Source organism: Streptomyces sp. NPDC087422, from assembly GCF_044744145.1.
In the GTDB taxonomy this organism is placed as follows: domain Bacteria; phylum Actinomycetota; class Actinomycetes; order Streptomycetales; family Streptomycetaceae; genus Actinacidiphila.
The window spans coordinates 113,499-160,735 of the sequence record NZ_JBIUXT010000017.1 but is presented as its reverse complement, the minus strand read 5'-3'; the positions used below and the strand labels follow the sequence as shown (position 1 = coordinate 160,735).

Below are 47,237 nucleotides of genomic sequence, written 5' to 3'. Positions count from 1 at the left end.
CGGTTACATTCCGAACCCGGAAGCTAAGCCTTTCAGCGCCGATGGTACTGCAGGGGGGACCCTGTGGGAGAGTAGGACACCGCCGAACAATCTTTATGGACCCTCGGTCCTGGCCTAAGCGCTGGGACCGGGGGTCTTTTTTCGTTGTTCTTCGGTGCGCGTCCTCTCCGTCATGGCGAGAGACTCGCACTACAGCAGTACGATCCGACAGGAGTCACGTCGATGCCCAACTCGCCTGAAGACCGGCCCGAGCGTCCCGAACGCCGGGACTCGCGCCCGAACGGCGGCGGCGACCGCGGGGGTTACCGCAGCAGCGGTCCGCGGCGGGACGGTGACCGTCCCACCGGCGGCTTCCGTCGCGACGATCGACGTGACGACCGTCCGCGGGGCCCGCGTCGCGAAGACGACCGTGGCGGCTACCGCCCGCGCGACGACCGCCGCGACAGTGGTGGCCGTCCTCCGGCCGGCGGCGGCTACCGCCCCCGCGACGACCGCCCCCGCGACGACCGTCCGCGCCAGGACCGCCCCCGCGACGACCGCTCCGGCGGTGGCGGCGGTGGCTTCCGCCCGCGTGACGACCGGCCTCGTTTTGACCGTCCGCGCGAGGACCGTCCCGGCGGTGGCGGTGGTTTCCGTCGTGACGACCGTCCGCGTGACGACCGGCGCGACGACCGTCCCCGTGGCCCGCGCCGTGAGGACGACCGCGGCGGCTACCGCCCCCGCGACGACCGTCCCAGGGACGACCGTCCGCGCCAGGACCGCCCCCGCGACGACCGCTCGGGCGGTGGCGGCGGTGGCTTCCGCCCGCGTGACGACCGGCCTCGTTTTGACCGCCCGCGCGAGGACCGTCCCCGTGACGACAGGCCCCGTGACGACCGTCCCCGCTTCGACAGGCCGCGTGACGACCGGCGCGACGACCGGTCCGGCGGCGGCTTCCGTCCCCGTGAGGACCGGCCGCGCTACGACCGCCCGCGTGATGACCGCCCCGGTGGCGGCGGTGGCGGGTTCCGCAGGGACGACAGGCCCCGCGACGACCGTCCCCGTTTCGACGGCCCGCGTGACGACCGCCCGCGCGGTCCGCGCCGCGACGACGACCGTCCCCGTTTCGACCGGCCCCGCGACGACCGTCGCGATGACCGCCGTGACGACCGTCCGCGTGGCCCGCGCCGGGACGACGACCGGGACCGTGGCGGCCAGGGGCGTCGCCCCGTGGTCGAGGGCCGCGGCCGGTTCGAGAACCGGGGCAGGGACGACCGCCGTGAGGAGCGGGAGCCCGTCCGCAGGCTGCCGATCCCTGACGAGGTCACCGGCCACGAGATCGACCCGAGCGTGCGCCAGGAGCTGATGAGTCTGCCGAAGACGCTCGCGGAGGACGTGGCGCGCAACCTCGTCATGGTGGCCCGGCTGCTGGACGAGGAGCCCGAGCAGGCGTACGCGTACTCGCGCGTCGCGCTGCGTCTTGCGTCCCGCGTCGCGGCCGTCAGGGAAGCGGCGGGCTTCGCGTCGTACGCCAGTGAGCGGTACGCCGAGGCGCTGGCCGAATTCCGGGCGACCCGGCGGATGACCGGCACCGTCGACCTGTGGCCGGTGATGGCGGACTGCGAGCGCGGTCTCGGCCGTCCGGAGCGCGCGCTGGAGATGGCGGGCGCCCCCGAGGTGCACAAGCTGGACAAGGCGGGCCAGGTCGAGATGCGCCTGGTCGCGGCCGGGGCCCGGCAGGACATGGGCCAGGACGAGGCCGCGGTGGTCACCCTCCAGAGCTCCGAGCTGGCGTCCAACGCCGTGCACCCGTGGACCGCCCGCCTGCGGTACGCCTACGCGGACGCGCTGCTGCGCGTCGGCCGTGAGCGCGAGGGTCGCGACTGGTTCGCGAAGGCGCTCGAAGCCGACCACAACGGCACCACCGACGCCTCCGACCGCCTCGCCCAGCTCGACGGCGTGGAATTCGTCGACGCCATCGACGAGGACGACGCGGCCGAGTCCGAGTCCGAGCCCCAGCGGCCGGACACGACGGACGAGGCGGCGGACGACGAGGACGACGCCGACGACACGGACGACGACGTTTCGGACGAGGACGACGACGAGACCTCCGAGACCTCCGAGGAGCCCGCCGGCGGTACCGACGAGTCCGCGCAGGACGAGGACGACTCTGACGACGAGGACGACGACGAAAGCGCCCACGACGCAGAGGGCTCCGACGACGCCGAGAAGGCCGAGCAGAAGGCCGAGGCGGCCGACGGCGCCGCCCCGTCCTCCTTCCTCGACTCGCCGTTCCGCGAGCCCGCCGCCCACGGCGAGCCGAAGAGCGACGACGAGGACTGACACCCGCACGCGTCCCACGTGAAAGGGCGGCACCCGCACACCGCGGGTGCCGCCCTTTCGTATGCCCGGCTACGACCCGGCCGCGCCTCGACTCCGCCCCACCTCCGACCCGGCTCCGCCCCGACCCGGACGAGGCGCCGGATCAGTCGAGTTCTACGCTGCGCATCACTAGTCCGCTCGCCGGTTTCGGGCCGAAGGACGTGGACTTGCGAGGCATGGTCACGCCCTGGCGGGCGAGGTCGCGGACGACGTCCTCGTGCACCGGGTGCATGAGGACGGCCGTGCCGTGCAGCCGTTCCGCGAGGCCGACGGCGGCGGCCGTGTCGTGGATGTAGCGGATGTCCTCGGGGGAGTCGGGGACCTTCCAGACGTCGTCGAGCAGCAGGCTGTGCAGGACGGCGGCGTCCAGGCGGCGCCATTGCGCGGGGCGGTCGGCCGGTACGCCGAGCTCGATGGCCGCCGGGTCGGGGCGGTCCAGCAGGTGGAAACCGCCGTCGCCCGCGAGCAGGAAGGCGTTGCCGTCGTCCGCCGCCTGCGCCAGCGCGTCGAGCGCGCCGGCCAGCGAAGGACCGGGCAGCGGCCGTACGCGGAAGGTGGTGCGGGCGGCCTCCAGCGCGTCGGCCAGCGGCAGCCGGGGCAGGACGCGGTGGATGGCGCGTACCCGCAGCGGGTAGCGGGCGGTGTCGACCAGCAGGACGAGGCCGTAGTCCCAGGGGGTGCCGGGGCGGTGGGCCGACTGGAGCAGCCGGTAGGTCGCCCAGCGGTGGTGGCCGTCGGCGATCAGGGCCTGGTGGGACGCGAGATCGGCCTCGACAGCCGCGTGGTCGGCGGGGTCGGTGAGCGCCCACAGCCGGTGCCGTACCCCGTCCTCGGTGACCGTGGCCAGCAGCGGCTCGGCGTCGGCGGCGGTGCGGTCGATGACGGCGGCCGTCGCGTCGCCCTGGCGGTAGGACAGCAGCAGCGGCTCCAGATTGGCGCCGGTCGCGCGCATCAGGGCCGCGCGGTCGGCGACCGGGCCGGGCATGACGTCCTCGTGCGGCAGGACGACGCCGTCCTCCGGCGGTGTGAGCCGCAGTGCGCCGATCACCCCGCGCTGGAGGTGGTCGCCGTCGCGCTGTTCGTAGACGTAGAGGGCGGGCAGCGGGTCGGCGGCGAGGACGCCCTCGTCGAGCCAGGCGGTGAGGGTCCTGGCGGCCTTGCCGTGCCGGGCGGCCGGTGTCTCGGCCTCGGGGAGGATGAGCCGGACGACGTTGTGCGGGTCGGCCGTCTCCAACCGCCGCTGGCCGTCGGGGCGTACGACGACGTCGTACGGCGGTGAGGTCACCGCGGCCAGGCTGCCGACGCGCTGTCGTACGTAGCGGAGCCCGCGGAAGGGCTTCAGACGCAGGCCGTGCTCGCCGTTGAGTCCGGAGTTGGTCATCAGCGCATGCTATGTCCGGGGCGGCCATGAGGGATGATCGGGGTCATCGACGACACCCCGAGGAGCGAGCCCGTCATGACCCACCGGACCAGTCCGAACGGCACCGAAGGACCGCTGGACACGGCGTACGACACGGCGCTCCTCGACCTCGACGGGGTCGTGTACGCGGGCGGTGACGCCATCGCGCACGCGGTCGAGTCGCTGGCCGCGGCGAGCGGGCACGGGATGCGTCTCGCCTACGTGACGAACAACGCCTCGCGTACGCCGCAGGCCGTCGCGGAGCACCTCACGGACCTCGGGGTGCCCGCGGAGGCCGACGAGGTGATCACCTCGGCGCAGGCGGTGGCGCGGCTGATCGCCGATCAGGTGCCGGAGGGGGCGAAGGTGCTCGCGGTGGGCGGCGAGGGGCTGTTCGCGGCGCTGCGCGAGCGCGGGTTGCGGCCGGTGGAGTCGGCGGACGACGAGCCGGTGGCGGCCGTGCAGGGGTACGGGCCCGACCTGCGGTGGTCGCAGCTCGGGGAGATGGCGTACGCGGTGAACCGGGGCGTGCCGTGGTTCGCGTCCAACACGGATCTGACGATTCCGAGCGCGCGCGGGATCGCGCCGGGGAACGGCGCGGCGGTGGAGGTCGTACGGATCGCGACCGGCGGTGAGCCGCAGGTCGCGGGGAAGCCGCTGCCGCCGATGCACCGCGAGACGGTGATCAGGACGGGGGCGAAGCGGCCCCTGGTGGTGGGGGACCGGCTCGACACGGACATCGAGGGCGCGTACGCAGGCGAGGTGGATTCGCTGCTCGTGCTGACCGGGGTGACGGACGCGGCCCACCTGCTCGCCGCCGAGCCGCGCCACCGTCCCACGTATGTTGCCGCCGACCTGCGCGGGCTGCTGGTCGCGCAGCCGGAGGTCACGGCGGCCGACGGTGGCTTCCGCTGCGGGGGTTGGACCGCCTCCGCCACCTCGGACGCGCTCGTGCTCGACGGTGACGGCGACGCGCTCGACGGACTGCGCGCGCTGTGCGCCGCGGCCTGGACGTCGGCGGGCGACGGCACATGCGGCCTGGACGCGGACAAGGCACTGGCGCGGCTGGGCCTTTGAGCCTGGCTGGGACTTTGCGGCAGGCCGGGGCTCTGAGGCGGGCCGGCGCTCTGAGCCCGGCCGGGGCTCTGAGGCGGGCTCCATGATGCGGGCCCGGACCGGCACTTGAGCCCGGCTGACCCGCGCGGGCGCGTCTGACCGCGCCGCACCCGCCCGCCTGACGCGGTGCGCGCCATGCGGTGCGCGCCCCGTGGCGCGCGGCCGGGTCAGGCGTCCGCGTCCGCCGTGGCCTCGCTCTTCGCGCCCGCCTCGGCCTCGGCTTCGGCTTGTGCGACGGCCGCCGCCAGCAGGTCGTCCTCGGTGACGCCGTGCCGCCAGTAGCCGGTGAATTTGATCGCCTTGCGGTCGATGCCGCGGTCGTTGACCAGGTGGCGGCGGAGCGCGCGTGCCGAGGCGGCCTCGCCCGCGATCCAGGCGTAGGGGGTGCCGGGCGGCAGGTCCCCGGCGTCGCGGACGGCGGCCAGCAGCGCGGCGGTGCGGTCGGCGCCGGGGTGCTCCCGTACCAGCCAGGTGATGTCGGCGTCGGCGTCGGTGGTCAGCGGGATGCGGTCGTCGGGGTGGGCGACCTCGATCCAGACCTTGACGGGCATGCCCGCGGGCAGCCACTCCAGGATGCTCGCCACGGCGGGCAGCGCGGTCTCGTCGGCGGTCAGCAGCACCCAGTCGGTACCGGCGGGCGGCTGGAAGTCGACGCCGCCGTTGTCCTCGCCTGCCGGGGCGAGGATGCTCACCGGATCGCCGGGCTTGGCCTGTTGGGCCCAGCGGGAGGCGGGGCCGAGGTCGCCGTGCAGGGCGAAGTCGATGTCGAATTCCAGCGGGTCGCGGCGGACCGCGCGGATCGTGTACGTCCGCATGATGCCGCGGACGTCGGGGTCGAGGGCGCGCCAGTCGGCGTACCAGTCGGCGCCGAGCGGTTCCGGCAGCACCGGGCGGGTCTGGCCCCGCTGCGGCAGGAAGAGCTTGAAGCGCTGGTCCCGGCCGCCGCTCACGACGCCGGCCAGGTCGTCGCCGCCGAGCACGATCCGTACCAGAGTGGGCGACAGCCGCTCGGTGCGCAGGACGCGGGGGTGGAAGAAGAGGTAGGGCGCGGTGGACACGGCGTCAGCTCACCTTCTTCGCACCGGCGATGGCCTTGGTCAGCGCCTCGATCTGGGCGGCGCACTTGTCGTACGAGAAGATCGGCTCGCTCGGCCAGCCGATGACCTGTCCGGCCTTGACGGCGGCCAGTTGCGCCCAGGTGGGCTTGGCCGCCAGGTCCTTGGGCTGGAGGGTCGCGGTGCGGTTGTCGAGCATGATGATGTCGGGCTTGTACTTGTCGGCGTTCTCCCAGCTCAGCGTCTCGAAGAAGCCGCCTTCGACCTTGTCGGGGACGATGAAGTCGACGCCGAGGCTCTTGTAGTAGCTGAGGTCGGACGCGGAGGGCGGGGTCGAGACGTAGAAGGAGTCGGCGCTGCCGGAGGCGGCCATCACCTTGATGCCGCCGGACGCCTTGGCGGCGGCGCGCAGATCGGCGGACGCCTTCTCGAAGCGGGCCTTGGCGGCGGCGTTGGTGGTCGAGTTCATGTCCGCGCCCAGGGACGCGGCGAGTTCGGCGTACCGCTGGAGCGGGGTGGTGATCGGGACGCCCTTGAGGCTGATGCCGACGCTGGGCGCGATGCCGAGGATCTTCTTGGCGCTCTCGTCCGGCACGTACCAGAGGGTCGGCGCCTCGTACATGTGGCTGATCAGCAGTTGGGGGGAGAGAGCCGCGTACTTCTCGATGTTGAACTCGCCCCAGGTGTTGCCGACCACGGTGAGCTTGCTGACGTCGAGGTCGCCCGCCTGGGCGTCGGCGCCGCCGCCCTTGACCGTGGTCGGGCCGAAGACGCCGACGCACTCGACGCCGTAGTCGTGCAGCGCGGCGGCGGCGCCGACGTAGGCGACCAGTTTGGCGGGGGTCTTGTCGAGCTTCACCGTGGTCTTGCGGTCGTCGGTGAAGGACCAGGGGCCCGCGGGGGTCTTGGCGCCGGAGTCCGCCGTGCCGCCGGAGTCGGCGCCCGAGTCCTTGGAGTCCTTGTCGGAGGAGCCGCCGCAAGCCGCGAGCAGGGCGCCGATACCGACGGAGCCGCCCACGGCGAGCACGCCGCGCCGCGACATTCCGGACATGGGTGAGAAACGAGGGGGATTCATCAAGACAGCCGCTCTGCTCGGAGTTGAGGTGGCCAGGTTAGGCTAACCTAATCACCGTGTTGGTCGATCGTCACTCCCCACCCGCTCCGGTCACCGGACAGCAGGTCGCCGGCCCACCGGCCGTCGAACGCCGCGGCAGCGTCGCGCGGGCGAACGCGAAACGCGCCGCCGGACTGCTCGCCGCCGTCGGCCTGCTGGTCGTCGTGGCCCTCGCGAGCATCGCCATCGGCGCCAAGGACATACCCGTCGACCAGGTCTGGCACGGGCTGTTCCACTACGCGGGCACCGACAACGACGTGGTGATCCGCAAACTGCGGCTGCCGCGTACGGTCCTCGGACTCCTCGTCGGCGCCGCGCTCGGTGTCGCGGGCGCGGCCATGCAGGCCCTCACCCGCAACCCGCTCGCCGACCCCGGACTGCTCGGCGTCAACGCGGGCGCCGCGGCGGCCGTCGTCTCCGCGATCAGCTTCTTCGGCGTGACCAGCATGAGCGGTTACGTGTGGTTCGCCCTCGGCGGCGCGGCCGTGGTCTCGGCGCTGGTCTACGTCATCGGCGGCAGCCGGTCCGCGACCCCGGTCCGCCTCGCCCTCGCGGGCACCGCCGTCACCGCCGTGCTCCAGGGCTGGACCACCGCCGTCGAACTCAGCGACAACGCGGCCCTGGACCGGATGCGCTTCTGGCAGGTCGGCTCGCTCGCCGCCGCCGACATGGCGACCGTCCGCTACGTGACCCCGTTCCTCCTGGCCGGCGCCGTACTCGCGTTCATCAGCGGCCGGCCGCTCAACGCCGTCGCGCTCGGCGACGACACCGCCCGCGGCCTCGGGGCCAAACTGACCCGCACCCGCGTGCTGGTGATGATCTCCATCACGCTGCTGTGCGGCGCGGCCACCGCCGCCTGCGGGCCCATCGTCTTCATCGGCCTGATGGTGCCGCACGTCGTACGCGGCATCACCGGACCCGACATGCGCTGGATCCTGCCCTACGCGGCCGTGCTGTCACCGGTGCTGCTGCTCGGCGCTGACGTGGTCGGACGGCTCATCACCCGCCCGGCCGAACTCCAGGTCGGCATCGTCACTGCGGTCCTCGGCGGACCGGTCTTCATCGCCCTCGTACGCCGCCGAAGGATGGCCGAACTGTGAGAGAACCCGTACTGCGCACCCGCGGCGGACTGTCCGTCCGGTTCGACCGGCGCGCGGCCGTCGTCTCCTGCGTCCTGCTGCTCGCGGCCCTCGCCGTCTCCGTCGTCCTGATCGGCACGGGCGACTACGCCATCGCCCCGCTCGACGTCGTCCGCACCCTGACCGGACACGGCACCGCCGCCCAGGAGTTCATCGTCCGCGACCTGCGGCTGCCGCGGGTGATCGTGGCGCTGCTCGTCGGCGCCGCGCTCGGCATGGCGGGCGCCGCCTTCCAGACCGTCTCCCGCAACCCGCTCGGCAGCCCCGACGTCATCGGCTTCGGCCAGGGCTCCGCCGCGGGCGCGCTGATCGTCATCGTGCTGCTCAAGGGCAGCGCCTACCAGGTCTCCATCGGCGCGGTCGCGGGCGGACTGCTCACCGGCATCGCCGTCTACGTGCTGGCCTGGAAGCGCGGGGTGCACGGCTACCGGCTGGTGCTGATCGGCATCGGCGCCTCGGCCGTGCTGTCGGCCGTCAACAGCTATCTGCTGGTCAAGGCCGACTTCGTGGACGCCGCCCGCGCGATCGTCTGGATCACCGGCTCCCTCGACGGCCGCGACTGGGACCAGGTCTGGCCGCTGCTCGTCGCCTGCGGCGTCCTCATGCCCCTGCTGCTGTCCCAGGGACGCGCGCTGCGGATCAGCGAGATGGGCGACGACGCGGCGGCGGCGCTGGGCGTCCGCGTGGAACGCACCCGGCTGATCGTCGTACTCGGCGCCGTCCTGCTCACCGCGTCCGCCACCGCGGCGGCGGGCCCCATCGCCTTCATCGCGCTGACCGCGCCCCAACTGGCCCGGCGCCTGACCCGTTCGCCGGGTGTCTCGCTGCTGTCGTCCGCGCTGTTGGGCGCCGCGCTGCTCGTCGCCGCCGACCTGGCCGCCCAACGCGCCTTCGGCTCAGGCCAGGTGCCGGTCGGTGTCGCCACCGGCGTGCTCGGCGGCGGCTATCTGCTGTGGCTGCTGATCGCGGAGCGGAGGGCCGGACGGATATGAGGACGCGTACGGAACGCGAGGAGCGTACGGAGAACGCGCGGAGCGCGGTCGGCCCGGAACGTACGCAGGGCACGTCGGACCCGGAGCGTACGCAGGGCGCGGCCGGCCCCGAGCGTACGGCGCTCACAGCGCGGCTGAGACCGCGCCGCGACGGCCGACGGAAGCAGCCGCGGCCACCGGCAGACACCACCCGCCAGACCCCTTCGGCAGAACACGGAGCGTCCCGCATGACCCGCCTCGCCGCCGAGTCCGTCACTCTCGCGTACGACCAGCGGGTCATCGCGAAGGAGCTGTCGGTCGCCATACCCGACCAGTCCTTCACCGTCATCGTCGGACCGAACGCCTGCGGCAAGTCGACATTGCTGCGCGCGCTGTCGCGGCTGCTGAAGCCGGCCGCGGGCCAGGTCCTGCTGGACGGCCAGGCCATCGGCACGCTGCCCGCGAAGGCGGTCGCCAGGACGCTGGGGCTGCTCCCGCAGAGCTCGGTGGCGCCCGACGGGATCACCGTGTCGGGGCTGGTGTCGCGCGGCCGGTACCCGCACCAGGGGCTGCTGCGGCAGTGGTCGCCCGAGGACGAGCGAATCGTCGACGAATCGATGGCGGCGACCGGCGTCACCGCCCTGGCCGATCGCTATGTCGACGAACTGTCCGGCGGACAGCGGCAACGCGTCTGGATCGCCATGGCCCTCGCCCAGCAGACCCCGCTGCTGCTGCTCGACGAGCCGACCACCTTCCTCGACATCCAGCACCAGCTCGACGTGCTCGACCTCTGCGCGGAACTCCACGAACAGCGCGGCCGTACGCTCGTCGCCGTCCTGCACGACCTCAACCAGGCCGCGCGCTACGCCACTCACCTGATCGCCATGCGCGACGGCCGGATCGAGGCGCAGGGGCCGCCCGCCGAGATCATCACCGCGGAGCTGGTGGAGCGGGTCTTCGGGGTGCGCTGCCGGATCATCGAGGACCCGGAGAGCGGTACGCCGCTGGTGGTGCCCGCCGCGCGGCGGGCCGGTGCGGTGGCGGCCGGCGCGACCCTCACCGACGCCGAGCCGGGCCAGGACTCGGAACCGGCTCCCGGCGTCAAGTCCGGTACGGGCTCCGCCCCCCTCGATTCCGTGCCCGGTTCCGGGCCTGGTTCCGTGCCGGGGGCCGGGCCTGATGCCGTGCCAGGCGCGGGGCCGGGTTCGGTGTCGGATTCCGGGTCAGGTTCCGCGCGTGGCTCCGCGTCGGCAGCCGGTTCCGTATCCGTATCCGGTGACTCCGCGCCCGGCCCGCTTACAGCAGAGACCGCAGACGCAGGACGTCCCGCAGGCCGGCCTGGAGCTTGACCCGGCCGCTGCCCCACGCCTTGGCGAAGTTCAACTCGCCGCCGACCAGGGCGACCAGGTCGTCGCCCGACATGGTCAGCCTGATCTGCGCCTTGTCGGCGGGCGTGCCCGGCACGGTCGTCACGTCCTCGATCCGGCCGCCGGACAGCCGCCCCACGAAGGTCACGTCCAGATCGGTGATCCGGCAGCTCAGGGAGCGGTCCATGGCGGCGGCTGAGCGCACGCCGCCCTCGGCGTCGGCGAGGTTCGCCGCCAGTCGGTCGAGCGCGCTGCGGCACTCCTCGATCGTCGCCATCGGTGCGGTGTCCTTCTGGATCGTGCCGGATCGTGCGCGGTCCGCGCGCACGTCCGGACGACGCTACCGCAGCACCGCGGGGCACCGTGCTCGGGCCGCGGTCGCGATACGCGGTAGCGTCGTGACCGGATACGTCAACGGCGAGGCGAGGAGTGTGAGCGATGCGGGACGCGCTGCGTACCTGTCTACAGATCGCGGGCGGCCTGACCGAGGCCACCCGGCGGCGCACGATCGACGCGGCGAGGGAGCTGCTCGACCAGACGGGAATAGACGTCGACGCCGTCCAGCGCAGGATCGGCTCCGCCATTCCGGCCGAAGTCCAGACCCTCGCCGACGAGCTGATGGCCTCGGGCCGGGCCAACCGCGACCTGCTCCTCGGGCTCATCCGGGACGAAGTCGACAAGACGATGAGCCGGGTCGGCCGCCTCGCCGACGAAGTGACGAAGGTCGGCGTCGTCCTCGAAACGCTCGAACGGCGCATCGGGAACCTGGAGTCCACCGACGAGGACGCGGCCGACAGCGGTGCCGGGCAGGCCCGGCCCTCGGAGGCGCCTTCCCGGCGCGGCGCCGCCCCGCCGGTCCAGCACGTCAAGGTCGAGCCGGACGCGGCGCCCGCCGCCGCGCCCGCGAAGAAGGCGGCCCCGGCCGCGGCGACCGCTCCCAAGGGCACGGCGTCGACCGCGGTCCGCAAGGCGGCGGCGAAGAAGGCGCCTTCGGCGCGGAAGACGGCGGCCAAGAAGTCGGCGACGACTCCTTCTCCGGCCGCTCCGGCTTCCCCGGCTTCCCCGGCCTCTCCGGCGGCGAAGAAGGCCGCCCCGACCCGGAAGACCGCCACCGCGGGTACGGGCCCGGCCGCCACGAAGACCGCGTCCGCCAAGAAGGCCGCGGCCAAGAAGACCGCGCCCGCGAAGAAGTCCGCCACCCGCAAGACCACTCCGGCCAGGCCCACCCCGGCCCAGGCGGCCCCTCCGGCGCCCGCGGCCCCCGCGACGCCGGAACAGCCGGAAGGCACCGCCCCGGCGAAGAAGGTGACGGCGAAGAAGGCGACACCCGAGAAGACGGTGGCCAAGAAGACGGCAGCCAAGAAGGCCCCCGCGGCGAAGAAGGCGTCCGCCGTCAAGAAGACCGCCGCGGTGAAGAAGTCGGCGACGGCCAGGACGGCCACGACGAAGAAGGCCGCGGCCAAGAAGGCGCCCGCCGCGAAGAAGGCCACGCCCGCGAAGAAGTCCGCACCGGGGCCTGAGGCGGGTAACGGCGGTGAGTGACCTCGATTTCGGGCCGTCCGGTGCCGCACCGGCACCGGACGGCGACGAGGCGCCGGACGCCGTACCGGCGCAGGACGCCGACGCGGTCGGACCGGCGTACGGAGCCGTTCACGCCCTGCCGGAGGCGGCCGGTCCCGTACCGCTCGGCGTGGTGCTGCGGGAGACGGGGAATGCCGACGTGGACGCGGCGGTTGCCCGGCTGTCGGACGCCGACGAACTGCCGACCGCGGGACACATAGAGGTGTACGAGGACGCGCACCGCGGATTGCGGGACGCACTCGCCGCGCTGGACGAGAACAGGAGCTGAACCGTACGTGGTGGCACGACGCCGACTCGACGCCGAGCTGGTGCGCCGGAGTCTCGCGCGCTCGCGGGAGCACGCAAGCCAGTTGATCGCCGCCGGGCGGGTGACCGTCGGCGGCGCGACCGCCACGAAGGCGGCCACGCAGGTGGAGACCAGCGCCGCCGTGGTGGTGGCGCGGGACGCCGACGAACCCGACTACGTGTCGCGCGGCGGCCACAAGCTGGCCGGCGCGCTCGCCGCGTTCCAGCCGCGCGGGCTGACCGTCGAGGGCCGCAGGGCGCTCGACGCGGGCGCGTCCACCGGCGGCTTCACCGATGTGCTGCTGCGGGCGGGCGCCGCCGAGGTCGTCGCGGTCGACGTCGGCTACGGCCAGCTGGCCTGGTCGTTGCAGAGCGACGACCGCGTCACCGTCAAGGACCGTACGAACGTCCGCGAGTTGACGCTCGACCACATCGACGGCACCCCCGTCGACCTGATCGTCGGCGACCTGTCGTTCATTCCGCTCGGTCTGGTGCTGCCCGCGCTCGTACGGTGCGCCGCGCCCGACGCCGATCTCGTACTGATGGTGAAGCCGCAGTTCGAGGTGGGTAGGGAACGACTGGGCAGCGGTGGCGTCGTCCGCAGCACCCAGCTGCGGGCCGAGAGCGTACGCAAGGTCGCCGCTCAGGGGGCGGAGCTGGGGCTCGGGGTGCTGGGCGTCACGGCCAGTCCGCTGCCCGGACCGTCCGGGAATGTGGAATATTTTCTGTGGCTGCGGGCCGGTGCGCCTCCTCTGGACCCGGCCGATGTCGACCGTGCTGTGGCGGAGGGGCCCCGTTGACCACCAAGACCGAATCCGGAACCGGATCCGAAGCCGGACGCGACGCGCAGTGCGGACCGGGCGGCGCCCGTACCGTCTTCCTGCTCGCCCACACCGGCCGCCCGGCCGCCATCCGCAGTGCGGAACGCGTGGTCAAGGGGCTGCTGAGGTGCGGGATCGGCGTACGGCTGCTCGCCGAGGAGGCCGCGGACCTGCCGCTGCCCGCCGAGGTCGAGCACGTCACGGAGCCGGGGCCCGAGTCCGTCGAGGGCTGCGAGCTGATCGTCGTACTCGGCGGTGACGGCACACTGCTGCGCGGCGCCGAATTCGCCCGCGCCTCCGGGGTCCCGCTGCTCGGCGTGAACCTCGGCCGGGTCGGCTTCCTCGCCGAGGCCGAGCGGGACGACCTCGACAAGGTCGTCGACCGCGTCGTCACCCGCGAGTACGAGGTCGAGGAGCGGATGACCCTCGACGTGCTGGTCCGCAACGACGGGCACATCGTGCACACCGACTGGGCGCTCAACGAGGCCTCGGTCGAGAAGGCGTCCCGCGAACGCCTCCTGGAGGTCGTCACCGAGGTCGACGGCCGCCCGGTCTCCCGCTTCGGCGGCGACGGCGTCGTCTGCGCCACCCCCACCGGCTCCACCGCCTACGCCTTCTCGGCCGGCGGGCCCGTCGTCTGGCCCGAGGTCGAAGCGCTCCTGATGGTGCCCATCAGCGCCCACGCCCTCTTCGCCAAGCCCCTGGTGACCTCGCCCCGCTCCGTCCTCGCCGTCGAGGTCCAGCCCAAGACGCCGCACGGCGTCCTGTGGTGCGACGGCCGCCGCACCGTCGAGCTTCTCGCCGGTGCCCGCGTCGAAGTCCGCCGGGGCGCCGTGCCCGTGCGGCTGGCCCGGCTCCACCACGCCTCCTTCACGGACCGTCTCGTCGCCAAATTCGCCCTCCCCGTCGCCGGATGGCGCGGCGCCCCCCAATAACCCGCCTGTAGGCGGACCGTTCGCTACGCGCAGGCGGGCGCCCGTCGCGGGCGTGAGGACAGGGCGCTGCCCTTGCGCAGGGCCTGGTTCTTAGGGGCGCGGGGAACCGCGCGACCAGCCCCCACCGGGCCGTCGGACCGAGAACAGCCGGTCTGCCCCGCTGGGGCCGGTGGTGCCCCGCGGGAGCGCTTCGGCGGGCCGCGCAGCCCCAGCCGCCCCTGAAAAGACCGGTGTGCCGCCCCGGCGAAGAAAGGCCGGGGGCCGCGCCCCGGAAGACGCTTGCCCACTCCGCAAGGGGGACCCGTTCGGGGCCGAGCCCCGGAGATGCGCACCGCCCCCCGCAGGGGACCGTCGCGCGGCGGGGCGCAAACCTCGTATGGTCGTACCCGTGTTGGAGGAAATGCGAATCCGGTCGCTCGGGGTCATCGAGGACGCCGTGGTGGAACTCTCACCCGGCTTCACCGCGGTGACCGGCGAGACCGGTGCGGGCAAGACCATGGTCGTGACCAGCCTCGGCCTGCTCCTGGGCGGCCGGGCCGATCCTGCGCTGGTACGCATCGGCGCGAAGGCGGCGTCCGTCGAGGGCCGGATAACGATGGCCCCCGGCAACCGGGCCTCCGTACGGGCGGAGGAAGCGGGCGCGGAGCTGGACGACGGCGCGCTGCTGATCAGCCGTACCGTCTCGGCGGAAGGCCGCTCACGGGCGTTCGTGGGCGGCCGTACCGTCCCGGTCGGGCTGCTCGGCGAGCTGGCGGACGACCTGGTGGCCGTGCACGGCCAGACCGACCAGCAGGGCCTGCTGCGCCCGGCGCGGCAGCGCGAGGCCCTGGACCGGTACGCGGGCGACGCCGTCGCGGCGCCGCTGGCGAAGTACGGGTCGGCCTACCGCAGGCTGCGGGAGGTCGCGGCGGAGCTGGACGAGCTGACGACGCGGGCCAGGGAGCGCGCGCAGGAAGCGGACCTGCTGCGGTTCGGCATCGAGGAAGTGGCGGCGGCCGAGCCGGTCGCGGGCGAGGACACCGAACTGGCCGCCGAGGCGGCCCGCCTCGGCCACGCCGAGGCGCTGGCGAGCGCGGCGGCCATCGCGCACGCGGCGCTCGCGGGGAACCCGGAGGACCCGGAGGGCGTGGACGCGGGCACCCTCGTCGCGGGGGCGCAGCGCGCGGTGGACGCGGTCAGCGCGCACGACCCGGAGCTGGCGGGCCTGGCGGCCCGGCTCGGCGAGATCGGCATCCTGCTCGGTGACGTCTCGGGCGAGCTGGCGGGATACGCCGACAATCTGGACGCCGACCCGCTGCGGCTCGCGGCCGTCGAGGAGCGCAGGTCCGTACTGGCGCATCTGACGCGCAAGTACGGCGTCGACATCGACGGCGTGCTGGCCTGGGCCGAGGAGAGCGCCGCGCGGCTCGGCGAACTCGAGGGCGACGACGAGCGGATCGAAGGACTCACCGCGGAGCGGGACGCGCTCCGCGCGGAGCTGGGCGCGCTCGCCCAGGACCTGACCGACGCGCGGGGCGAGGCGGCGGACCGTTTCGCCGCCGCCGTCACCGCGGAACTCGCCGAGCTGGCGATGCCGCACGCCCGTGTCGGCGTCGCGATCCGGCAGACCGAGACGGCCGAGCCGGACGCCGGGATCGAGGTGGGCGGCCGGGCCGTGGCCTTCGGCCCGACCGGCGCCGACGAGGTGGAGCTGCAACTGGCCCCGCACCCCGGCTCCCCGGCCCGGCCGATCGCCAAGGGCGCCTCGGGCGGTGAGCTGTCGCGCGTCATGCTCGCCGTCGAGGTGGTCTTCGCCGGGTCCGACCCGGTGCCGACGTACCTCTTCGACGAGGTGGACGCCGGAGTCGGCGGCAAGGCGGCCGTCGAGGTCGGCCGCCGCCTGGCGCGCCTGGCCCGTACCGCGCAGGTCGTGGTCGTCACCCACCTCCCGCAGGTCGCGGCCTTCGCCGACCGGCAGCTCCTGGTCGAGAAGACCAACGACGGGTCCGTCACCCGCAGCGGCGTCACCATCCTGGAGGGCGAGGCCCGGGTGAAGGAGCTCTCCCGCATGCTCGCCGGTCTCGAGGACTCCGAACTGGGCCGCGCCCACGCCGAGGAACTCCTCGCCGCGGCCAAGGCGGCCCGCTGACCCCCCGACACCCCGGCCCGCTGCCGCCAGCCGCGTCGCCGAGCCCCTGACCGCCCCGGTCGAACGTGCCCAAGGTCTCGCGGCGGTCCGGCGCAGGCCGGTGCTGCCGGGAGCGCCAGCCGTGTCGCCGAGCCCCGACCGCTCCGCTCGGACGTGGCCGGGGCCTCGCGGCGGTCCGAGGAACGGGCCCGGACGCCGAGGTCCGGCTGCGCCGCCGGTCCTGGCGTGAGGTCCCGTGGCCGTCCGGAGGCAGGCCGGTGCCGCCGGGGGCGTCAGCCGTGGCGCTGAGGCCCGGCCGCTCCGGTCGGAGCTGCCCGAGGAGCGGGTCTGGGACCGCAGGTCCGGATGGCGACGTGCGGGTGCGCCGCCCGGGTGGGCGGGGGGGCGCGTGGCCGCCAGTCGTTGCGGCGGGCGGCGGGCGGGTGAGGTCGGTCGGGTGGCGGCCTGTCGAAGGAGGCCGGGTGCGCCGGGGTGCGGCGAGGGCGGTACGGCACCTCGGCCGCGGAGGGCCCTTGGCGGTCCGGGACAGGGGCGGGGCCGGACGCGGCGCGTCGGTCGGGCGGGCCTGCGGGCCCTTGGTGGTCCGGGTCCGGAGGACATCGGCGCGGTCGGATAATGTGCCGCGCGCGGCGGGAGCGCGCGGAGACGGCTTTCCGGGGGCGTGGCGGGGAAGGCTGTGCGGGCCGGGTAATTGCGCAGCCGGGCGCGGCGGTTGGCCGCGAGCGGACGACGGCGACGACGTGGAGGCAGCGGGATGAGCAGGCGTGGCTGGAAGGGGCGGTCGGGACGGCTGTCCGTCGGCATGGCGGCGGCCGGTGCGACCCGCGCGGCCTACGCGGAGCTGCGCAGGCGGCCCCCGGTCGAGGCCCGGATGTGGCAGCGCAGCAACTACGCGGGGCGCGGTGTGGAGCTGTACGGCGGCCTGGCCGCCGCGGCCGGGGCCGCGACCGCCCTGGGCGCCGCGCGCGGCCTGACCGTACGCTCCCGGATCGCGGCCGTCGGCGCCGCACTGGCCGCGGGCGCCTGCGGGGCCTACGACGACCAGGCCGGCTCGCCCGACGAACGCGGCTTCGGCGCGCATCTGAAGGCGCTGCGCGAGGGCCGGTTCACCTCGGGCGCCGTGAAACTCCTCGGCATCGGCGCGGCCGGGCTCGCCGCGGGCACCCTGCTCAAGGTGCGGCCCTTCGACCAACTGCTCGCGGGCGTCGTCATCGCGGGCACCGCGCACGCGGTGAACCTGGTGGACATCTCGCCCGGCCGCGCCGCGAAGGCGGTCATCGCCGTCGGCGTGCCCGGCCTGCTGCGCCGCGGCCCCGCGGGAGTGCTGGCCGCGGCCCCCGTGGGCGCCGCGGCGGCCGTACTCGGCGACGACCTCAGCGAGCGGACGATGCTCGGCGACGGCGGCGCGCACGCGCTCGGCGCGGCGCTGGGCGCGGCGATCGTCGTCGCCAACAGCAGGACCGGGCTGCTGCTGCACGCGGCGGCGCTCATCGCGATGACCGCCGCGGGCGACCGGATCTCCTCCCACGAGCGGTTGTGGAACGCGCCCGGAGTGCGGCACGTTGACTCCTGGGGCCGCGTGGCACACCCGTATGGGTGATCCCAAGGGCGGGTGAGCGGGCCTGAGCGCGACCGTGACCGGTGACCCGCGGGTGCGGCCTGGCATCCTGGAGGGGTTGCCCGTACCCGCCAACACCCGCCGTCCCGTGCCGAGTCAGGAGCAGTGCCCCGCGTGAGCAGCATGTCCACCCCCTTCCAGGGGCAGCTCCACGCCGTGCACGTCATGGGCACGACGTCGGGAGCGCACGTCAGCTCGCTGGCGGGCGGGCTCGTGGCGCGGGGTGTCGCGGTCACCGTCTGCGGGCCCCCCGCCGCCGAGGCCGACTACGCCTTCTCCGGCACCGGCGCCCGCTTCGTACCCCTCGACATCGGCCGCAGGGCCGCCGCCGCCACCGACGCGCCCGCCGTCGCCGCCCTGCGCGCCGTCTTCTCCGGCGCCGGAATCGTCCACGCGCACGGTCTGCGGGCCGGACTGCTGGCCGCGATCGCGCTCGGCGGTCGCAGCACCCCACTGGTCCTCACCTGGCACGGCGGCGCCCCCGCGGAACACGACGGCGCGGGCCGCGCCGCGCTGCTGCGCTGGCTGGAGCGCCGGGCGGTACGCGGCGCCACCGTCGTCCTCGGCGTCTGCGCCGAACTCGTCGACCGGGCCCGCCACCTCGGCGCCAAGGACGTCAGGCTGGCACCGGCCGCCGTACCGCGCCCGGTCGCCCCGCCGCCGCGCCTGCCCGGCGACGGCGAGCGGCACACCCACAAGACCCGCGCCGAATTCGGCGCGATCGACCGCCCGCTGCTGCTGGCCGTCGGCCGCCTCGAAGCCCACAAGGGCTACGACCTGCTGCTGGACGCCGCCGCCCACTGGACGGGTCTCGAACCGCCGCCGCTGGTCGCCGTCGCGGGCGAGGGCAGTAGGCGCGCGGCCCTGGAGAAGCGGATCGAGGCGGAACAGCTCCCGGTGGTCCTGCTCGGCCGCCGCGACGACGTGCCGGAACTGCTCGCCGCCGCCGACCTCGTCGTGCTGCCCAGCCGCTGGGAGGCCCGCCCGCTGATCGCCCAGGAAGCCCTGCACGCGGGCGTTCCCCTGATCGCCACCGCCGTCGGCGGCACCCCCGAACTCGTCGGCGACGCGGCCGTCCTCGTCCCCTACGGCGACGCGGCGGCCCTCGCCCGCGCCGTCGTCACCCTGCTCGCCGACCCCGGCCGCCGTACCGCCCTGTCCGTGGCGGGCCGCGCCCAGGCCGCCACCTGGCCCACCGAGGACGACACGGTGGCCCAGGTGCTCAGCGTCTACGACGAGCTGACGCAGGTCTGACGGACCGGGGTCCGGGACCCGCTACGCGCGGAACGCCCCGGTGGCGGTGAGCCGCAGCGCCGTGTCGATCAGCGGCACATGGCTGAACGCCTGCGGGAAGTTGCCGACCTGGCGCTTGCGGCGCGGGTCCCACTCCTCGGCGAGCAGACCCAGGTCGTTGCGGAGCGCCAGCAGCTTCTCGAAGAGCTTGCGCGCCTCCTCGACCCGGCCGATCATCGCGAGGTCGTCGGCGAGCCAGAACGAGCAGGCGAGGAACGCCCCTTCGTCGCCGGGCAGGCCGTCCAGATTCTCCTCGCCGTCGGCGCCGCTGGAGACGGGGTAGCGCAGGACGAAGCCGTCCTCGGTCGACAGCTCCCGCTGGATCGCCTCGATGGTGCCGATGACCCGCTTGTCGTCCGGCGGCAGGAAGCCCATCTGCGGGATGAGCAGCAGCGAGGCGTCCAGCTCCTTGGAGCCGTAGGACTGCGTGAAGGTGTTGCGCTCCCGGTCGAAGCCCTTCTCGCACACGTCGTAGTGGATGTCCTCGCGCAGCTCCTTGAGCCGCTCCAGCGGGCCGTCGACCTCGCCGGACTCGATGAGCTTGACGGTGCGGTCGACCGCGACCCAGGCCATCACCTTGGAGTGCACGAAGTGGCGGCGCGGGCCCCGGACTTCCCAGATGCCCTCGTCCGGCTCGTTCCAGTGCTTCTCCAGGTAGCGGATCAGCTTGAGCTGGAGGACGCTCGCGTAGTCGTTGCGGGCCAGGCCCGTCATGTGGCCCAGGTGCAGGGCCTCGGTGACCTCGCCGTACACGTCGAGCTGGAGCTGGTGGGCCGCGCCGTTGCCGATCCGCACGGGGGAGGAGCCCTCGTAACCGGGCAGCCAGTGCAGCTCGTTCTCGCCCAGCTCGCGCTCGCCCGCGATGCCGTACATGATCTGGAGGTTCTCGGGGTCGCCCGCCACCGCGCGCAGCAGCCACTCGCGCCAGGCGCGGGCCTCGTCGCGGTAGCCGGTGCGCAGCAGCGAGGACAGGGTGATCGCGGCGTCGCGCAGCCAGGTGAAGCGGTAGTCCCAGTTGCGGACCCCGCCGATGTCCTCGGGCAGCGAGGTGGTCGGCGCGGCGACGATCGCGCCGGTCGGCCCGTACGTCAGCGCCTTGAGCGTGATCAGCGAGCGCACCACCGCGTCCCGGTACGGGCCGGTGTACGTACACTGCTCGACCCACTCGCGCCAGAAGTCCTCGGTGGCGGTCAGCGACGCCTCGGGCTCCGGCAGCGAGGGCTGCGGCTTGTGCGACGGCTCCCAACTGATGGTGAACGCGATGCGGTCGCCGGGAGCGACGGTGAACTCGGAGTACGTCGTCAGATCCTGGCCGTAGGTGTCGACATCGGTGTCCAGCCACACGGAGTCGGGCCCGGCCACCGCGACCGTACGGTCGCCGACCTTGTGCACCCACGGCGTGATCTGCCCGTAGGAGAAACGCATCCGTAGGGCGGAGCGCATCGGGACGCGGCCGTGCACGCCCTCCACGATCCGGATGACCTGCGGTGCGCCGTCACGCGGCGGCATGAAGTCGATCACACGGACCGTGCCGCGCTCGGTGTCCCACTCGGACTCCAGCACCAGCGAGTCGCCCCGGTACCTGCGGCGCGTCGCGGCCGGCGGCTGGTCGTCCTTGCCGTGCGCGGGGCCGAGCCGCCAGAAGCCGTGCTGCTCGGTACCGAGCAGTCCGGCGAAGACGGCGGGCGAGTCGAACCGGGGGAGGCACAGCCAGTCGACCGTGCCGTCCCGGCAGACCAGTGCGGCGGTCTGCATATCACCGATGAGGGCGTAGTCCTCGATGAGCCCGGCCACGTGCAACTCCAGTCGAACGACAGGCGCCGCCCCCGCTGGGGACGGTCTTGCGGTCTGGGGATTTTGGACGAGCTCATGATCCGGGAACTGGGCGGGGATAGTGCCGTGCCGGTCGGCTCGTAGCAATGCGTCCGTGCAGGATACGTCGTCCGAGGAGGGCGTGCGCATGTCTCCGCGATCTTCGCTCCGCCGGTCGGGTGTACCGGCCCCGCGGCGGCTCCACGACGGCCCCGCGGCTGCGCTACAACGCCTTACTACGGCCTTACTACGGCCCTTCGACGGCGCTTCGACGGCCAGAAGAGCGCACGAAAGCTGCCCGAAGACCTCACGAAGACCTCACGAAGACCGCCCGGCGACCGCGCGATGGCCGGGCAGAGGCCGGGCGGTGGCGGTCCGGAGTGGCGAAAGTCATCGGTCGTGCCCGCCGGCCGCCGTGGCGCATCATTCGGCGGCCGGGGTCGCTGATACCCTGGTAGCCCGTGGGCCGGTGGGATGAACCACTGAACCGCCGCGACGGCGCTCCCAAGCACGAACGCCGTCCCGACCCTCACCTCGCGACCACGGGAGCCCCCTCTTGGCAGCTTTTCTGAAGAATGCGCCGAAATCCACGACGAAGCACATCTTCGTCACCGGTGGTGTGGCCTCCTCTCTCGGCAAGGGCCTGACGGCCTCCAGCCTCGGGGCGCTGCTCAAGGCACGGGGCCTGCGGGTCACCATGCAGAAGCTCGATCCTTATCTCAACGTGGATCCGGGCACCATGAACCCCTTCCAGCACGGCGAGGTCTTCGTCACGGACGACGGCGCCGAGACCGACCTCGACATCGGCCACTACGAGCGCTTCCTCGACGTCAATCTGGCGGGTTCCGCCAACGTCACCACCGGCCAGATCTACTCCACGGTGATCGCCAAGGAGCGGCGCGGCGAGTACCTCGGTGACACCGTGCAGGTGATCCCGCACATCACCAACGAGATCAAGTCCCGTATCCGCCGGATGGCCACCGACGACGTGGACGTCGTCATCACCGAGGTCGGCGGCACGGTCGGCGACATCGAGTCGCTGCCGTTCCTGGAGTCGGTCCGCCAGGTCAGGCACGAGGTCGGCCGGGACAACGTCTTCGTGGTGCACATCTCGCTGCTGCCGTACATCGGCCCCTCCGGCGAGCTGAAGACCAAGCCGACCCAGCACTCGGTGGCCGCGCTGCGCAACATCGGCATCCAGCCCGACGCGATCGTGCTGCGCGCGGACCGCCATGTGCCGGACGCCATCAAGCGGAAGATCTCGCTGATGTGCGACGTCGACGAGGACGCGGTGGTCGCCGCGATCGACGCGCCCTCCATCTACGACATCCCCAAGGTGCTGCACACCGAGGGCCTGGACGCGTACGTCGTCCGGCGGCTGGACCTGCCCTTCCGCGATGTGGACTGGGCCCAGTGGGACGACCTGCTCAAGCGGGTGCACGAGCCCGCCCACGAGGTGAAGGTCGCGCTGGTCGGCAAGTACATCGACCTGCCCGACGCCTATCTGTCGGTGACCGAGGCACTGCGCGCCGGCGGATTCGCCAACAACGCGAAGGTGCACGTCAAGTGGGTCACCTCCGACGACTGCCGGACCCCGGCGGGCGCGGCGGCGCAGCTCGGCGACGTGGACGCGATCTGCGTGCCCGGCGGCTTCGGCGACCGAGGCGTCGAGGGCAAGGTCACCGCGATCACCTTCGCCCGTGAGAACCGCGTCCCACTGCTCGGACTCTGCCTCGGCCTGCAGTGCGTGGTCATCGAGGCCGCGCGCAACCTCGCCGGGATCGCCGACGCCAACTCCACCGAGTTCGACCCCGGCACCGGACACCCGGTCATCTCGACCATGGCCGAGCAGCTCGACATCGTGGACGGCAAGGGCGACCTCGGCGGCACGATGCGCCTGGGCACCTACCCGGCGAAGCTCGCCGAGGGCTCCATCGTCCGCGAGGTCTACGGCGACCAGCCGTACGTCGAGGAGCGGCACCGCCACCGCTACGAGGTGAACAACGCCTACCGCGCCGAGCTGGAGAAGGCGACCGGCATCGTCTTCTCGGGCACCTCGCCCGACAACAAGCTCGTCGAGTACGTCGAGTACCCGCGCGAGGTGCACCCGTACCTGGTCGCCACCCAGGCGCACCCCGAACTGAAGTCCCGCCCGACCCGGCCCCACCCGCTGTTCGCCGGGCTGGTCAAGGCGGCGGTCGCGCGCCAGCAGCAGGACGCGCAGGAGCGGCAGGGCTGAAGGCGGCGTTACGGGAGCGGGCCCGGCGCCCGCTCCCGGTCACTCGGTACGGTCACGGACTCGGAAGGCGCAGCATGCTGAAGGACACTCAGGAGGAGTGGCGGGTCACCGTGACCTCCACGCCGTTCACCGGCAAGAAGACGTCGGTACGCACGGACGAGGTGGTCATGCCCGACGGCACCACCGCCGTCCGCGACTACCAGGTCCACCCCGGCTCGGTGGCCGTCCTCGCCCTCGACGACGCCGACCGCGTCCTCGTACTGCGCCAGTACCGGCACCCCGTACGGCAGAAGCTCTGGGAGATCCCGGCCGGACTGCTCGACATCCCCGGCGAGAATCCGCTGCACGCGGCCCAGCGCGAGCTGTACGAGGAGGCGCACGTCAAGGCCGAGGACTGGCGGGTCCTCACCGACGTCTACACCAGCCCCGGCGGTACGGACGAGGCGGTACGGATCTTCCTCGCGCGCGGTGTCTCCGAGGCGGACGGCGAGCGCTTCGCGGTCGCCGAGGAGGAGGCCGACATGGAGCTGGCCCGCGTCCCGCTCGCCGACCTCGTCAGCGGGATCCTCGCGGGCGACCTGCACAACAACTGCCTGGTCGTGGGCGTCTTCGCGCTCCAGGCCGCGATGAACGGCGCCGGTCTCGACGCGCTGCGGCCCGCCGAGTCGCCGTGGCCCGCGCGGCCCTTCACACCCTGACCGTCCGCTCCACAGCTTCTTCACAGCTCCCTCATCGGTCTCGATGATCCGATGGAGTGATCATTTGCGCGGTCGGCCGCGTCGGAGCCCCGGACCGGCCCGACCGCGTGAACTAGGCTCGTCGCCGTAGCCGCGTACCCGCGCATCCGCGCCCCGCGCGGACGACCCCACTGAGCCGGGAGCGTAGGCCGTGACGGATCAGGCGCTGAACCCCAACGGGACCCCTGCGGGAGCGGACGCCCCGGCGGCACCTGAACCGGACACGGCCGCCGCACCCGCCAAGGCGCGCGCCCGCCGCCGACGGTCGGCTTCCGCCGGCTCCCCGACGCGCAAGGGCCCGGCCCCCGAGGCTCCTTCTGCCGCCGTCGAGTCCGGGCCGGAGCAGCCGCCCGCGAAGGACGCCGGGCCGGAACCCGAGTCCGAGTCGGCACCGGACACCCCGGCCGTTCGTCCGGCGAAGGCCGAGCGCACCGCCGCCGTCGCGTCGGGAACCGAGAACGGGTCCGGGGCGGACGCCGGGGCCGACGCCGAGACGGACCCCCAGCCTGATCCCACGCCTCATCGCAAGACCGACCCCAAGACCGACCCCAACGCCGACCCCAGGGCCGGGACCGCGCCCGCCGCGCCTTCGGATGTCGGCGCGGGCGCTGCCCGCCCGGTGAGCCGGACCGGCGAGGTCACGGTGCGGGTCGGCGCCGCCGTATGGGCGGGAGCCCGAGGCGAGGGTCAATTCGTGGGCCGGGAAAGGGAGTTGGCGGAGCTGCGCGGGGAGATCGGACGGCCGGGCCTCGGAAAGCAGGGGAAGGGGCGGGCGCGCGTGCTGCTCGTCGCCGGACGCCCCGGCGTCGGTCGGACCGCGCTCGCGCTGCGCCTGGCCGAAGACCTGGCCGACGACTACCCGGACGGCCAGGTCTTCTTGCGCATGACCTCCCCGGAAGGGGAGCCCGTACCCGCCGAGCAGGCCGTCCGCGCCCTCCGCCGAGCCCTCGCCCGTACTCCGGGAGCCGGCGGATCGGCCGCCCCCGTAACACCCGCCGCTCCCGCCCCGGCCGCCCCGTCCGGCGGCCCCGCCGCCACCTCGCGCAAGACGCTCCTCGTCCTGGACGACGTCCTGCGCGCCGATCAGCTCGACGGGCTGATCCCCGACGCACCCGGCAGCCTTGTCGTCGTCACCTCGGACGGCCCGCTGCCCGGAGTGCCGGACGTGCGGCCGTGCACGCTGGGCGGGCTCGACACGCCCGCCGCCGTGGAACTGCTCGCGCACAGCATCGGCTCCACCCGGGTGACCTGCGACCCGCGCGCCGCCGAGGCCCTGGTGCAGGAGATCGGCGGGCACCCCACCGCGCTGCGGCTGGTCGCCGCCTGGCTCGCGGCCCGGCCGACGCTCTCCGTGGCGGACGCCGCGACCCGGCTGCGTACCGTCTCGGCCGACGCGCCCGCCGCGCCCTCGGCCGACGCGGACGGGACGGCGCCCTCGCGCGCCGCCGCGCAGGGCGAACTCGTGCGGTCCTTCCGGCTGGTCTACGAGGACGTGCCGCAGACCGCCGCGCGGATGCTGCGACTCCTGTCGCTGGCACCTGCGGGCATGGTCGACGCGCAGGTCGCCTCGGCGCTCGCGGGCTGTTCCGTGGCCGCCGCGCAGAGCACGCTCGACGACTTCGTCGGCGGCGCACTGCTGGCGCCCGGTCCGGTGACGGGCGACGAGCTGCCGCCGCAGTACCGCCTGCCCGGCTGCTTCGAGCCGCTGCTGCGCGGGCTGCTCGAATCCCGCGACCGCCCGGAGGAGGTCCGGCTGGCCCGGGCCAGGATGCTGGAGCGGACCGTACGGCTGCTGCTGTCGTGCGGCTCGGCGCTCGTGCGGATGCGGCTGCCGGACGACGGCCCGCGCAGCCTCAGCTTCGACTCGCCCGCGACGGCCGCCGAGTGGCTGCGGTCCCGGCTGCCCGCGCTGCTGGCCTCCGCGCGGGTCGCTGTCGCGGACGGCGATCTGGACACCCTGGCCAGACGGCTGATCGCCGCCCAGGTGCAGGCGCTCGCCGCCTTCCCCGGCGGGAACGCGATGGCGGCCGAGCAGTACGAACTGCACGGCCTGGTCCTGGACGTCGCCGAGCGGCGCGGCCTGGACCGGGAGAAGGCGGCGGCGCTGATCAATCTCGGCGACCTGGACGCGGCGGCGGGCCGTTCCGACCGGGCGCTCGACCGGTACCGCGCCGCACTGGGCGCGGCCCGCAAGTGCGACGACGCGGAGGCCGAGGGCCGGGTGCTGGAAGCCCTCGGCGGTACGTATCAGGAGCGGCACGACCCGCAGCGGGCCGCCGACTGGTACGGCAGGGCGCTCGCGCTGCGCCAGGAACGCGGCGAGACCTTCCACGAGGCCCGGCTGCACGGCCGGATCGGCGCGCTGTTCACCTACGACGGCCGGTACGGGCCCGCGCTGCGCGAATGGCGCGCCGCCGCCGGGGCGTACCGGCGGCTGGCCGACCTGGGCGCGCAGGCCCGCGCGCTGACCGAGGCCGCACGGGTGCAGGAGTACGCGGGCTACCCGGAGGACGCGCTGCGGACCTGCCGCGACGCGCTGTACTGGGCACGCAAGGCGGGGGAGCGGCGGCTGGAGGGCGCGATCCTGCTGCGGCTCGCCGACACGCTCGACCGGCTGGGCGATCCGAGCGGCGCCACGGTCCAGCGCGCCGCCGCGAACCGCCTGCTCAGCGAGGGCGAATCGGCGCCGAACTGACGATCGCCGCGCTGTATACCTACGAAACTGCCAATGGTCTCGGCCAAAGTGGTCACTTTGTAAGGCTGGACAGAGAGTCTTCCTTCACTAGACTGGCTTTCTGCCGCCCCAAAGCGGTCATTCTTCCCTGAGCGCAAGGACCGTGATCGACGTGAAGGTGGGCATCCCCCGCGAGGTCAAGAACAACGAGTTCCGCGTGGCCATCACCCCGGCAGGCGTGCACGAACTCGTCCGCAATGGACACCAGGTCTTCGTGGAGCAGGGCGCCGGCGACGGCTCGTCCATCCCCGACGAGGAGTACGTCTCGGCCGGTGCGGGCATCCTCGCCACCGCCGACGAGGTGTGGGCCACGGCCGATCTGCTGCTCAAGGTGAAGGAGCCGATCGCCGAGGAGTACCACCGGCTCCGCAAGGACCAGACGCTCTTCACCTATCTGCACCTCGCCGCCTCCCGCGCGTGCACGGACGCGCTGCTGGAGTCGGGCACCACCGCCATCGCGTACGAGACGGTGGAGACCGCGAACCGCCAGCTCCCGCTGCTCGCCCCGATGTCCGAGGTGGCCGGCCGGCTCGCCCCGCAGGTCGGCGCCTACCACCTGATGCGCTCGGCCGGCGGTCGCGGCGTCCTGCCCGGCGGCGTCCCCGGTGTCCAGTCCGGCAAGGCCGTCGTCATCGGCGCCGGCGTCTCCGGCTGGCACGCCACCACCATCGCGCTCGGACTCGGCTTCCACGTCACGCTGCTGGACAAGGACGTCAACAAACTGCGCGAGGCCGACAAGGTGTTCGGCAACCGCGTGCAGACCATCGCCTCCAACGCCTACGCGCTGGAGAAGGCCGTGCTCGACGCCGACCTCGTGATCGGCGCGGTGCTCATTCCGGGCGCGAAGGCGCCGAAGCTGGTCACCAACGAGCTGGTCTCGCGCATGAAGCCGGGATCTGTCCTTGTCGACATCGCGATCGACCAGGGCGGCTGCTTCGAGGACTCCCGCCCCACCACGCACGCCGAACCGACGTTCCCCGTGCACCAGTCGGTGTTCTACTGCGTCGCGAACATGCCCGGCGCGGTTCCCAACACCTCGACGTACGCGCTGACCAACGCGACGCTGCCGTACATCGTCGAACTGGCCAACCGCGGCTGGCGCGAAGCGCTGCGACGTGACGCGGCTCTCGCTCTCGGTCTCAACACGCATGAGGGACAAGTTGTTTACGGTCCGGTGGCCGAGGCGCACGGCCTCGACTCCACCGACCTGCACGCGCTGCTGGGCTGAGCGGCGGCCACTGTGACCAGGCGCGTCAACATCGCGCCAACACCGCACCACCGGCCGGGTCTTGTGTGTCGAGGCCCGGCCGTTCATGTGCTTACGCCCTTGACAGCGGGGTGTTCGGTTGCCGACACATCGTGCCGTGTCCGGCGGATTGTGTTGCTGTGGACCACCGACACGCCATAGAGTCGCGAATCGTCGGCTGTAGTCACGCTGACCTGTCTAGAAGTTTCCTGGTCACCAAGGAGGTAAGACGACTTGTGAATGAGTCGACATTTGCTCCCGGGGGTGGTCAACCAGGAATGACCGTCGGTTCCGTCGCGGTCCGCACCTTCGAGTCCCGCCGGCCCGAGACGAACACAGAGACGCAACCTGCTTACGCCATGGCGCCTTTCAACGACAACGACCTGCAGGACGGTCAGTTCTACGACCCGGATGCCGAGTACGAACCGGATCCGGAGTACGCGGCCACCCTCGCCCCGGACGCGGCCCGGCAGCGCCGCGAACGCGTCGGCCCCACCGGCCGGCCCCTGCCGTACTTCCCGATCCCCAATCCGCTCACCAACCACGGCCCCGCGAAGATCGTCGCGATGTGCAACCAGAAGGGCGGGGTCGGCAAGACCACCTCGACCATCAACCTGGGCGCGGCGCTGGCCGAATACGGCCGCCGGGTGCTTCTTGTCGACTTCGACCCGCAGGGCGCGCTCTCGGTCGGCCTCGGGGTCAACCCGATGGAACTCGACATCACGGTCTACAACCTGCTGATGGAACGCGGACTGGCGGCCGACGAGTGCCTGCTGAAGACCGCGGTGCCCGGCATGGACCTGCTCCCCAGCAATATCGACCTGTCGGCAGCGGAAGTGCAGCTCGTCAGCGAGGTCGCCCGCGAGTCGTCGCTCCAGCGCGCCCTCAAGCCGCTGATGGCCGACTACGACTACATCGTCATCGACTGCCAGCCCTCGCTCGGCCTGCTGACGGTCAACGCGCTCACCGCGGCGCACTCGGTGATCGTTCCGCTGGAGTGCGAGTTCTTCGCACTGCGCGGGGTCGCGCTGCTCACCGAGACCATCGAGAAGGTCCGCGAGCGGCTCAACCCCGAGCTGGAGCTCGACGGCATCCTCGCCACCATGTACGACTCGCGCACCGTGCACAGCCGCGAGGTGCTGGCCCGGGTCGTCGAGGCGTTCGACGAGCACGTCTTCCACACCGTCATCGGCCGCACCGTGCGGTTCCCCGAGACGACCGTGGCGGGCGAGCCGATCACCACCTACGCGTCCAACTCCGTCGGCGCGGCCGCCTATCGCCAGCTCGCCAGGGAGGTGCTCGCCCGGTGCCACGCCGAGTGAGTCTGCCGGGCGCCGACGAGCTGTTCCGGACGACCGGAGGAGCGGCGCTCCAGGCCCCGCAGCCACGGCAGCACCCCGGCGGCCCCGGCCCCGGCGGCTCCGGTGGTTCCGGGAGCTCCGGCGGCTCCGGTGGTCCGGGCGAAGGACAGAACGGTACGCAGGCGGACGGCCGGCTGCGGTCCGTACCGGTGGCCGACCCGGCCGCCGGGAACGACGCGGCCGATCCCGCGGACGGCGACGAAGGGACACGACCCTCCGGCACCGCGGGACAGGGCGAGGACAACGCGGAACACGGCGGCCGGGACATCCCGACCTCACGCCGCCCGCTGACCGCCGAACGGGCCGGTATGCCGTCGCCCGCCGCCTCCTCCGGCACCATGACCGCGCCCGCGCCGCAGCCGCAGGCCGCACCGGTCCAGCCCCCGATCACCGCCCAGCCGCAGCCCCAGCAGGCGCGGCGCAAGGCCGCCCGGCAGAACCGCCGTCCCAGCGGGCGCGAGCGGCACGACGAGAAGATCACCGTCTATGTCTCCGCCGAGGAGCTGATGGATCTGGAACACGCCCGGCTGGTGCTGCGCGGTGAGCACGGGCTCGCCATCGACCGCGGCCGGATCGTCCGCGAGGCCGTCGCCGTGGTGCTGGCCGATCTGGAGTCGCGCGGCGACGCGAGCATCCTCGTACGCCGTCTGCGGGGCCGCTGACGCCCCGACGGCGCGCGGTCGGGGAACGGGGCATGGCCTGCTGCGGCGAGTAGCCTGCACAGACCACTTCGTACCCTGGACCCCGATGCCGACCTCACCCGCCACTCCCCGCCGCAGCCTCGGGCTCGGCGCCGCCGCCGAGGCGGAACCGACGCCTGCCGTGACAGCGGAGCCGCCTGCCGCGGTGGCGGAACAGGCCGTGGAAGAGGCGGTGGAAGAGACCGAGCCCGCCGAGCCCGCGGTGCCGGTCGAGGCCGTGGAGGCCGTTGAGGCCGTTGAGGCCGTTGAGGCCGAGCCGGCTCCGGCCGGAGGGGACCGTTTCACCGTACGGCTGGCGAATTTCGAGGGGCCGTTCGACCTGCTGCTCGGGCTGATCTCCAAGCACAAGATGGACGTCACGGAGGTGGCGCTGTCGAAGGTCACCAACGAGTTCATGACGTACATCCACGCCATGGGCCCGGAGTGGGACCTCGACCAGACCACCGAGTTCCTGGTGGTCGCGGCCACCCTGCTGGACCTGAAGGCGGCCCGGCTGCTGCCGTCCGCCGAGGTCGAGGACGAGGCGGACCTCGCGCTGCTGGAAGCACGGGACCTGCTCTTCGCCCGGCTGCTCCAGTACCGGGCGTACAAGCGGATCGCGGCGATCTTCGCCGAGCGGCTGGACCACGAGGCGCTGCGCTACCCCCGTACCGTCGGCCTCGAACCGCAGCACGCGGAGTTGCTGCCCGAGGTCGTCCTCAGCATCGGCCCCGAGCGCTTCGCGCAGCTCGCGGTGAAGGCGATGCTGCCCAAGCCCAAGCCGCAGGTGTACGTCGACCACATCCACGCGCCGCTGGTGAGCGTCCGGGAGCAGGGCGAGCGGGTGATCGCGCTGCTGCGGGAGCTCGGCGTGGCCAGTTTCGGGCAGTTGACCGAGGACGCGCCGGACACGCTGACGGTCGTGGCGCGCTTCCTCGCGCTCCTCGAGCTGTACCGGGAGAAGGCGGTCGCGCTGGACCAGGAGGAGGCCCTGGGGCTGCTCCAGGTCCGCTGGACGGGCGGGGAGCAGGACACGGCGGCGCCGCTGGTGACCGACGAGTTCGACCAGGAGGCGGCGGCTCCGGCGCGCAAGCCGGAACCGGTGCCGGTTCCGGAGTCAGTGCCGGTGCGTGATCCGCAGCACGAGCAGGGAGAGGCCGAGGAATGACGGACGTGTCGGATATCACCGAGGCCCTTGCCGCGGCCGGCGCGGCGGCCGATACGGCGGCGCCCGCGGGCCTGCTCGCCGCCGCGACCGCCGAGCTGGAGCTGAAGCCCGCCCTGGAGGCCGTGCTGATGGTCGTCGACGAACCGGCCACCGAGGAGCACCTGGCCAAGGTCCTGGAACGGCCGCGGCGGGCCGTCGGCAGGGCGCTGCGCGAGCTGTCCGACGACTACACCCGCGAGGGACGCGGCTTCGACCTGCGGCTGGTCGCCGGTGGCTGGCGCTTCTACACCCGGCCCGCCTTCGCGCCCGCCGTGGAGAAGTTCGTCCTCGACGGGCAGCACGCCCGGCTCACGCAGGCCGCGCTGGAGACGCTGGCGGTGGTCGCGTACCGGCAGCCGGTCAGCCGTTCGCGCGTCTCGGCGGTCCGCGGAGTCAACTGCGACGGCGTCATGCGCACCCTCCTCCAGCGGGGGCTGGTCGAGGAAGGTGGGACGGAACCCGAGACAGGTGCGATCCTGTACAGGACGACGAACTACTTCCTGGAACGTATGGGCCTGCGCAGCCTCGACGAGCTGCCCGAGCTAGCACCGTTCCTGCCGGAGGCGGAAGCGATCGAGGCGGAGTCCCAGGAGGGGCTTCCGTCGTTCGATCCGGACGCGCCGGACGACACCTCGACAACGGACACTTGATGCGAAGCAGCGACAGGAACAGCGGCGGCAACCGGAACCCGCGGGGCGGCGGAGGCGACAGGCCCCGTGACGCCGACCGGCGTGGCGGTGCCGACCGGCGCGGCGACGGCCGCTCGGGCGACGGGCGCTCGGGGGACGCGCGCCGCGGTGAGGGCCAGAGCCAGCGGCCCAAGGGCACGCCGCGTCCCGAGGAGCGCCGCTACGACGTGGGCAGCACCGGCCAGTCCGGTGCGAACAAGCCCGGCGGCATGCCGCGTACCAAGCCCGGCAGCAACAAGCCGACCGGCAACCGCGGCCGCAAGCCGGTGCCGGCCCGGCCGCGCGAGCTGGACGCGCAGATCGAGGAGCGCAACCGGGAGCGGCACAGCAAGCCGCAGATCAAGACGCCCAAGACCTTCCCCGGCGCCGAGCAGGAGGGCGAGCGCCTGCAGAAGGTGCTCGCGCGGGCCGGAATGGGTTCGCGCCGGGCGTGCGAGGAGCTGATCGAACAGCACCGCGTCGAGGTCAACGGGCGGATCGTCACCGAGCAGGGCCTGCGGGTCGACGTGGACCACGACGAGGTGAAGGTCGACGGGCTGACCGTCGCCACCCAGTCGTATCTCTTCTTCGCGCTCAACAAGCCGGCCGGTGTCGTCTCCACCATGGAGGACCCCGACGGCCGCCAGTGCCTCGGCGACTACGTCACCAACCGCGAGACCCGGCTCTTCCACGTCGGTCGGCTCGACACCGAGACCGAGGGCCTGATCCTGCTCACCAACCACGGCGAGCTGGCCCACCGGCTGACCCACCCGCGCTACGGCGTGCAGAAGACCTATCTCGCCGCGATCCAGGGGCCGCTCCCGCGCGACCTCGGCAAGCAGCTCAAGAGCGGTATCGAGCTGGAGGACGGCTGGGCCCGCGCGGACCACTTCCGCGTGGTCCAGAACACCGGCAAGAACTACCTCGTCGAGGTCACCCTCCACGAGGGCCGCAAGCACATCGTCCGCCGCATGCTCTCCGAAGCGGGCTTCCCCGTCGACAAACTGGTCCGCACCAGCTTCGGCCCCATCCCCCTCGGCGACCAGAAGTCCGGCTGGCTCCGCCGCCTGACCAACACCGAGGTCGGCATGCTGATGCACGAGGTCGAGCTCTAACCCCCACCGCCGGACGCCCCCGGCCCCGCCGGACCGCCGGGCCTGGAAGTGCGGACCCGCGCGGGCGTCCGTCCAGACGGACGGGCGCCTTCGCGCGGGTGAGCTACGCGGGCTTGGGGGGGAGTGGGAATGTGGCTGAGGTGCGGCGGACGCGGGTGAGGAAGGCTTCTATGCGGGGGCGGTCGGGGTCGGGGGGGAGGGGGGAGCGGGCGGCGGCGGTGTCGGTCTCTTCGTGGAGCGTGCGCATCCAGGCGCGGACCTCGTCCCAGCTCAGTTCGCCGCGCTTGACGGACAGCAGGCGCTCGCGCTGGTCGCCGACGTCGATGGTGAGGCGGCCGGTGCGCAGCAGGTCGCGGCAGGACATCAGGAGCCGCAGCAGGTGCATGGCGTGCTTCCAGCGCGGCTGGCCGTGGGTGCGGATGTCCGCTTCGAGGCGGCCGAGCTGCTGGGCGGCGTAGCCGCGGAAGGTGGCGTCGGCGCGGCGGGAGAGGAACGCGTCGCGCAGGTCGAGGAGTTCGAGCCCGGTCGGGTCGGCGTACTCCACCAGCGGTGAGTGCAGGCATTCGAGCAGATTGGGGTTGGCGCGCAGCGCGAGCGAGCAGAATCGCTCCAGCTCCCAGGAGAACTGTTCGTGCCGCGGTCCGGTGACATGCGTCGGCGGCTTGTCGAAACGCCAGAACAATTCGGTGGGCGCCACGTACACACCGCGCCGGTCGGTGTCACTGCCGTCGGTGGCCAGACCGAAGGCGCGCGAGCCCATGACGCAGGCATAGACCGTGTGGTCCCGGACAAGGTCGTGCCCCAGCGGATCGCGCATGAGGGCGATTATCGCCATGAAGTCCGACCAAGCGCCGGAGTTTCCACTGCTTCGTGCGGTGATCACGTTGCGGACGGTGAGGGCGGGGCCCACGGTACCGCTGCGGCGGGGGAGATCCCGAGGGCCGTAGCGGGACTACGACCAGGCCGTCAGCCCGAGCGGACGGCCGTACGGATCCCGTACGACCTCCAGCATGCCGGTCACCGCGGGCCGGTCGATGGGGCCGTAGACGTGCGGGAAGGCCGTGCCCTCCGGAACGCCGGGCGGCGGCGCCGGATCGGCCGCCTCCCAGCGGACCTCGGCGCGCAGCGCGGCCTCCTCGATCAGCAGCACCATCAGCGGCCCCGCCACCTCCCGGTAGAAGGCGTCGGCCACCGCGAGGGTCACGGCCTCGTCGGGCGAGCAGTGCACAAAACCCTCCTCGTCCAGGGAGGCGGGGGCGTACGGGCGCTCGGGCGCGTGCAGCCAGTCGTCCAGCGGCACCAAGTGGAAGAGCATGGGGAAGTTCTACCTGGTCCGGGCGGGTGAGGCGGTGGCAAGTGGCGGCGGAGACGGGTTTGCGGGACATTGTCCGTGTTCGGTGCCGGGCGACGTGACGCGCGCCGACGGCCCGACTCCTGAAAGGGACGAGACCATGGCGGGAAACGACCTCGGAAGCCTTCTCGGCACTCTGCTCAGCGGCGCGAAGGGCGGCTCCTCCTCCGGCGGCGCGGGCGGCCTCCTCGGTTCGCTGCTGGGCCAGCTCGGCGGCAAGGGCGCGGCCGGTGGCACCGGCGCCGCCGCGGCCAACGGCGCATCGGGCAACCCCCTCGAAGGGCTGCTGGGCATGCTCAACAAGTCCGGCCTCGGCGAGCAGGCCAGGTCGTGGGTGGGCCAGGGCGACAACAAGCCCGTCACCGGCGACCAGATCGCTCAGGCGCTTCCCGACGACGCCCTCCAGAAGGCGGCGCAGGACGCGGGCGTCTCCCCGCGGGAGGCCGCCGACCACCTCGCGGGCAGCCTCCCCGAGGCGGTCGACAAGCTGACGCCCGAGGGCGAGGTCCCGCAGGGGGAGTCCCTCCAGGACGTCATCAGCAGGCAGCTCGGCAAGCTCGGCGGCCTCGGCAAGTAATGTCCCCGCCCCCGTGGCGGTCCGGCTCGCGTACCCGGCCGCCACGGGGGCCTTGCCCGTACGCCCGCGCCGCCCGTACGCCCGCGCCGCCCGTACGCCCGCGCCGCCCGTACGTCCGCGGCGCGCGTCTCGCAGTGCGGGCGTCCGTCTCGCGCCCCGCCCCCGGTGACTACCCTGGTCGGCAGGTACGTGAGCAGCCGAGGGAGCAGTGACGTGGCGGTACGAACGGTCCGCGGGAGCGGCCGACCCGAGCGGGACGCCTCCGGGAGCGTCGCCCAGTGAGGACCGCCCTGGTCGTCGGCAGCGGCCTGATGGGCACCTCCGCCGCCCTCGCGCTCACCGCGCGCGGTGTGGACGTCCACCTCACCGACCACGACCCGGGCACCGCGCGCACCGCGGCCTCGCTCGGCGCGGGCACCACGGGGGAGCCCGAGGGCCCGGTCGACCTCGTGATCGTCGCCGTGCCGCCCGCCCACGTCGCGGCCACCCTCGCCGACGCGCTGACCCGCGGCCTCGGCCGCGGCTACCTCGACATCGCCAGCGTCAAGGGCGGCCCGCGCCGCGACCTGGAGGCGCTGGGCTGCGACCTCACCCACTACATCGGCACCCACCCCATGGCGGGCCGCGAGCGCTCCGGGCCGCTGGCCGCGACCGCCGACCTCTTCGAGGGCCGCCCCTGGGTGCTCACCCCGACCCCGGCCACCGACACCGAGGTGCTCAACCTCGCCCTCGAACTGGTCGCGCTGTGCCGCGCCGTCCCCGTCGTCATGGACGCCGACGCCCACGACCGGGCCGTCGCCCTGGTCTCGCACACCCCGCAGCTCGTCTCCAGCATGGTCGCGGCCCGCCTGGAGCACGCCGAGGACACCGCCGTACGCCTGTGCGGCCAGGGCATCCTCGACGTCACGCGCATCGCGGGCTCCGAGCCCGGCATGTGGATGGACATCCTGGCCGCCAACCCCGGACCGGTCGCCGACGTCCTCGCCGACGTCGCCGTCGACCTGACCGAGACGGTCGCGGCGCTGCGCGCCCTCCAGTCCGCCGACGAGGACAAGCGGCGCGGCGGCGCGGCGGGCATCGAGGACATCCTGCGGCGCGGCAACGCGGGCCGCGCCAAGGTCCCCGGCAAGCACGGCACGGCGCCCAAGGCGTACGAGATCGTGGCCGTCCTCATCGGCGACCAGCCGGGCGAGCTGGCCCGCCTCTTCGCCGACGCGGGCGCGGCGGGCGTCAACATCGAGGACGTCCGCATCGAACACTCCACCGGACAGCAGGCCGGTCTGGTGCACCTCATGGTCGAGCCGCGCACCGCGCCCGCCCTGACCGTGGCACTGCGCGAACGCGGCTGGTCGATCCGGCAGTAGACGTATGGCGCGGGCCGGGCGGTGGCACGGTCAGGGCGCGGCCGGGCTCCGGCGGTACGGATCGGACGCGTGCCGGACGGGTCAGCCGCAGGACCGTACGCGCGCACAGGGCGCACAGGGCTCACCCGGCGCACCCGGGCGCGAGCGTGACGGGCACCCGGCCCGGCACCCCGGCCCCGCCCCCGTGCCCGTCCCGGCAGGGAAAACCCGTGGCGTTCCGGCGCGCGGGCGGCCGGTAACCTTGGGGGAATGGCATCCGGCCCCTCGGCCGGCCCGCCCGCCCCCCGCTCCGCGCACGAGGAAGGCCACCCGCTGTGGAAAATCCGGTGATCGTCGCCATCGACGGCCCTTCCGGTACCGGCAAGTCCAGCACGTCCAGGGCGGTCGCGGCGAAGCTGGGGCTGAGCTACCTCGACACCGGGGCGCAGTACCGCGCGATCACCTGGTGGATGCTGAGCAACGGCATCGACGTCAACGACCCGGTGGCCGTCGCCGACTGCGCGGGCAAGCCCGCCATCGTCGCGGGCCACGACCCGGCGGCCCCCGGCATCACCGTGGACGGCGTGGACGCCTCGGGCCCGATCCGCACCCAGGAGGTCACCGCCGCGGTCAGCGCCGTCAGCGCGGTCCCCGAGGTACGGGCCAGGATGGTCGAGTTGCAGCGCGCCGCCGCCACCGCGTCCCCCGGCGGCATCGTGGTCGAGGGCCGGGACATCGGCACGACCGTCTTCCCTGACGCCACCGTCAAGATCTTCCTCACCGCGTCCGCCGAGGCCCGCGCCGCCCGCCGCAGCGGCGAGCTGAACGGCGCGCTGAGCGTCGCGGACACCCGGGCCGCGCTCATCAAGCGGGACGCGGCCGACTCGGGCCGCAAGACCTCCCCGCTGGCCAAGGCCGCCGACGCGGTCGAGGTCGACACCACCGACCTCACCCTCGACCAGGTCATCGAGTGCATCGTCACTCTGGTCGAGGAGAAGCGGGCGCCCAGGTGACCGCAGAGCAGGGCACGGCGCCGGGACCGCGCGGAGCGGCCGTCGGACGCCGGATCGGCATCGTCTTGATGAACGGCCTGTGGCGGCCCCGGGTGCTCGGCGCCTGGCGGGTACCGGCGCACGGCCCGGTCATCCTGGCGGGCAACCACTCGCACAACATCGACGGCCCGATGCTGATCGGCATCTCGCCGCGCCCGCTGCACTTCCTGGTGAAGAAGGAAGCCTTCGTCGGGCCGCTCGACCCGTTCCTGCGCTCCATCGGGCAGCTCAAGGTCGACCGCGAGACCGCCGACCGTACGGCGATAACCGCCGCGCTCGGCGTCCTGGAGCGCGGCGGGATGCTCGGCATCTTCCCCGAGGGCACCCGGGGCGACGGCGACTTCGCCGAGCTGCGCTCGGGTCTGGCGTACTTCGCGGTGCGCTCCGGCGCGCCCGTCGTGCCGGTCGCCGTCCTCGGCAGCACCGCCAAGGGCCGGGCGGTCCCGGCACTGCCGCCGCTGCGCTCGCGGATCGACGTCGTCTTCGGGGAGCCCTTCGAGGCGGGCGACGGCAGCGGGCGCCGCACCCGCAGCGCGATGGACGCCGCCACGCTGCGCATCCAGGAGCGGCTCACCGCCCACCTGGCGCACGCCAAGCAAGCCACCGGCCGCTGACCGCGCAGACGGAAAACGCGCAGGCCGAACCGCACCGGCTGCACCACACTGGTTACCGCAGCCGCCACAGTTGATCGACGGAGATACCTCATGGACCACGCAGACGAGCAGACCGAGCACGGCGGGACCGGCGCGCTCGGCGACGCCGAATACGCCGAGTTCATGGAGCTTGCCGCCGAGGAGGGCTTCGACCTCGAAGAGGTGGCCGACGACCTGGCCGAGGCCGGGCACGGCCCGCTGCCGGTGCTCGCCGTGGTCGGCCGTCCCAACGTCGGCAAGTCGACGCTGGTCAACCGGATCATCGGCCGCCGCGAGGCGGTCGTGGAGGACAAGCCGGGCGTCACCCGCGACCGCGTCACGTACGAGGCGAACTGGAACGGCCGCCGCTTCAAGATCGTGGACACCGGCGGCTGGGAGCAGGACGTCCTCGGCATCGACGCCTCCGTGGCGGCGCAGGCCGAGTTCGCCATCGAGGCGTCCGACGCGGTGGTCTTCGTCGTGGACTCCACCGTCGGCGCCACCGACACCGACGCGGCGGTCGTACGGCTGCTGCGCCGCGCGGGCAAGCCGGTCGTGCTGGCCGCCAACAAGGTCGACGGACCGTCCGGCGAGGCCGACGCGGCCGCGCTGTGGAACCTCGGCCTCGGCGAGCCCTACCCGGTCTCCTCGCTGCACGGCCGGGGCACCGGCGATCTGCTCGACGCCATCATCGAGGTGCTGCCCGAGGCGCCCGCGCTGACCTTCGGCGACGTCGTCGGCGGCCCGCGCCGGATCGCGCTCATCGGCCGCCCGAATGTCGGCAAGTCGTCCCTGCTGAACAAGGTGGCCAACGAGGACCGGGTGGTCGTCAACGAGGTCGCGGGCACCACCCGCGACCCGGTGGACGAGCTGATCCAGCTCGGCGGTGTCACCTGGAAGTTCATCGACACCGCGGGCATCCGCCGCCGCGTCCACCTCACCGAGGGCGCGGACTACTACGCGTCGCTGCGTACGGCGGCGGCGCTGGAGAAGGCCGAGGTCGCGGTCATCCTGGTGGACGCCAGTGAGACGCTGGCCGAGCAGGACACCCGGATCATCACCATGGCCGTCGAGGCGGGCCGCGCGGTCGTGATCGCGTACAACAAGTGGGACCTGCTGGACGAGGAGCGGCGCTACTACCTGGAGCGCGAGATCGAGAAGGACCTCGTGCAGGTGCAGTGGGCGCCGCGGGTCAACGTCTCGGCGCGCACCGGGCGGCACATGGAGCGGCTGGTCCCGGCGATCGAGACGGCCATCGCGGGCTGGGAGACCCGGGTGCCGACCGGCCGCCTCAACGCGTTCCTGGGCGAGCTGGTCGCCGCGCACCCGCACCCGATCCGCGGCGGAAAGCAGCCCCGCATCCTGTTCGGGACGCAGGCGGGCATCAAGCCGCCGCGGTTCGTGCTGTTCGCCTCGGGCTTCCTGGAGGCGGGCTACCGGCGCTTCATCGAGCGTCGGCTGCGCGAGGAGTTCGGCTTCGCCGGTACGCCGATCCAGGTGTCGGTGCGGGTCCGCGAGAAGCGCGGGCGCAAGAAGTAGCGGCGCGCACGGGCCCCCGCGAGCCGGGGGCTCCCGGGGTCAGAGCCCGGGCATCCGATTGTCGGGACGGCCCGGCGGCAGCGCCGCCGGGCCGTTGCCGCGGTGCCTGCCGGGGGCGTACGCCGGCTGCTCCGCGTGCCAGGTGGTGAAGCCGTTGAACTGCAACGCCTCCTCGCCGGTCCGGTCGCCGGGCAGCGTGCGGAAGAGCCGCTGGTACTCCGAGTAGAGCGCGTCGTAGATGGGTGTTTCTGTGGCACCGCCCCCGGTCGCGTCCAGCGCGCTGCGCATGGACGGGATGTAGCGCTGGAAAGGGGCCCGGGAGGAGGTGTCAAAGGTGTGCACGTATGTGCCAACGAGCCGGTGTTGTCCGGGATGCGGGCCAGTCGGTTGAATTGCAGATCTTTGACCCGGGCGGCAGTGGGCGCGCGGAAGGGGCGCGCACGGTGTCCCGTACACGCCCCTCGTTTCCGGTGAAGCGGGTGGCTCAGGTCCCCGACAGCGGCATCGTCGCGGCCACCAGCAGGCCCCGCGAGCACGCCCTGGCCAGGGCGTCCCGCATCAGGTCCTCGCGCGGCTGACGGCCGATGGAACCGGCCGGGGCGGCGTAGACGTACACCTCGTTGGTCCGGTTGACGGCGTTCCGCCAGCCGTCGCTGACCTGGAGCGGCTGGTGCGCCTGCCACCACGCGGTGCCGGGGGTGCCGCCCGCGCCGGGCTGGAGCACGGCGTGCAGCCGCCCGGTGGCCAGCAGCACCGACCAGCCCGACAGCGGCGACGGCGGCACCTCCAGGTCGAGCTGCGGCATGAAGCCCTGCTCGATCAGGAGCGGCAGGAAGTCGTCGCCCGCGCCGGTGGCGCCGACCCGTGCGACCGGCCCGGTGGGCTCGATCACGAGCGCCGGGCGCAGCGTCTCCTCGACGATGATCAGACCGCAGGTGATGCCGAGCACCGCCTGCCGGGGCGCGGTCTCCACGGGCGGCGCGTCGGCCTGGCCGCCGATCGAGGGCCCCGCCGCCGTCTCGGGGCCGCCGATGCTGCGGACGGCGCCCTGCAACTGCTCCTCGGTGACCGGGACGACCTGCGAGGGGATGCAGGCGGCGTGCGCGAAGGCGAGGACCGCCGTCTCGTCGCCCACGAAGAGCACGGTGCTGGTCCGCTCCTGCCCGGTGTCCCCGGGGGTGCGACAGGACGTGCAGTCGTACGTGCCAGGAGCGTTGGCGCCGTTGAGGAGCCGCTGGGTCTCCTCGTCGCCGATCTCGGCTCGTACCTCGTCACTCACGTCGAGCATGGGCGGCACGGGAGTCTCCTTGAAGTGCGGTGGTGCGGTCACGAATCCGGCCGGAACGCCGGACCTGTCCCGGCGCATAGTGACAACGGATGATCTGTGGTGGGAGTCACGCTTTGCGGGGGGATGTATTCCGTTACCGGTCGCCGAGGGTGAGATTCCCGGCGAATCGCTCACGCAGCGTCGAACGGCCGTGTGGGTGACGAAAGTTGGGCCTGTGAGGCTACTCACGGAGCGCGCCGTTTAGATCCTCATTTACGACGATACGTACGCGCCAATCACCCGTAAACCTCGTCTTCTTACCGCCGGTAACCCTCAACTGGCCTGCGGCGGACGGCAATTGTTTGGTGCGAGGGGGTGCGGCTGCCTAGATTCGCCCGCCGTGTGCAAATCGCACCGCCCGGGTTCGGACGGGCGCCGCATCCGTGGGGGAGCGGCGCCCGTCGTGACGCAGCAGGGGGGACACCCGGGTCCGTGGAGAGGGAATCCATGGTCTTGAACTGCAAGTACCGGCACACCGCGCTCCTGACCGGCGTCGCCGCACTGGCGCCGCTGGGCGTGCTGGCCGCCGCGGGAGAGGCGTCGGCGGCCGACAACGGGGTGTGGGACCGTATCGCGCAGTGCGAGAGCGGCGGGAACTGGCACATCAACACCCACAACGGCTACTACGGCGGACTCCAGTTCGCCCCCGGCACCTGGCGGTCCTACGGCGGCACCGCGTACGCGCCGACCGCGGACCTCGCCAGCCGCGAGCAGCAGATCGCCATAGCGACAAAGCTCCAGCGCGCCAGCGGCTGGGGCGCCTGGCCCGTCTGCTCGCGCCGCGCGGGAGCCTACGGGGACGCGCCGTCCGCGGGCACGCCGTCCGCGAAGTCGACGGGCAAGTCCCTCGACAAGCCCGTCAGGAAGACCGTCAAGCCCGCCGCCGAGCCGAAGAAGCGGGAACCGGCGAAGGTCGTACGGCGGACCATGCCGCGCTACGAGTCGGCCGCCGAGGGCCGGGCCGACCGCAACGCGACACGCACCGCCCTGATCGCCGTCGTGCGCGGCCCGGCGGAGCGGGGTCAGGGCCCGGTCGTTCCGGCGTGGTGGCCGCACTGGTGACGGACCGTCCGCCGGAGGGGCGGTTCGGGCGCCCGTCCGGCCGGGGCGCCCCGGGACCGCGCTCGTTCGGTGCCGGAGCGTCGTAAGGCCGCCGTAAACCGGACCCGCCGCGTTCCCCCGTGTGCCCCACCCCGTTGTGGTCCGACCGGGTGGGGTACGCGCGACGTACGGACGCGATGCCCCCGATCCGGGGTGCGGCCGTGCTTAGCGTGGCCCGATGAGCGATCAGTCGTCTTATCGTCATATCGTCTCCCCGCGTGCCTCGGTGCGCGTCGCCGTGGCCGTCGCACGCGCCGCCGCCACGCTGGCCGCGCTCGGGGCGGCCGTGCTGCTGCCGGTGGCCGCCGCGCCACCCGCGACGGCCGCCCAGGGCGCGCCGGCCGTCCCACCGCCCGTGGAGCGGCCGGGACAGCCGCAGCAGCCCGAGCGGTCCGGCGGGTCCCCGCAGTCGGTGCCGTCGGTACAGGCGGCCATCGCCTTCCAGGCCGCGCGGGCCGCCGCCGGGTCCCCGACCGTCTGGGACCGGATCGCCATGTGCGAGAGCAGCGGGAACTGGCACATCAACACCGGCAACAGCTACTACGGCGGACTCCAGTTCTGGCAGCCCACCTGGGAGCTGTTCGGCGGTCGCGCCTATGCCCGGCGCGCCGACCTCGCCACCCCCGCCGAGCAGATCTCGGTCGCGGAGGAAGTGCTGAAGGTGCAGGGCTGGAACGCCTGGCCGGTCTGCGCGCGGCGCAACGGCTTCACCGGCCACCGCCACATCGTGCACACCGTCAAGAGCGGCGAGACCTTGTCGGCCATTGCCCGTTCCTATGGAACCCAAGGGGGCTGGCAGTACCTCTACCAGCTCAACAAGGACCTCATCGGCCCCGACCCCGACCGGCTGATCGCGGGAACCGTCCTCACCGTCAACTGACGCGGCGGCCCACCCGAGTCAACCCCGTTCACCCGTCCGTGGCGCGTCCGGCAAAGGGACGCGCCACGGTTGCTACGGTCGGTCGCGCGGGCCGACCGACCCGCGTCCAGCGGGGGAACAGGAACACGGGCACGCCCATGCGCATCACCTTCCTGATACACACCACGTACGGCATCGGCGGCACCATTCGCACGGTGCGCAATCTGGCGGCGCGGCTGGCCGACGAACACGAGGTCGAGATCGTCTCGGTCTTCCGCGACCGCGACCGGCCCGAGTTCACGTACGACCCCCGGATCCGGCTGAGATATCTGGTCGACATCCGCAAAGGCGCCCAGGACGGCGTCCTCGACGACCCGCGCCACCAGCGGCCGTCGGCGATCTTCCCGTCCACCGACCGGCGGCACGCCCTCTACAGCCCGATCACCGACGAACGCATCGGCGCGTGCCTGGCGGAACTCGACACCGACGTGGTGGTCGGCACCCGGCCGGGCCTCAACGTGCACCTCGCCCGCCAGGCGCCGCGCGGCCTCGTCCGGGTCGCCCAGGAACACCTGACGCTCGACACGCACTCCACGCGGCTCGTGCTGACCCTGCGCCGCCACTACCCGGGCCTGGACGCCGTCACCACCACCACGGAGGCCGACGCGGCCGTCTACCGCCGCCGTATGCCGGGCGTCCGGGTCGCCGCCGTCCCCAACAGCGTGCCGCCCACCGGCGCCGCCCCCTCCGACTGCACCGCGCCCGTCGTGGTCGCCGCCGGACGGCTCGCCCCCGCCAAGCGCTACGACGACCTGATCCGCGCCTTCGCCCTCGTCCGCGACCGCCGCCCCGACTGGACGCTGCGGCTGTACGGCTCGGGCCGCGAGCGCGCGAAGCTCGACGCGCTCGTCACCGAACTGGGCGTGCGCGACAACGTGAAGCTGATGGGCGCGGTCTCGCCGATCGAACCGGAGTTGGCCAAGGCGTCGGTGCTCGCCGTCACCTCGACCCTGGAGTCCTTCGGCATGACGCTGGTGGAGGGCATGTGCGCGGGGCTTCCCGTGGTCTCCACCGACTGCCCGCTCGGGCCGCGGGAGATCGTCGACGACGGCGTGAACGGTCTGCTGGTGCCGCCGCGCGACATCGACGCGATCGCCGCCGCGCTGCTGTCGCTCATCGAGGACGACGAGCGCCGCCGGGAGATGGGCCGCGCCGCGCTGGCCTCCTCGGCGCACTACGACCCCTCGGTCATCGCCCGGCGCCATGTGGACCTCTTCCAGCGGCTGCTGGACGACCGGGCGCGCGGGGGCGCCCGTCCGCGCGCCGCGGTCCGCGCGTCGGTCGGGCGGACGATGGGCGCCCTGCTGTCTGCGGGGGACATGACGGGGGCCGCGGTCAGGAAGGCCGGACGCCGAAGGCAACACATCGTCAGTTAAAGACGACCGTCTACCCAATTCCTATCTCTTCATGCTCATGGACCCGCGAGTAACCGGAGGCATTGCGAAGATGCTGTGCGGGAGTTGTGTGGACAGGTAATTCAGTGACCTGCGGGTATTCACGGGGACGGAGCGAACCGTAGGGCACGATCTGTGACAGAAACGTGATGATCAAGGTCGTTCCGGCCCGGGGACGCCTACCGTGAAGGTATGCCTCACAACCCTCAGACCCCACAGGATCCGCGGCCCCCACGGAGCCCGGCCGACGACCCCGACGCCTACACCGGCCTCGACGCGCGGGAGGCCGAGCGCCTGGCCGAGCAGCGGGGCTGGCAGACGGTGCGCAGCCTGCCGCCCGGCGCGATCGTGACCATGGAGTACGTCGTCGGGCGGCTGAACTTCACCGTGGAAGGGGGCCGCGTCCAGCGCTGCTGGGTCGGCTGACGGGCCGAGCCGCCCGGCTCAGCCCGCGATGCCCCGGCCGCGCACCTGCTGGTGCGCGAGCGGGGTCGTGGGCCTGGCCGGGCGCTCGACGGGCGGACGGCGGCTGCCGACCGGGGTGAGCGGTGTGCGCTCGTTGCGTCCGGTGGGCGGCCTGCCGGGCGCGTGCGGGGCGGCGGCGACCGGAGTGGTCGTGGTGGCCGTGACCGCCGCGGTGGCGCCCCGGGCGACCGCGCCGACCGTCGCGCGGCTCGGCGCGTGCTCCTCCTGCTCCGCGTCCGGGTCCTCGTCCTGCGCGGAGGCCGGGGAGCGCTGGGCGACCAGCACCGGGCTCACGGCCTCCGGGCGGAGGACCGCTTCGGCGGAACCGGTGCGCATCCGGGCCCAGGCGTAGGCCAGGAAGTCCTCGGCCCGTGCCATCGCGGGCTCGAACCACGGCAGCGCCAGCAGGATCAGCAGACCGGCCGCCCAGCCGAGCAGCACGTCGCTCACCCAGTGCGTACCGAGGTAGACCGTCGTGGCGCCCACGCCGAGCGCGAGCAGCGCGCTCACCACGGACCCCAGCCTGCGGGCGCGCGGAGTCGTGGCCAGATACGCCAGAACGCCCCAGGTCACGACCGCGTTGGCGGTGTGACCCGAGGGAAATATATCGCCGCCGGCGAACATCTCGGCGGAGCCGACGGTCGTCGCGTAGTGCGGACCGAGCCGCCCGAGACCGTATTTCACGGCTCCCACGGTGATGTTCAGCAACAGCAGTGAGGTGCCGAGGACCAGCAGCGGGTGCAGCGTGCGGTGGCGCCACGCGCGCCACCCCAGCCACGCGAGCACCATCACCGCGGTGGGACCTCGTTGGCCGAGGACGACGAAATAATCCAGGAACGCGTGGATTTGCGGCCATTGTTTGTAAGGACGCCAGAGCATGACCTGCCAGTCCAGCGTCACCAGTTTGGAAGTGGTGAGGACGCCCACGACGATCGCCACGTAGACCGCCAGCGTCGAACCGAACAGCCACACGCGTGTTCGGCTCATCCGCGGCAGGTCGCGGGTGGTCGGGCGCTCCGCCGTACGGAGGCGCTTCTCATCGGTTCGCACTCAATCGACGTTACAGCGTGTGACGGCATAGTTCGGCCGTACGAGCTGCTTTGTAATGACGATGTGATGTGGAGTGCGTCTCAGGGAGCCCTTTGGCGGCCGGTGATTCGGGCGGAATGCGGGAGTGGCTGGAGTTTATGTTCGGGTGTTGATACTCACAGGGTCGGCAAGGTGCGGCCTTCTTATTTATTGCTTATTTCCCTCACCTTTCTCCGCAGTTTCCCCGTCCATACCCGGGCCGACGTGATCGAACGGGGCCGCGCACGGGCGGCGCCGGGGCGCGCGACGGGTGTCCGAGGGGGTCCCGCGGGGGCGGTGACCGGGTGTTGTGAGCCCGTGACCAGCGAGTGGTCTCGCGTACGCTGACGACTCACTCGTTCGTGGAGGTATGCGTATGACGAGGCCGGTCAGCAGGTGGACCATTCTGTTCGTCCTCTGCGTCAGCCTGCTGATCGTCGCTCTCGACGCGACGGTGCTGCACGTGGCCGTCCCCGCCCTCACCGAGGATCTGCGGCCCGGCGCCCAGGACCTGCTGTGGATCGTGGACGCCTATCCGCTGATTGCCGCCTCGCTGCTGATCCTTTTCGGGACACTCGGCGACCGCATCGGCCGCCGCAAGGTCCTGCTGATCGGCTACGCCCTCTTCGGCGTGGCCTCCGCGCTCGCCGCCTTCGCGCCGACACCCCACGTACTGATCGCCGCCCGCGCGCTGCTCGGCGCCGGCGGCGCGATGATCATGCCTGCCACTTTGTCGATACTTCGACAGGTCTTCCCCGACCGCCGCGAGCGCGCGACGGCGATCGGCGTGTGGAGCGCGGTCGCCGCGGTGGGCGCCGCCGTCGGCCCGGTGCTCGGCGGCTTCCTCGTCGAGCACTTCTGGTGGGGCTCGGTCTTCCTGATCAACATCCCGCTGATGGCCGTGATGCTGCCGCTCGGCCGGATACTCCTGCCGGAGTCCCGGGGCAGCACCGACGGCCCGTGGGACGTGCTCGGCGCGGTCACCGCCGCCCTCGGCGTCCTCGGCGTGGTCCTCGGCATGAAGCGGCTCGGCGGCGGCGCGAGCCCGCTGGACGCCGCAGCCTTCGTCCCGCTGCTGGCCGGAGTGGGCCTGCTGGTCTGGTTCATACGCCGCCAGCGCCGCCGCGAGCACCCGCTGATCGACGTCCGGATGTTCTCCCAGCCCGCCTTCTCCACCTCGGTCGGCTGCATCGTGCTCGCCATGCTCGCCCTGGTCGGCCTGGAACTGATCGCGGTGCAGTACCTGCAACTGGTCCTCGGCCTCAGCCCGCTCCAGACCGGACTGCGCCTGCTGCCGCTCACCTTCGCCGCCATGGCCGCGGGACTCACCGGCTCCCGCATGCTGCGCGGCTTCGGTCCACGCCGCATGGTCTGCGGCGGCTTCGTGCTCACCGCCGTCGCCGTACTCGCGCTGACCGCCATGGGCCAGAGCGACCGGCCGGTCCTGCTCACCACCGCCTTCGTCCTGCTCGGCTTCGGCCTGGAGG

General features: G+C 73.1%; 41 protein-coding genes, 1 rRNA gene and 1 pseudogene (1 of these 43 only partly in view). 32 read left to right on the top strand and 11 right to left on the bottom strand.

The features are described from left to right. A 5S ribosomal RNA gene (gene rrf / locus ACIO6U_RS34745) occupies window positions 1-88 on the top strand; the annotation flags it as partial. A gap of 101 nt (window positions 89-189) precedes the next feature. On the opposite strand, the gene ACIO6U_RS34740 is transcribed toward rrf, so the two are convergent. Further along, window positions 190-1,314, bottom strand: coding sequence for a hypothetical protein (locus ACIO6U_RS34740; RefSeq protein ID WP_401725268.1), 1,125 nt, complete (start codon window positions 1,312-1,314; stop codon window positions 190-192). Between the two features lie 15 nt (window positions 1,315-1,329). Between ACIO6U_RS34740 and ACIO6U_RS34735 the strand changes: the two genes are divergently transcribed. After that, window positions 1,330-2,322: a hypothetical protein gene (locus tag ACIO6U_RS34735; RefSeq protein ID WP_401725265.1), complete on the top strand. Its 993-nt coding sequence runs from the start codon at window positions 1,330-1,332 to the stop codon at window positions 2,320-2,322. A 142-nt stretch (window positions 2,323-2,464) separates the two neighbouring features. On the opposite strand, the gene ACIO6U_RS34730 is transcribed toward ACIO6U_RS34735, so the two are convergent. Further along, window positions 2,465-3,742, bottom strand: a complete 1,278-nt coding sequence (locus tag ACIO6U_RS34730) for a DUF1015 domain-containing protein (protein ID WP_401725262.1) — start codon at window positions 3,740-3,742, stop codon at window positions 2,465-2,467. 75 nt (window positions 3,743-3,817) lie between these two features. On the opposite strand from ACIO6U_RS34730, the gene ACIO6U_RS34725 reads away from it, so the two are divergent. Then, complete coding sequence (locus ACIO6U_RS34725) at window positions 3,818-4,837, top strand: HAD-IIA family hydrolase (RefSeq protein WP_401725259.1); 1,020 nt, start codon at window positions 3,818-3,820, stop codon at window positions 4,835-4,837. 206 nt (window positions 4,838-5,043) lie between these two features. Here ACIO6U_RS34725 and ACIO6U_RS34720 read toward each other — a convergent pair whose 3' ends face one another. Further along, the gene (locus ACIO6U_RS34720) at window positions 5,044-5,934 is read right to left on the bottom strand and encodes a siderophore-interacting protein (protein ID WP_401725256.1); all 891 of its coding nucleotides are present in this window, start codon (window positions 5,932-5,934) and stop codon (window positions 5,044-5,046) included. Window positions 5,935-5,938: 4 nt separating this feature from the next. Further along, complete coding sequence (locus ACIO6U_RS34715) at window positions 5,939-6,982, bottom strand: ABC transporter substrate-binding protein (RefSeq protein WP_391048636.1); 1,044 nt, start codon at window positions 6,980-6,982, stop codon at window positions 5,939-5,941. Window positions 6,983-7,179: 197 nt separating this feature from the next. Between ACIO6U_RS34715 and ACIO6U_RS34710 the strand changes: the two genes are divergently transcribed. The 3 genes and pseudogenes from ACIO6U_RS34710 to ACIO6U_RS34700 form a co-directional block, all read left to right on the top strand. Further along, on the top strand, window positions 7,180-8,145 hold the full coding sequence (locus tag ACIO6U_RS34710; protein WP_355333618.1) for an iron chelate uptake ABC transporter family permease subunit: 966 nt from the start codon (window positions 7,180-7,182) through the stop codon (window positions 8,143-8,145). Continuing rightward, the gene (locus ACIO6U_RS34705) at window positions 8,142-9,176 is read left to right on the top strand and encodes an iron chelate uptake ABC transporter family permease subunit (protein ID WP_391048633.1); all 1,035 of its coding nucleotides are present in this window, start codon (window positions 8,142-8,144) and stop codon (window positions 9,174-9,176) included. Before ACIO6U_RS34710 ends, ACIO6U_RS34705 begins: the two co-directional genes overlap by 4 nt. A gap of 227 nt (window positions 9,177-9,403) precedes the next feature. Further along, window positions 9,404-10,201: pseudogene (locus ACIO6U_RS34700) on the top strand (ABC transporter ATP-binding protein); the annotation flags it as partial. A 250-nt stretch (window positions 10,202-10,451) separates the two neighbouring features. On the opposite strand, the gene ACIO6U_RS34695 reads toward ACIO6U_RS34700, so the two are convergent. Continuing rightward, on the bottom strand, window positions 10,452-10,799 hold the full coding sequence (locus tag ACIO6U_RS34695; protein ID WP_355333615.1) for an SCP2 sterol-binding domain-containing protein: 348 nt from the start codon (window positions 10,797-10,799) through the stop codon (window positions 10,452-10,454). A 161-nt stretch (window positions 10,800-10,960) separates the two neighbouring features. On the opposite strand from ACIO6U_RS34695, the gene ACIO6U_RS34690 reads away from it, so the two are divergent. The 7 genes from ACIO6U_RS34690 (at window position 10,961) to ACIO6U_RS34660 (ending at window position 19,144) form a co-directional block, all read left to right on the top strand. Further along, a complete protein-coding gene (locus tag ACIO6U_RS34690; RefSeq protein WP_401725252.1) occupies window positions 10,961-12,064 on the top strand; it encodes a histone in 1,104 nt (367 codons plus the stop codon). Further along, complete coding sequence (locus tag ACIO6U_RS34685; RefSeq protein WP_391048627.1) at window positions 12,057-12,371, top strand: hypothetical protein; 315 nt, start codon at window positions 12,057-12,059, stop codon at window positions 12,369-12,371. Before ACIO6U_RS34690 ends, ACIO6U_RS34685 begins: the two co-directional genes overlap by 8 nt. 10 nt (window positions 12,372-12,381) lie before the next feature. After that, a complete protein-coding gene (locus ACIO6U_RS34680) occupies window positions 12,382-13,188 on the top strand; it encodes a TlyA family rRNA (cytidine-2'-O)-methyltransferase (protein ID WP_391048624.1) in 807 nt (268 codons plus the stop codon). Continuing rightward, window positions 13,185-14,144, top strand: a complete 960-nt coding sequence (locus ACIO6U_RS34675) for an NAD kinase (protein WP_355333527.1) — start codon at window positions 13,185-13,187, stop codon at window positions 14,142-14,144. Before ACIO6U_RS34680 ends, ACIO6U_RS34675 begins: the two co-directional genes overlap by 4 nt. Before the next feature lie 376 nt (window positions 14,145-14,520). Then, on the top strand, window positions 14,521-16,272 hold the full coding sequence (gene recN, locus ACIO6U_RS34670; protein ID WP_391048619.1) for a DNA repair protein RecN: 1,752 nt from the start codon (window positions 14,521-14,523) through the stop codon (window positions 16,270-16,272). 754 nt (window positions 16,273-17,026) lie between these two features. Beyond that, on the top strand, window positions 17,027-17,872 hold the full coding sequence (locus ACIO6U_RS34665; protein ID WP_401725247.1) for a hypothetical protein: 846 nt from the start codon (window positions 17,027-17,029) through the stop codon (window positions 17,870-17,872). A 141-nt stretch (window positions 17,873-18,013) separates the two neighbouring features. Further along, entirely contained in the window at window positions 18,014-19,144 is a 1,131-nt protein-coding gene (locus ACIO6U_RS34660) for a glycosyltransferase family 4 protein (RefSeq protein WP_355333613.1), read from the top strand. Between the two features lie 21 nt (window positions 19,145-19,165). Here ACIO6U_RS34660 and ACIO6U_RS34655 read toward each other — a convergent pair whose 3' ends face one another. Next, a complete protein-coding gene (locus tag ACIO6U_RS34655; protein WP_391048613.1) occupies window positions 19,166-20,983 on the bottom strand; it encodes a glycoside hydrolase family 15 protein in 1,818 nt (605 codons plus the stop codon). A gap of 580 nt (window positions 20,984-21,563) precedes the next feature. On the opposite strand from ACIO6U_RS34655, the gene ACIO6U_RS34650 reads away from it, so the two are divergent. From ACIO6U_RS34650 to ACIO6U_RS34610, 9 genes are all read left to right on the top strand, one after another. Next, on the top strand, window positions 21,564-23,234 hold the full coding sequence (locus tag ACIO6U_RS34650) for a CTP synthase (RefSeq protein ID WP_355333611.1): 1,671 nt from the start codon (window positions 21,564-21,566) through the stop codon (window positions 23,232-23,234). Between the two features lie 74 nt (window positions 23,235-23,308). After that, a complete protein-coding gene (locus ACIO6U_RS34645) occupies window positions 23,309-23,932 on the top strand; it encodes an NUDIX hydrolase (RefSeq protein ID WP_355333518.1) in 624 nt (207 codons plus the stop codon). A 190-nt stretch (window positions 23,933-24,122) separates the two neighbouring features. After that, window positions 24,123-26,666: a tetratricopeptide repeat protein gene (locus tag ACIO6U_RS34640; protein WP_401725243.1), complete on the top strand. Its 2,544-nt coding sequence runs from the start codon at window positions 24,123-24,125 to the stop codon at window positions 26,664-26,666. A gap of 151 nt (window positions 26,667-26,817) precedes the next feature. Then, window positions 26,818-27,933, top strand: coding sequence for an alanine dehydrogenase (gene ald, locus ACIO6U_RS34635; RefSeq protein ID WP_355333609.1), 1,116 nt, complete (start codon window positions 26,818-26,820; stop codon window positions 27,931-27,933). Between the two features lie 377 nt (window positions 27,934-28,310). Next, window positions 28,311-29,273, top strand: a complete 963-nt coding sequence (locus ACIO6U_RS34630; RefSeq protein ID WP_355333513.1) for a ParA family protein — start codon at window positions 28,311-28,313, stop codon at window positions 29,271-29,273. Then, the gene (locus ACIO6U_RS34625) at window positions 29,258-29,974 is read left to right on the top strand and encodes a hypothetical protein (protein ID WP_355333511.1); all 717 of its coding nucleotides are present in this window, start codon (window positions 29,258-29,260) and stop codon (window positions 29,972-29,974) included. Before ACIO6U_RS34630 ends, ACIO6U_RS34625 begins: the two co-directional genes overlap by 16 nt. An 85-nt stretch (window positions 29,975-30,059) precedes the next feature. Next, on the top strand, window positions 30,060-31,160 hold the full coding sequence (locus ACIO6U_RS34620; protein WP_401725239.1) for a segregation and condensation protein A: 1,101 nt from the start codon (window positions 30,060-30,062) through the stop codon (window positions 31,158-31,160). After that, window positions 31,157-31,849, top strand: coding sequence for an SMC-Scp complex subunit ScpB (scpB, locus tag ACIO6U_RS34615; RefSeq protein ID WP_401725236.1), 693 nt, complete (start codon window positions 31,157-31,159; stop codon window positions 31,847-31,849). Before ACIO6U_RS34620 ends, scpB begins: the two co-directional genes overlap by 4 nt. Next, the gene (locus ACIO6U_RS34610) at window positions 31,849-32,982 is read left to right on the top strand and encodes a pseudouridine synthase (protein WP_188285806.1); all 1,134 of its coding nucleotides are present in this window, start codon (window positions 31,849-31,851) and stop codon (window positions 32,980-32,982) included. The genes scpB and ACIO6U_RS34610 overlap by 1 nt, the downstream gene beginning before the upstream one ends. 103 nt (window positions 32,983-33,085) lie before the next feature. On the opposite strand, the gene ACIO6U_RS34605 is transcribed toward ACIO6U_RS34610, so the two are convergent. Both ACIO6U_RS34605 and ACIO6U_RS34600 read right to left on the bottom strand, forming a co-directional pair. Then, the gene (locus ACIO6U_RS34605) at window positions 33,086-33,799 is read right to left on the bottom strand and encodes a DNA polymerase beta superfamily protein (RefSeq protein WP_391048599.1); all 714 of its coding nucleotides are present in this window, start codon (window positions 33,797-33,799) and stop codon (window positions 33,086-33,088) included. A gap of 135 nt (window positions 33,800-33,934) precedes the next feature. Then, the gene (locus tag ACIO6U_RS34600; protein WP_355333500.1) at window positions 33,935-34,297 is read right to left on the bottom strand and encodes a DUF952 domain-containing protein; all 363 of its coding nucleotides are present in this window, start codon (window positions 34,295-34,297) and stop codon (window positions 33,935-33,937) included. 136 nt (window positions 34,298-34,433) lie between these two features. Here ACIO6U_RS34600 and ACIO6U_RS34595 point away from each other — a divergent pair, with 136 nt between their 5' ends. The 5 genes from ACIO6U_RS34595 to der all read left to right on the top strand — a co-directional run bounded on the left by ACIO6U_RS34595 (window position 34,434) and on the right by der (window position 39,476). Then, on the top strand, window positions 34,434-34,910 hold the full coding sequence (locus ACIO6U_RS34595; RefSeq protein ID WP_391048595.1) for a YidB family protein: 477 nt from the start codon (window positions 34,434-34,436) through the stop codon (window positions 34,908-34,910). A gap of 278 nt (window positions 34,911-35,188) precedes the next feature. Next, the gene (locus ACIO6U_RS34590) at window positions 35,189-36,274 is read left to right on the top strand and encodes a prephenate dehydrogenase (RefSeq protein ID WP_355333494.1); all 1,086 of its coding nucleotides are present in this window, start codon (window positions 35,189-35,191) and stop codon (window positions 36,272-36,274) included. A 314-nt stretch (window positions 36,275-36,588) separates the two neighbouring features. Beyond that, complete coding sequence (gene cmk / locus ACIO6U_RS34585; protein WP_355333492.1) at window positions 36,589-37,266, top strand: (d)CMP kinase; 678 nt, start codon at window positions 36,589-36,591, stop codon at window positions 37,264-37,266. Continuing rightward, on the top strand, window positions 37,224-37,919 hold the full coding sequence (locus ACIO6U_RS34580; protein ID WP_391048590.1) for a 1-acyl-sn-glycerol-3-phosphate acyltransferase: 696 nt from the start codon (window positions 37,224-37,226) through the stop codon (window positions 37,917-37,919). Before cmk ends, ACIO6U_RS34580 begins: the two co-directional genes overlap by 43 nt. 90 nt (window positions 37,920-38,009) lie before the next feature. Next, window positions 38,010-39,476 carry a ribosome biogenesis GTPase Der gene (der, locus tag ACIO6U_RS34575; protein ID WP_401725229.1) on the top strand — a complete coding sequence of 489 codons (1,467 nt, stop codon included), beginning with the start codon at window positions 38,010-38,012 and terminating at the stop codon, window positions 39,474-39,476. A 39-nt stretch (window positions 39,477-39,515) separates the two neighbouring features. Here the strand turns inward: der and ACIO6U_RS34570 are convergent, their stop codons facing one another. Next, window positions 39,516-39,764, bottom strand: coding sequence for a hypothetical protein (locus ACIO6U_RS34570; protein WP_355333486.1), 249 nt, complete (start codon window positions 39,762-39,764; stop codon window positions 39,516-39,518). Window positions 39,765-39,960: 196 nt separating this feature from the next. After that, on the bottom strand, window positions 39,961-40,773 hold the full coding sequence (locus ACIO6U_RS34565) for a hypothetical protein (RefSeq protein WP_355333484.1): 813 nt from the start codon (window positions 40,771-40,773) through the stop codon (window positions 39,961-39,963). A 477-nt stretch (window positions 40,774-41,250) separates the two neighbouring features. On the opposite strand from ACIO6U_RS34565, the gene ACIO6U_RS34560 reads away from it, so the two are divergent. From ACIO6U_RS34560 to ACIO6U_RS34545, 4 genes are all read left to right on the top strand, one after another. After that, the gene (locus ACIO6U_RS34560; RefSeq protein WP_355333481.1) at window positions 41,251-41,865 is read left to right on the top strand and encodes a transglycosylase family protein; all 615 of its coding nucleotides are present in this window, start codon (window positions 41,251-41,253) and stop codon (window positions 41,863-41,865) included. 217 nt (window positions 41,866-42,082) lie between these two features. Next, the gene (locus tag ACIO6U_RS34555) at window positions 42,083-42,784 is read left to right on the top strand and encodes a transglycosylase family protein (RefSeq protein ID WP_355333479.1); all 702 of its coding nucleotides are present in this window, start codon (window positions 42,083-42,085) and stop codon (window positions 42,782-42,784) included. Window positions 42,785-42,921: 137 nt separating this feature from the next. Further along, entirely contained in the window at window positions 42,922-44,199 is a 1,278-nt protein-coding gene (locus tag ACIO6U_RS34550) for a glycosyltransferase family 4 protein (RefSeq protein ID WP_401313497.1), read from the top strand. A gap of 210 nt (window positions 44,200-44,409) precedes the next feature. Then, the gene (locus ACIO6U_RS34545) at window positions 44,410-44,643 is read left to right on the top strand and encodes an I78 family peptidase inhibitor (RefSeq protein WP_188285797.1); all 234 of its coding nucleotides are present in this window, start codon (window positions 44,410-44,412) and stop codon (window positions 44,641-44,643) included. An 18-nt stretch (window positions 44,644-44,661) separates the two neighbouring features. Here ACIO6U_RS34545 and ACIO6U_RS34540 read toward each other — a convergent pair whose 3' ends face one another. Then, on the bottom strand, window positions 44,662-45,732 hold the full coding sequence (locus ACIO6U_RS34540; protein WP_401313499.1) for a phosphatase PAP2 family protein: 1,071 nt from the start codon (window positions 45,730-45,732) through the stop codon (window positions 44,662-44,664). A gap of 388 nt (window positions 45,733-46,120) precedes the next feature. Between ACIO6U_RS34540 and ACIO6U_RS34535 the strand changes: the two genes are divergently transcribed. Further along, window positions 46,121-47,237 carry the 5' portion of an MFS transporter gene (locus ACIO6U_RS34535; RefSeq protein WP_401725223.1) on the top strand. 476 nt of this gene lie beyond the right edge of the window, so the window shows 1,117 of its 1,593 coding nt (coding positions 1-1,117); its start codon is at window positions 46,121-46,123; its stop codon lies off the right edge, out of view.

Bases quoted from the DNA above. Each gene is read 5' to 3' on its own strand.
- ACIO6U_RS34560 (WP_355333481.1), top strand. From the start codon at position 41,251: ATGGTCTTGAACTGCAAGTACCGGCACACCGCGCTCCTGACCGGCGTC.
- ACIO6U_RS34645 (WP_355333518.1), top strand. From the start codon at position 23,309: ATGCTGAAGGACACTCAGGAGGAGTGGCGGGTCACCGTGACCTCCACG.
- recN (WP_391048619.1), top strand. From the start codon at position 14,521: ATGGTCGTACCCGTGTTGGAGGAAATGCGAATCCGGTCGCTCGGGGTC.
- ACIO6U_RS34690 (WP_401725252.1), top strand. From the start codon at position 10,961: ATGCGGGACGCGCTGCGTACCTGTCTACAGATCGCGGGCGGCCTGACC.
- ACIO6U_RS34550 (WP_401313497.1), top strand. From the start codon at position 42,922: ATGCGCATCACCTTCCTGATACACACCACGTACGGCATCGGCGGCACC.
- ACIO6U_RS34570 (WP_355333486.1), bottom strand. From the start codon at position 39,764: ATGCGCAGCGCGCTGGACGCGACCGGGGGCGGTGCCACAGAAACACCC.
- ACIO6U_RS34695 (WP_355333615.1), bottom strand. From the start codon at position 10,799: ATGGCGACGATCGAGGAGTGCCGCAGCGCGCTCGACCGACTGGCGGCG.
- ACIO6U_RS34725 (WP_401725259.1), top strand. From the start codon at position 3,818: ATGACCCACCGGACCAGTCCGAACGGCACCGAAGGACCGCTGGACACG.
- ACIO6U_RS34660 (WP_355333613.1), top strand. From the start codon at position 18,014: ATGTCCACCCCCTTCCAGGGGCAGCTCCACGCCGTGCACGTCATGGGC.
- ACIO6U_RS34715 (WP_391048636.1), bottom strand. From the start codon at position 6,982: ATGTCCGGAATGTCGCGGCGCGGCGTGCTCGCCGTGGGCGGCTCCGTC.
- ACIO6U_RS34630 (WP_355333513.1), top strand. From the start codon at position 28,311: ATGGCGCCTTTCAACGACAACGACCTGCAGGACGGTCAGTTCTACGAC.
- ACIO6U_RS34600 (WP_355333500.1), bottom strand. From the start codon at position 34,297: ATGCTCTTCCACTTGGTGCCGCTGGACGACTGGCTGCACGCGCCCGAG.
- ACIO6U_RS34545 (WP_188285797.1), top strand. From the start codon at position 44,410: ATGCCTCACAACCCTCAGACCCCACAGGATCCGCGGCCCCCACGGAGC.
- ACIO6U_RS34595 (WP_391048595.1), top strand. From the start codon at position 34,434: ATGGCGGGAAACGACCTCGGAAGCCTTCTCGGCACTCTGCTCAGCGGC.
- ACIO6U_RS34665 (WP_401725247.1), top strand. From the start codon at position 17,027: ATGAGCAGGCGTGGCTGGAAGGGGCGGTCGGGACGGCTGTCCGTCGGC.
- ACIO6U_RS34620 (WP_401725239.1), top strand. From the start codon at position 30,060: ATGCCGACCTCACCCGCCACTCCCCGCCGCAGCCTCGGGCTCGGCGCC.
- scpB (WP_401725236.1), top strand. From the start codon at position 31,157: ATGACGGACGTGTCGGATATCACCGAGGCCCTTGCCGCGGCCGGCGCG.
- der (WP_401725229.1), top strand. From the start codon at position 38,010: ATGGACCACGCAGACGAGCAGACCGAGCACGGCGGGACCGGCGCGCTC.
- ACIO6U_RS34605 (WP_391048599.1), bottom strand. From the start codon at position 33,799: ATGCGCGATCCGCTGGGGCACGACCTTGTCCGGGACCACACGGTCTAT.
- ACIO6U_RS34730 (WP_401725262.1), bottom strand. From the start codon at position 3,742: ATGACCAACTCCGGACTCAACGGCGAGCACGGCCTGCGTCTGAAGCCC.
- ACIO6U_RS34610 (WP_188285806.1), top strand. From the start codon at position 31,849: ATGCGAAGCAGCGACAGGAACAGCGGCGGCAACCGGAACCCGCGGGGC.
- ACIO6U_RS34555 (WP_355333479.1), top strand. From the start codon at position 42,083: ATGAGCGATCAGTCGTCTTATCGTCATATCGTCTCCCCGCGTGCCTCG.